Origin of the sequence: Pseudonocardia halophobica (assembly GCF_050948485.1) — a bacterium.
Lineage (GTDB): Bacteria > Actinomycetota > Actinomycetes > Mycobacteriales > Pseudonocardiaceae > Pseudonocardia > Pseudonocardia halophobica.
In genome coordinates this window covers 797,746-851,635 of sequence record NZ_CP192046.1, presented here as the reverse complement: position 1 = coordinate 851,635, position 53,890 = coordinate 797,746, and the positions used below count along the sequence as shown (strand labels likewise).

At 74.6% G+C, this 53,890-nt stretch carries 62 protein-coding genes and 2 pseudogenes (2 of these 64 running past the window's edge); 33 read left to right on the top strand and 31 right to left on the bottom strand.

Annotation, left to right across the window (positions count from 1 at the left end):
- A protein-coding gene (locus ACQP04_RS04185) for an NAD(P)/FAD-dependent oxidoreductase (RefSeq protein WP_433505749.1) crosses the window boundary here: on the top strand, positions 1-525 show its final stretch. Its footprint begins 936 nt before the window's first position; only the last 525 of its 1,461 coding nucleotides appear in the window; its start codon lies beyond the left edge, outside the window; the stop codon is at positions 523-525.
- Between the two features lie 8 nt (positions 526-533).
- On the opposite strand, the gene ACQP04_RS04180 is transcribed toward ACQP04_RS04185, so the two are convergent.
- Positions 534-791, bottom strand: a complete 258-nt coding sequence (locus ACQP04_RS04180) for a hypothetical protein (RefSeq protein ID WP_433505748.1) — start codon at positions 789-791, stop codon at positions 534-536.
- 104 nt (positions 792-895) lie between these two features.
- Between ACQP04_RS04180 and ACQP04_RS04175 the strand changes: the two genes are divergently transcribed.
- Positions 896-1,216, top strand: a complete 321-nt coding sequence (locus ACQP04_RS04175) for a hypothetical protein (RefSeq protein ID WP_433505747.1) — start codon at positions 896-898, stop codon at positions 1,214-1,216.
- A 10-nt stretch (positions 1,217-1,226) separates the two neighbouring features.
- Here the strand turns inward: ACQP04_RS04175 and ACQP04_RS04170 are convergent, their stop codons facing one another.
- Positions 1,227-1,595 carry a VOC family protein gene (locus ACQP04_RS04170; RefSeq protein ID WP_433505746.1) on the bottom strand — a complete coding sequence of 123 codons (369 nt, stop codon included), beginning with the start codon at positions 1,593-1,595 and terminating at the stop codon, positions 1,227-1,229.
- 115 nt (positions 1,596-1,710) lie between these two features.
- On the opposite strand from ACQP04_RS04170, the gene ACQP04_RS04165 reads away from it, so the two are divergent.
- The gene (locus tag ACQP04_RS04165; protein ID WP_433505745.1) at positions 1,711-2,640 is read left to right on the top strand and encodes an alpha/beta fold hydrolase; all 930 of its coding nucleotides are present in this window, start codon (positions 1,711-1,713) and stop codon (positions 2,638-2,640) included.
- Positions 2,641-2,683: 43 nt separating this feature from the next.
- Here ACQP04_RS04165 and ACQP04_RS04160 read toward each other — a convergent pair whose 3' ends face one another.
- Positions 2,684-3,466, bottom strand: a complete 783-nt coding sequence (locus ACQP04_RS04160; protein ID WP_433505744.1) for a phytanoyl-CoA dioxygenase family protein — start codon at positions 3,464-3,466, stop codon at positions 2,684-2,686.
- Between the two features lie 107 nt (positions 3,467-3,573).
- On the opposite strand from ACQP04_RS04160, the gene ACQP04_RS04155 reads away from it, so the two are divergent.
- From ACQP04_RS04155 to ACQP04_RS04115, 9 genes are all read left to right on the top strand, one after another.
- Complete coding sequence (locus ACQP04_RS04155) at positions 3,574-4,356, top strand: IclR family transcriptional regulator (protein WP_433505743.1); 783 nt, start codon at positions 3,574-3,576, stop codon at positions 4,354-4,356.
- 144 nt (positions 4,357-4,500) lie between these two features.
- Positions 4,501-5,367 carry a nitrate ABC transporter substrate-binding protein gene (locus tag ACQP04_RS04150; protein ID WP_433505742.1) on the top strand — a complete coding sequence of 289 codons (867 nt, stop codon included), beginning with the start codon at positions 4,501-4,503 and terminating at the stop codon, positions 5,365-5,367.
- A gap of 175 nt (positions 5,368-5,542) precedes the next feature.
- Entirely contained in the window at positions 5,543-6,577 is a 1,035-nt protein-coding gene (locus ACQP04_RS04145; protein ID WP_433505741.1) for an ABC transporter substrate-binding protein, read from the top strand.
- Entirely contained in the window at positions 6,574-7,395 is an 822-nt protein-coding gene (locus ACQP04_RS04140) for an ABC transporter permease (RefSeq protein WP_433505740.1), read from the top strand. Before ACQP04_RS04145 ends, ACQP04_RS04140 begins: the two co-directional genes overlap by 4 nt.
- Positions 7,392-8,147 (top strand): ABC transporter ATP-binding protein, encoded by a 756-nt coding sequence (locus tag ACQP04_RS04135; protein WP_433505739.1) that lies wholly within the window; start codon positions 7,392-7,394, stop codon positions 8,145-8,147. The genes ACQP04_RS04140 and ACQP04_RS04135 overlap by 4 nt, the downstream gene beginning before the upstream one ends.
- Before the next feature lie 16 nt (positions 8,148-8,163).
- The gene (locus ACQP04_RS04130; RefSeq protein WP_433505738.1) at positions 8,164-9,063 is read left to right on the top strand and encodes an ABC transporter substrate-binding protein; all 900 of its coding nucleotides are present in this window, start codon (positions 8,164-8,166) and stop codon (positions 9,061-9,063) included.
- Complete coding sequence (locus ACQP04_RS04125; protein WP_433505737.1) at positions 9,056-10,216, top strand: MFS transporter; 1,161 nt, start codon at positions 9,056-9,058, stop codon at positions 10,214-10,216. Before ACQP04_RS04130 ends, ACQP04_RS04125 begins: the two co-directional genes overlap by 8 nt.
- Positions 10,217-10,328: 112 nt before the next feature.
- Positions 10,329-10,880, top strand: coding sequence for a DUF1707 SHOCT-like domain-containing protein (locus ACQP04_RS04120; RefSeq protein ID WP_433505736.1), 552 nt, complete (start codon positions 10,329-10,331; stop codon positions 10,878-10,880).
- A gap of 314 nt (positions 10,881-11,194) precedes the next feature.
- Positions 11,195-11,545, top strand: a complete 351-nt coding sequence (locus ACQP04_RS04115; RefSeq protein ID WP_433505735.1) for an alpha-L-rhamnosidase C-terminal domain-containing protein — start codon at positions 11,195-11,197, stop codon at positions 11,543-11,545.
- Here the strand turns inward: ACQP04_RS04115 and ACQP04_RS04110 are convergent.
- From ACQP04_RS04110 to ACQP04_RS04095, 4 genes are read right to left on the bottom strand one after another with little or no spacing between them, the layout of a single operon-like run.
- The gene (locus tag ACQP04_RS04110; RefSeq protein WP_433505734.1) at positions 11,488-12,303 is read right to left on the bottom strand and encodes a TauD/TfdA family dioxygenase; all 816 of its coding nucleotides are present in this window, start codon (positions 12,301-12,303) and stop codon (positions 11,488-11,490) included. The two genes, ACQP04_RS04115 and ACQP04_RS04110, sit on opposite strands and share 58 nt — an antisense overlap.
- A 36-nt stretch (positions 12,304-12,339) precedes the next feature.
- Positions 12,340-13,125 (bottom strand): ABC transporter permease, encoded by a 786-nt coding sequence (locus ACQP04_RS04105; protein WP_433505733.1) that lies wholly within the window; start codon positions 13,123-13,125, stop codon positions 12,340-12,342.
- A complete protein-coding gene (locus tag ACQP04_RS04100; protein ID WP_433505732.1) occupies positions 13,122-14,066 on the bottom strand; it encodes an ABC transporter permease in 945 nt (314 codons plus the stop codon). The genes ACQP04_RS04105 and ACQP04_RS04100 overlap by 4 nt, the downstream gene beginning before the upstream one ends.
- The gene (locus ACQP04_RS04095) at positions 14,067-15,632 is read right to left on the bottom strand and encodes an ABC transporter substrate-binding protein (RefSeq protein WP_433505731.1); all 1,566 of its coding nucleotides are present in this window, start codon (positions 15,630-15,632) and stop codon (positions 14,067-14,069) included.
- 211 nt (positions 15,633-15,843) lie between these two features.
- Here ACQP04_RS04095 and ACQP04_RS04090 point away from each other — a divergent pair, with 211 nt between their 5' ends.
- Positions 15,844-17,112 carry an MDR family MFS transporter gene (locus ACQP04_RS04090; protein WP_433505730.1) on the top strand — a complete coding sequence of 423 codons (1,269 nt, stop codon included), beginning with the start codon at positions 15,844-15,846 and terminating at the stop codon, positions 17,110-17,112.
- Here the strand turns inward: ACQP04_RS04090 and ACQP04_RS04085 are convergent, their stop codons facing one another.
- Together ACQP04_RS04085 and ACQP04_RS04080 are read right to left on the bottom strand one after the other, a co-directional pair.
- A complete protein-coding gene (locus ACQP04_RS04085) occupies positions 17,113-18,036 on the bottom strand; it encodes an SDR family oxidoreductase (protein ID WP_433505729.1) in 924 nt (307 codons plus the stop codon).
- 734 nt (positions 18,037-18,770) lie between these two features.
- On the bottom strand, positions 18,771-19,250 hold the full coding sequence (locus ACQP04_RS04080) for a hypothetical protein (protein WP_433505728.1): 480 nt from the start codon (positions 19,248-19,250) through the stop codon (positions 18,771-18,773).
- Between the two features lie 218 nt (positions 19,251-19,468).
- Here ACQP04_RS04080 and ACQP04_RS04075 point away from each other — a divergent pair, with 218 nt between their 5' ends.
- Positions 19,469-20,224, top strand: a complete 756-nt coding sequence (locus ACQP04_RS04075; protein ID WP_433505727.1) for a sigma-70 family RNA polymerase sigma factor — start codon at positions 19,469-19,471, stop codon at positions 20,222-20,224.
- Between the two features lie 10 nt (positions 20,225-20,234).
- Here the strand turns inward: ACQP04_RS04075 and ACQP04_RS04070 are convergent, their stop codons facing one another.
- A complete protein-coding gene (locus ACQP04_RS04070; RefSeq protein ID WP_433505726.1) occupies positions 20,235-20,651 on the bottom strand; it encodes a tautomerase family protein in 417 nt (138 codons plus the stop codon).
- A gap of 176 nt (positions 20,652-20,827) precedes the next feature.
- Here ACQP04_RS04070 and ACQP04_RS04065 point away from each other — a divergent pair, with 176 nt between their 5' ends.
- Genes ACQP04_RS04065 through ACQP04_RS04050 form a run of 4 tightly spaced genes read left to right on the top strand, consistent with a single transcriptional unit; the run spans position 20,828 to position 23,868 of the window.
- A complete protein-coding gene (locus ACQP04_RS04065) occupies positions 20,828-21,283 on the top strand; it encodes a hypothetical protein (protein ID WP_433505725.1) in 456 nt (151 codons plus the stop codon).
- A complete protein-coding gene (locus ACQP04_RS04060) occupies positions 21,280-22,677 on the top strand; it encodes a ferredoxin reductase family protein (protein WP_433505724.1) in 1,398 nt (465 codons plus the stop codon). Before ACQP04_RS04065 ends, ACQP04_RS04060 begins: the two co-directional genes overlap by 4 nt.
- Before the next feature lie 4 nt (positions 22,678-22,681).
- On the top strand, positions 22,682-23,119 hold the full coding sequence (locus ACQP04_RS04055) for an FMN-binding protein (protein ID WP_433505723.1): 438 nt from the start codon (positions 22,682-22,684) through the stop codon (positions 23,117-23,119).
- A complete protein-coding gene (locus tag ACQP04_RS04050; RefSeq protein WP_433505722.1) occupies positions 23,116-23,868 on the top strand; it encodes an FAD:protein FMN transferase in 753 nt (250 codons plus the stop codon). Before ACQP04_RS04055 ends, ACQP04_RS04050 begins: the two co-directional genes overlap by 4 nt.
- Here the strand turns inward: ACQP04_RS04050 and ACQP04_RS04045 are convergent, their stop codons facing one another.
- The 3 genes from ACQP04_RS04045 to ACQP04_RS04035 all read right to left on the bottom strand — a co-directional run bounded on the left by ACQP04_RS04045 (position 23,869) and on the right by ACQP04_RS04035 (position 26,627).
- A complete protein-coding gene (locus tag ACQP04_RS04045) occupies positions 23,869-25,014 on the bottom strand; it encodes a hypothetical protein (RefSeq protein WP_433505721.1) in 1,146 nt (381 codons plus the stop codon).
- A gap of 61 nt (positions 25,015-25,075) precedes the next feature.
- Entirely contained in the window at positions 25,076-26,068 is a 993-nt protein-coding gene (locus ACQP04_RS04040) for an NADPH:quinone reductase (RefSeq protein ID WP_433505720.1), read from the bottom strand.
- Positions 26,069-26,123: 55 nt separating this feature from the next.
- Positions 26,124-26,627 (bottom strand): GNAT family N-acetyltransferase, encoded by a 504-nt coding sequence (locus ACQP04_RS04035; protein WP_433505719.1) that lies wholly within the window; start codon positions 26,625-26,627, stop codon positions 26,124-26,126.
- Positions 26,628-26,957: 330 nt separating this feature from the next.
- On the opposite strand from ACQP04_RS04035, the gene ACQP04_RS04030 reads away from it, so the two are divergent.
- The 5 genes and pseudogenes from ACQP04_RS04030 (at position 26,958) to ACQP04_RS04010 (ending at position 28,922) form a co-directional block, all read left to right on the top strand.
- Positions 26,958-27,287 (top strand): hypothetical protein, encoded by a 330-nt coding sequence (locus ACQP04_RS04030; protein ID WP_433505718.1) that lies wholly within the window; start codon positions 26,958-26,960, stop codon positions 27,285-27,287.
- 180 nt (positions 27,288-27,467) lie between these two features.
- A pseudogene (locus ACQP04_RS04025) lies at positions 27,468-27,743 on the top strand (PepSY domain-containing protein); the annotation flags it as partial.
- A 64-nt stretch (positions 27,744-27,807) separates the two neighbouring features.
- A pseudogene (locus tag ACQP04_RS04020) lies at positions 27,808-28,032 on the top strand (PepSY domain-containing protein); the annotation flags it as partial.
- A gap of 118 nt (positions 28,033-28,150) precedes the next feature.
- Positions 28,151-28,369, top strand: a complete 219-nt coding sequence (locus ACQP04_RS04015) for a hypothetical protein (RefSeq protein ID WP_433508529.1) — start codon at positions 28,151-28,153, stop codon at positions 28,367-28,369.
- Between the two features lie 4 nt (positions 28,370-28,373).
- Complete coding sequence (locus ACQP04_RS04010; RefSeq protein WP_433505717.1) at positions 28,374-28,922, top strand: hypothetical protein; 549 nt, start codon at positions 28,374-28,376, stop codon at positions 28,920-28,922.
- Between the two features lie 101 nt (positions 28,923-29,023).
- Here the strand turns inward: ACQP04_RS04010 and ACQP04_RS04005 are convergent, their stop codons facing one another.
- The 4 genes from ACQP04_RS04005 to ACQP04_RS03990 form a co-directional block, all read right to left on the bottom strand.
- Positions 29,024-29,782 (bottom strand): hypothetical protein, encoded by a 759-nt coding sequence (locus tag ACQP04_RS04005; RefSeq protein WP_433505716.1) that lies wholly within the window; start codon positions 29,780-29,782, stop codon positions 29,024-29,026.
- Complete coding sequence (locus tag ACQP04_RS04000) at positions 29,779-30,684, bottom strand: ABC transporter ATP-binding protein (protein ID WP_433505715.1); 906 nt, start codon at positions 30,682-30,684, stop codon at positions 29,779-29,781. Before ACQP04_RS04000 ends, ACQP04_RS04005 begins: the two co-directional genes overlap by 4 nt.
- A complete protein-coding gene (locus tag ACQP04_RS03995) occupies positions 30,681-31,040 on the bottom strand; it encodes a GntR family transcriptional regulator (RefSeq protein WP_232873306.1) in 360 nt (119 codons plus the stop codon). Before ACQP04_RS03995 ends, ACQP04_RS04000 begins: the two co-directional genes overlap by 4 nt.
- A gap of 197 nt (positions 31,041-31,237) precedes the next feature.
- On the bottom strand, positions 31,238-31,528 hold the full coding sequence (locus tag ACQP04_RS03990; protein WP_433505714.1) for a Dabb family protein: 291 nt from the start codon (positions 31,526-31,528) through the stop codon (positions 31,238-31,240).
- Between the two features lie 165 nt (positions 31,529-31,693).
- On the opposite strand from ACQP04_RS03990, the gene ACQP04_RS03985 reads away from it, so the two are divergent.
- Entirely contained in the window at positions 31,694-33,013 is a 1,320-nt protein-coding gene (locus ACQP04_RS03985; RefSeq protein WP_433505713.1) for an acyltransferase family protein, read from the top strand.
- Here the strand turns inward: ACQP04_RS03985 and ACQP04_RS03980 are convergent.
- The 4 genes from ACQP04_RS03980 to ACQP04_RS03965 all read right to left on the bottom strand — a co-directional run bounded on the left by ACQP04_RS03980 (position 32,961) and on the right by ACQP04_RS03965 (position 37,926).
- Complete coding sequence (locus ACQP04_RS03980) at positions 32,961-33,731, bottom strand: ANTAR domain-containing protein (protein ID WP_433505712.1); 771 nt, start codon at positions 33,729-33,731, stop codon at positions 32,961-32,963. The two genes, ACQP04_RS03985 and ACQP04_RS03980, sit on opposite strands and share 53 nt — an antisense overlap.
- Positions 33,732-33,793: 62 nt before the next feature.
- Entirely contained in the window at positions 33,794-34,420 is a 627-nt protein-coding gene (locus tag ACQP04_RS03975; RefSeq protein WP_433505711.1) for a DedA family protein, read from the bottom strand.
- 117 nt (positions 34,421-34,537) lie between these two features.
- The gene (locus ACQP04_RS03970) at positions 34,538-36,691 is read right to left on the bottom strand and encodes a 3-hydroxyacyl-CoA dehydrogenase NAD-binding domain-containing protein (protein WP_433505710.1); all 2,154 of its coding nucleotides are present in this window, start codon (positions 36,689-36,691) and stop codon (positions 34,538-34,540) included.
- Between the two features lie 14 nt (positions 36,692-36,705).
- On the bottom strand, positions 36,706-37,926 hold the full coding sequence (locus tag ACQP04_RS03965; RefSeq protein ID WP_433505709.1) for an acetyl-CoA C-acetyltransferase: 1,221 nt from the start codon (positions 37,924-37,926) through the stop codon (positions 36,706-36,708).
- A 126-nt stretch (positions 37,927-38,052) separates the two neighbouring features.
- Between ACQP04_RS03965 and ACQP04_RS03960 the strand changes: the two genes are divergently transcribed.
- Positions 38,053-38,832, top strand: a complete 780-nt coding sequence (locus tag ACQP04_RS03960; RefSeq protein ID WP_433505708.1) for a MerR family transcriptional regulator — start codon at positions 38,053-38,055, stop codon at positions 38,830-38,832.
- Between the two features lie 90 nt (positions 38,833-38,922).
- Complete coding sequence (locus ACQP04_RS03955; protein ID WP_433505707.1) at positions 38,923-39,450, top strand: potassium channel family protein; 528 nt, start codon at positions 38,923-38,925, stop codon at positions 39,448-39,450.
- Between the two features lie 9 nt (positions 39,451-39,459).
- On the opposite strand, the gene ACQP04_RS03950 is transcribed toward ACQP04_RS03955, so the two are convergent.
- From ACQP04_RS03950 to ACQP04_RS03940, 3 genes are read right to left on the bottom strand one after another with little or no spacing between them, the layout of a single operon-like run.
- Complete coding sequence (locus ACQP04_RS03950; protein WP_433505706.1) at positions 39,460-39,789, bottom strand: hypothetical protein; 330 nt, start codon at positions 39,787-39,789, stop codon at positions 39,460-39,462.
- 54 nt (positions 39,790-39,843) lie between these two features.
- On the bottom strand, positions 39,844-40,125 hold the full coding sequence (locus tag ACQP04_RS03945; protein ID WP_433505705.1) for a hypothetical protein: 282 nt from the start codon (positions 40,123-40,125) through the stop codon (positions 39,844-39,846).
- A 12-nt stretch (positions 40,126-40,137) separates the two neighbouring features.
- Complete coding sequence (locus ACQP04_RS03940; protein WP_433505704.1) at positions 40,138-41,958, bottom strand: glycoside hydrolase family 15 protein; 1,821 nt, start codon at positions 41,956-41,958, stop codon at positions 40,138-40,140.
- Positions 41,959-42,063: 105 nt separating this feature from the next.
- Here ACQP04_RS03940 and ACQP04_RS03935 point away from each other — a divergent pair, with 105 nt between their 5' ends.
- From ACQP04_RS03935 to ACQP04_RS03915, 5 genes are all read left to right on the top strand, one after another.
- Positions 42,064-42,468 carry an acyl-CoA thioesterase gene (locus tag ACQP04_RS03935; RefSeq protein WP_433505703.1) on the top strand — a complete coding sequence of 135 codons (405 nt, stop codon included), beginning with the start codon at positions 42,064-42,066 and terminating at the stop codon, positions 42,466-42,468.
- 43 nt (positions 42,469-42,511) lie between these two features.
- Complete coding sequence (locus tag ACQP04_RS03930) at positions 42,512-43,183, top strand: MerR family transcriptional regulator (RefSeq protein WP_433505702.1); 672 nt, start codon at positions 42,512-42,514, stop codon at positions 43,181-43,183.
- On the top strand, positions 43,150-44,115 hold the full coding sequence (locus tag ACQP04_RS03925; protein ID WP_433505701.1) for a hypothetical protein: 966 nt from the start codon (positions 43,150-43,152) through the stop codon (positions 44,113-44,115). Before ACQP04_RS03930 ends, ACQP04_RS03925 begins: the two co-directional genes overlap by 34 nt.
- 338 nt (positions 44,116-44,453) lie before the next feature.
- A complete protein-coding gene (locus ACQP04_RS03920; RefSeq protein WP_433508297.1) occupies positions 44,454-45,029 on the top strand; it encodes a ClpP family protease in 576 nt (191 codons plus the stop codon).
- Positions 45,030-45,423: 394 nt separating this feature from the next.
- Positions 45,424-46,014 (top strand): class I SAM-dependent methyltransferase, encoded by a 591-nt coding sequence (locus ACQP04_RS03915; protein WP_433505700.1) that lies wholly within the window; start codon positions 45,424-45,426, stop codon positions 46,012-46,014.
- A 173-nt stretch (positions 46,015-46,187) separates the two neighbouring features.
- On the opposite strand, the gene ACQP04_RS03910 is transcribed toward ACQP04_RS03915, so the two are convergent.
- The 3 genes from ACQP04_RS03910 to ACQP04_RS03900 are packed head-to-tail and all read right to left on the bottom strand — an operon-like array spanning position 46,188 to position 48,872.
- Positions 46,188-46,916, bottom strand: a complete 729-nt coding sequence (locus ACQP04_RS03910) for an SDR family NAD(P)-dependent oxidoreductase (RefSeq protein ID WP_037052135.1) — start codon at positions 46,914-46,916, stop codon at positions 46,188-46,190.
- Between the two features lie 9 nt (positions 46,917-46,925).
- Complete coding sequence (locus ACQP04_RS03905; RefSeq protein WP_433505699.1) at positions 46,926-48,062, bottom strand: acyl-CoA dehydrogenase family protein; 1,137 nt, start codon at positions 48,060-48,062, stop codon at positions 46,926-46,928.
- A 15-nt stretch (positions 48,063-48,077) separates the two neighbouring features.
- Positions 48,078-48,872, bottom strand: a complete 795-nt coding sequence (locus ACQP04_RS03900; protein WP_433505698.1) for an enoyl-CoA hydratase-related protein — start codon at positions 48,870-48,872, stop codon at positions 48,078-48,080.
- Positions 48,873-48,939: 67 nt separating this feature from the next.
- Between ACQP04_RS03900 and ACQP04_RS03895 the strand changes: the two genes are divergently transcribed.
- Positions 48,940-49,527 carry a TetR/AcrR family transcriptional regulator gene (locus ACQP04_RS03895; protein ID WP_433505697.1) on the top strand — a complete coding sequence of 196 codons (588 nt, stop codon included), beginning with the start codon at positions 48,940-48,942 and terminating at the stop codon, positions 49,525-49,527.
- On the opposite strand, the gene ACQP04_RS03890 is transcribed toward ACQP04_RS03895, so the two are convergent.
- The 4 genes from ACQP04_RS03890 to ACQP04_RS03875 form a co-directional block, all read right to left on the bottom strand.
- The gene (locus tag ACQP04_RS03890) at positions 49,505-50,662 is read right to left on the bottom strand and encodes a hypothetical protein (protein WP_433505696.1); all 1,158 of its coding nucleotides are present in this window, start codon (positions 50,660-50,662) and stop codon (positions 49,505-49,507) included. The two genes, ACQP04_RS03895 and ACQP04_RS03890, sit on opposite strands and share 23 nt — an antisense overlap.
- Positions 50,663-50,963: 301 nt before the next feature.
- Entirely contained in the window at positions 50,964-51,299 is a 336-nt protein-coding gene (locus ACQP04_RS03885; RefSeq protein WP_433505695.1) for a hypothetical protein, read from the bottom strand.
- Positions 51,300-51,356: 57 nt separating this feature from the next.
- Positions 51,357-52,535: a fumarylacetoacetate hydrolase family protein gene (locus ACQP04_RS03880; RefSeq protein WP_433505694.1), complete on the bottom strand. Its 1,179-nt coding sequence runs from the start codon at positions 52,533-52,535 to the stop codon at positions 51,357-51,359.
- Between the two features lie 10 nt (positions 52,536-52,545).
- Positions 52,546-53,526 (bottom strand): DUF2867 domain-containing protein, encoded by a 981-nt coding sequence (locus ACQP04_RS03875; RefSeq protein ID WP_433505693.1) that lies wholly within the window; start codon positions 53,524-53,526, stop codon positions 52,546-52,548.
- A 52-nt stretch (positions 53,527-53,578) separates the two neighbouring features.
- On the opposite strand from ACQP04_RS03875, the gene ACQP04_RS03870 reads away from it, so the two are divergent.
- Positions 53,579-53,890, top strand: the 5' portion of a protein-coding gene (locus tag ACQP04_RS03870) for a TetR/AcrR family transcriptional regulator (protein ID WP_433505692.1). Its footprint extends 294 nt past the window's final position; 312 of the gene's 606 nt are visible here — the first part of the coding sequence; it begins with the start codon at positions 53,579-53,581; the stop codon falls past the right edge of the window.

The following is a 53,890-nucleotide window of genomic DNA, read 5'->3' as shown; positions in this document are numbered from 1 at the left end:
CACGCCGTGGGCGACGGGGTCTGCACCACCAACCCGACACTCGCCCGCGGGCTCGGCGTGGCCCTCCGCACCGCGCTCGACCTCGTCGACGTCCTCGCCGCGCACCCCCGCGACCCGCACGCCCGCGCCCTGGCGCACGACGCGGCGATCACCGAGGGCGTCGAGCCGTTCTACGTCGACCAGGCACGCACGGACGCCGCTCGGCTCGCCCGGGTCCGCGGGGTGCTGCACTCGCGGGGCGTGCTCGCGGGGCGACCCGCCGCACCGGCGGCGCCCCCGCCGCCGGCCCCGTCGGCCGGTCGGGTGGGGTTCGACGAGCTCTCCGCCGCGGCCCTGGTCGACGCGACCCTCTTCCGCGCCGCCACCTCGGTGCGGGGCATGCTCGCCCGCCCCGAGGACGTCTACACCGACCCCGCCGTCGTCGCCCGGGTCCGGGAGGTGCAGGCCACCCACCACGAACGGGTTCCCGGGCCTGCCCAGCCCGATCCCGACCGCCTCGCCTCGGCCCTCGCCGTGCGGGCGTGAGCGGCGGATCAGGCCGGCTCGTCCCCCGCCCGCTTCCGGGCGGCGCCGAAGCGCTGCTGGACGTTCTGCTTGGTCGTGCCGTAGAGCGCGCCGATCTTCGACCAGCTCGCGCCGGCCTCGCGGGCCTCGGCGGCGCGGCGGCGCTCGACCTCCTCCGCGGCACGGCGCAGGTCCCTCGCCGCGGCCAGGGCCTCGAGGGGGCTCCCGGCGGCCGCGAGGGCGTCGAGGGCCTTCTGCACGTGCTTGAGGCCACCGTCAGCCGACACGCGTCAATGCTAGCTTGACGCCTCGGTCGTCAATGATAGGTTGACGAACGTCAACTCGGTATTGACGGGCATCGACGGGACACCGACGCAGGAGGTGTGTGCGGATGGACGGGCGGATCCACCAGCAGGGCCGGGCGGAGCGCGACCGGCGCGGGACGGCGCCGGACCGGGAGCTGCGCCGCGCCCTCCGCGCGGTCTACTTCGCGGTCGCCGCGCTGCGGCACGCGCCGCGGTCGCCGCAGGTCTCCCGGGCCATCTCCGAGGCGAGCACGGCCGTCGCCACGCTGCCCGGCGGCTTCGTTGCCGAGGCCCTCTACCGGCTCATCGGCACCATCGAGGACTGCCACCGCGCGGGCACGGCGAACTCCACGCGGCTCGACGAGCGGTGGCGCACCGCCACCGCCGCGGTGCGACTGGCGGGTTGAGCCGGGCCGGTCAGGTCCGCTCGGCCACGAGCAGCTGCCGGCCCTCGGGGTCGGTGACGTTCACGAACGTGCCCCAGCCCTCGGTAGTCGGCTCGGACACCTCGATGCCGGCGGCCCGGGCCTCGGCGGCGAAGGCGGCGACGTCGTCGGTCGCGAAGGTCATCGGGTAGCCCTGGTCCGGGTCGCGGCCGAAGTCCTTCGCCGCGCTCAGCACCACCGAGGTCTCCGCTCCCGGCGGCCGCACCTCCACCCAGCGCGCACCCGGCCACATCTCCGCGTCGGTCACGGTCTCGAACCCGAGCCGCCCGAAGAAGTCCAGCATCCGGTCCTGGTCGGCAACGGCGAGGATGGCGCCCGCCACCCTCCTGATCCCGCTCATGCGGCCATCGTGGCAGCGACCCGCCCCGGGCGGAAGCGTTCCGCCCCGCACTTTGCGAACGACGTATGCGATCGGCTACCGTTGTTTGCGAACGTCGATCGCGAAGGAGGCGACGGTGGTCACGCGGTACGCCCACAACGGCCAGGTCAGGATCGCCTACGAGGACCTGGGCGGGCGCGGCGGCGAGCCGCTGCTGCTGGTCATGGGCCTCGGCGCCTCCCGCGCCTGGTGGCCGGAGGGGTTCGTGGCGGCCCTGGTCGAAGCGGGCTTCCACGTCGTCTCCTACGACCAGCGGGACGCGGGTGAGTCCACGCACTTCAGCGAGCACGAGCAGGTGCACCCGTTCGTCGGGCTCTTCCGGCGGCGGCCGGTGGCCTACACGGCCGAGGACATGGCGGACGACGCCGTCGCGGTGCTCGACGCGATCGGCTGGGACACCGCGCACCTGGTCGGCCACTCGCTGGGCGGCCTGCTCGCGCAACGCATCGCGCTGCGCCACCCGGACCGGGTCCGGACCATCACCGTCTCCGGCGCCATGCCCAGCGACGCGCGCGGGCTCGCGCAGCTGCGGCACGTCCGCCTCGGCTTCGTGCTCTGGGCGTCCCGGCTCGGCACCCCGGAGGACGACGAGGGCCACGTCGCCGCGGGGGTGGCGCTGGCCCGCCGGATCTCCTCACCCGCGTACGCCTTCGACGAGACCACCGCGCGCACCGCCGTGCGTCGGGAGCTGGCGATCTCCCGCGGCATCCACGACGCCGGGGCCCAGGGCAGGCAGACGGGCGCGCCGTGGAGCGGCGGCCGGCTGGCCGAGGTCCGCACGCCCACGCTGGTCCTGCACGGCGAGCAGGACCCGGTCGTCCGCCCGTCGGCGGCCCGGGCCACGGCGGCCGCGATCCCGGGCGCCCGGCTCGTGCTGCTGCCCGGCGTCGGCCACGACCTGCCGCGGGAGCTCTGGCCGCGCGTCGCCGGCGAGATCCGGGCCCTGGCCGACCGCACCGCACCCCCGCCGCCACGGTCGCAGGCGACCAGCCAGGCCGGGTCGTAGCCGGCGGAGCGCGGGTGGCGGGGGTCGCGGAGGAGGTCGAGGCTCACCCGGCGGCCGCCAGCGCCGCGAGCACCGGCTCCTCCACGGGCGTCGGGTCGGACGCCTGCAGGTCCAGCAGGTCCGTCGGGTCGAGGGGCGGCTGGGCCATGAACCGCGGCCGGGTCCCGCGGTGCGGTTGCGCAGAGTGCACCAGGAACGGGTGGACGAGGTAGACGTCCCCGGGCAGGCCGGTGGCGAGCGCGACGGGCAGGTCCTCGGTGGCCGGGACGGCCTCGCCGGCGAAGGCGAAGAAGTCCGCGCCCGCGTCGCCGTGCCGGGCGAGCAGTCGCGCCGCTTCCCGGTGCGACCCGATGCGCACCTTCGTGGGGGCGTCCGCCTCGCCGACCTCGGAGAACAGGAAGAGCATCAGCAGCGCCCGGCCGCGCGAGCGCAGGTTCAGCCGGAACCCGCCGTCGGGGCCGGCGAAGCTGCCCTCGACGTGCCAGCCGGCGTCGCCCGGGTCGTCGGGGTGCGGGAACCGGATCGGGAAGGTGCCGAGACCGAGCCGCGGCCGCCACCGCCCCCGCCCGACGAGCTGGTCCAGCGCCCCGTGCAGCCGCCCGGTGGTCGCGGCCCGTTGGAAGGGCGGATCGGCACGGCCGCCGATGCGGTGGACGGGCACGGTCCAGGTGGCGGGGTCGTCGGGCGCGGCGCCGGTCTCGGTGCGCACCTGCTCCCACAGCAGGGTGCGGCACTCGTCGGCGAGCGCGCGGGGGAAGGCCTCCTCGAGCCGGACGAACCCGTCGTCGACGAAGGCGCGGACCTGGGCGGCGGAGAGGACGGTCATCGTCGGTGAGAGTGGGGCGGTCACGGTGTCGCCGCCACCGATTTCCGGCCGGGGCGCGGCTACGGTGGATCGGTGCTGCCAGTTCCCCCGTCGCCCCCGGTGCGGGCATGACGGCCGCCGCCCCGTCCGCGCGCGGCTCCGAGATCCAGTCCGTGGCCCGCGCGGCCTCGGTGCTCGGCGTGGTCGTCGACAGCCCGCACGGGCTCACCACCACCGAGATCGCCAAGATCACCGGGTTGACGGTGAGCACGGTGCACCGGCTGGCGCACACCCTCGTCTCGGGCAACCTGCTGTGCCGCGACCAGGGCAGCGAGCGCTTCCTCCCCGGCCCGCTGCTGCTGCGGCTGGCGCGCAAGGCCCTCGGCGCCTCGGGTGTCCCGGAGGCGGCCGACGTGCTCAAGGAGCTCGCCGACCGCACCGGTGAGACGGCGAGCATCGGCATGCGCCGCGGCGACGAGGTGCTGGTGCTGCTGTCCGTGCCGTCGACGAAGGCGCTGCGCTACAACGGCCGTCCCGGTGCCCGCGTGCCGCTGCTGGAGTCCGCGATTGGCTGCGCGATCGTGGCGTTCGGCGCCGATCCGGTGGGGCAGGTCGCGGAGGTCCTGACGCGGAGGGGGAGCGGCAGTCCCGAGTCGTGGGCGACGGAGATCGACCTGCTGGCCACCCAGTTCCGCGGCTACGCGGTGCTCGACGACCCGCACGACCCCGCGTTGCGGGCGGTCGCGGCACCGGTGGTCGGGGCGAGCGAGCACGTCCGGATGGGGGTCGAGATCCAGGGTCCGGCCAGCCGGTTGCCCGACGGGCGGCTCGACGAGCTGGGGTCGGTCGTGCGGTCCGCGGCGGATGCGCTGGAGGGTCTGCCGATCTCGATGGCGTTCGGCGATTTCTGACCGGACATTTGTCCGGAGCGCCAGCTCTTGACCGGACATTTCACGATGCGCGAGTGTGTCCCGCATCCCGCAAAGGGGCGTTGACCATCGCGGCGGGGCGTGCCTACTCTCGGCTCACCCGATCGGGAGAGGGGGCGAGCGCACGTGACCACGGACCGCGACGAGATCGTCGTGTCGCCCAACCACGTCGTCTTCGACCTCCCCGAGATCGTCGCGGTGCAGGAGGGGCTGTTCGAGGCCGTCGGGCTTTGGGTGCGCTTCGCCGTCGCCGCGGACCGCTCCGCCGACGCCGAGCCCAACCCGGCGGCGCGGCACAAGGAGTCGCAGTTCACCGCCGCCCGGGCGGACGTCTACAACGTCTGCGAGTGGGGCGGCATCGACCGGCTCGAGCGGGACACCCGCGGCGGCCGGATCGGGCACCTGCGCGCGGCCGTCGTGGCGCAGGCGCTGGTCAGCCTCGACGACGACCTCAATGAGCCGCACGACCTGGCCGACGTGCCGGTCTCGATCAACGAGTACACCGGCTCGCACTACACCGCACTGCACCTGCTCGAGGGCACCGTCCCCCGCGAGCGGATCACGTTGGCGCACACCGGTCCGCCCGTGACGCGGCTCGACCTGCTGCTGGCCGGCGAGTCCCGCGCGACGATGCTGATGGAGCCCTTCCTCAGCGTCGCGCTGACGCACGGCGCCCACGTCCTCGGCACCTACGCCTACCGCGGCTCCCAGGTCGTCGCCCCGCACCTCGGCGGGGCGCAGCAGGAGGCCTACCGCACCGCCGTCGATAAGGCGGTGGACCTGATCAACGCCGACCGGGCCCGCTGGGCGCCGACGATCGCCGCGGAGGCCGGGGACCGGCTCGACCCGGCCGACCTGCGCCCGGACTACTACCGCTACACGCACATCGCGCCGTTCACCGAGCGCCGGTTCACCGAGACCTACGCCTGGATGCGCTCCTGGCGGCTGAGCGACGGCCGCTCCGGCTACGAGACCCTGCGGGCCCTGCGATGACCGGGATGACCACACCGCTGCTCACCCGGCGCCGGCACGTCGACCTCTGCCTGATCAACGGCGGGACGTGTCCGGGGCGCTGAGCGCCCCGACCCCTTCCTTCCCCCGAGACCGCACGCGCCGCGTGCCGGTCCGCTGTCGCGCGCCCCCGCGCGCCCTCCCCCGGAGTACCCCCATGCCCGCTCGTCCCCTGCTGCTCGACCGGCGGGCCGTGCTGCGCGCCGGTCTGTTCGGTGCCGCCGGCCTCGCCGGTACGTCCCTGCTCGCCGCGTGCGGCGGCTCGTCCGGCCCGTCGGGATCCGGTCCGACCCTCGCGGCCCGGGTCGAGGACACCCAGGCGGGCACCGCGGGCGCAGTCATCCGCCCGATCAGCGAGCAGAACAACCTGGTCGGGAACCTCGACCTCACCTACGTGGCCGGCACCGGGCCCGGCGACGTCCAGAACAAGCTGCTCTCCGGCGCGCTCGACGTGGCAAGCATGGGCCCGCTCGGCGCGGTGGTCGCGGCCGAGGCCGGGGCCGACGTCGTGCTGTTCAGCACCAGCCTCAACAACCACGTCCGCTGGCTGGTCCCGGAGAACAGCCCCTACCGCACCCCCGCCGACCTGCGCGGGAAGAAGGTCGCGACGCCGCCGAACAACAGCGACGCCTTCCGCTCCACCCAGCTCGCCGCGGCCGTCAACGGCGGCGACCTCAACGCCGACTACCAGCTCTTCCCGGGCGCCGTGCTGGCTGGCCTGGCCCTGTTCGACCGCGGCGACGTCGACGCGATCGTCACCATCGAGCCCAACGCGACCCGGCTCGTCGGCAAGGGCGCGCGGCAGATCGCGACCGTCGGCGAGCTGTGGGCGCAGGGCACCGGGGAGGACCCGAACGCGCTGTTCCTCAACGGGCAGGGCGCCACCCGGACCTGGGTCGACGGCAACCGGGAGACCGGGGCTGCGCTCGCGACCCTGCGGCTCGAGGCGCACGAGATCATCCAGCAGCGCCCGCAGGTCCTCGCCGAGCTGTACGACGCCTACGGCATCCCGGCCGCCGAGAAGGCCGCGATCGACCTGCTCCCCGGCCGGATGAAGGACATCTACCCGGTCGCCTGGGGCGAGTCGGTGTTCGCCAACCTGCGCAAGCAGACCGAGGTGGCGCAGCAGGTCGGGCTGATCAAGGCCGCACCGGCGCAGGCGCCGTGGGTCGATCTCGGGGCCCCCGCATGACGGCGACCGACCTCCGCCCCGCCCGCGCCGCGGCCGTGCCCGCCACGCCGGCGCGGCCCCGGCGGCGGTTGCGCGCGCTCCCCGCCCTGCTGTTCCTCGTGCTGCTTGCCGGCGCCTGGCAGCTGATGTCCGTCCTGCTCGACAGCGTGCTGGTGCCCGGCGTGCCGCAGATCGTGGCCGAGCTGGTCGAGATCGTGTCCGACGGCTCCTTCGCCGAGCAGCTCGGCATCACCGTGCTGCGCGTCGGGCTGGGCTTCGCGCTGGCCTTCGTGGTCGCGGTCGCGGTGGGGATCGCGATGGGGCGCAACGAGTTCGCCCGCCGGTTCTTCGAGCCCGCGGTGCTGCTCGGGCTCACCATTCCCGGCCTGGTCTGGGCGCTGCTGTGCGTGATCTGGTTCGGGATCGACCTGGTCAACCCGGTTGCCGCCGTCGCGCTGTCCTCGGCGCCCGCGCTGATGCTGCAGATCTACCAGGGCACCCGGTCCGTGGACCCGGACCTGCTGGAGATGGCGCACGTCTACGGCTTCTCGAGCGCCACCCGGCTGCGGAGGCTGTGGCTGCCCGCACTCGCGCCGTCGCTGTTCGCCGGGGCGCGGCTGGGGCTCTCGCTCGGCTGGAAGGTGATCGTGCTGGTCGAGGTGTTCGGCATGTCGTCCGGCGTCGGCTACCAGCTCAACAACGCGTTCGCCGCGCAGAACGTGGCCGCGGTGCTGGCGTGGACCCTGCTGTTCGCCGTGGTCATGGCGGTCCTGGAGTACGGGGTCCTGCAGGGCCTCGAGAGGCGGACCTCGCGGTGGCGCAAGGCGGTGTCGGTATGAGCGAGCTCGCGAGCGAGCCGTCGGCACTGCGCGCCCCGACCACCACCCGCGTCCGGCTCGACGGGCTCGGCAAGACCTTCGTCGACGCCCGCAGCGGCGCCCCCCAGCACGTCCTCGCGGACTTCTCGCTGACCGTCGAGCCCGGCGAGCTGGTCGCGGTCGTGGGCGCCTCCGGCACCGGGAAGACGACCCTGCTGCACCTCGTGGCCGGGCTCGTGCAGCCGGACGCCGGCACGGTCGACATCGGCACGCCCCGGCTCGGCGTGGTCTTCCAGCAGCCGCGGCTTCTCGACTGGCTGCCGGTCCGGCAGAACGTCGCGCTCGCGCTGGAAGCCGCCGGGCTCGACCCCGCCGCGGCCGACGACATGCTCGCCGCCGTCGGGCTCACCGAGTACGCCGGTTCCTACCCCACCGTGCTCTCCGGCGGGCAACGCCAGCGGGTCGCCGTGGCCCGGGCGTTCGCCGTGGAGCCCGACCTCGTGCTGCTCGACGAGCCGTTCTCCGCGCTCGACGAGCTCACCGCCCGCAAGCTGCGGCTGCTCCTGCAGGAGCTGTGGATGCAGCGCCCGCGCACCGGGCTGCTCGTCACCCACAACCCGCTCGAGGCCGCGCTGCTCGCGGACCGCGTGATCGTCCTCGCCGGGCGGCCCGCGCAGGTCGCCGCGGAGTACCGCGTCGACCGCGAACGCCCCCGGTCCGCCGAGGACCCCCATCTCTTCGACCTGCACTCCCGCATCGTCGCCGCGCTGTGAGAAAGGACCCCCCGTCATGACCCGCCCCAAGGTGACCATGGAGCTGCTCTCCCTGGTCTTCTCCCTGCCCCAGCTCGTCGCGAAGGACGAGGGCTACTTCGACGACGAGGGCGTCGACGTCGAGTTCGTGACCAAGGACTACGCCCGCGCCGGGATCTCCCCGATCGAGGACCACCAGCTGCTCAGCTCGTTCGGTTCCACCAAGTCCCACTTCGAGTCCGGCGAGGCCTCGCTCTACCGCGCCTGCGAGTGGGGCCAGGTCCGCCGCACCCAGGACACCGCCGTCGGCGGGCGCATCGTGTCCAAGCGTGCCGCCGTGAACGGCCAGGCGATCATGGTCCGCGGCGACCACCCGGCCACCCACCCGCAGGACCTCGCGGGCAAGACCGTGGCCGTGAACTTCCACCACGGCTCGCACTACGTCGCGCTGCAGACCCTCGAGGGCTTCCTGCCCCGCGAGGAGATCAAGGTCGCGCACTACGGCGGTCCGCAGGTCCGCTTCGAGGCGCTGCGCGACGGCACCGTCGAGGCCGCCGCCCTGATGGAGCCGTGGATCACCCTGGCCGAGAAGCAGGGCTACAAGGTGCTGGCCGAGGCGTTCTACGTCGGCGCCGAGATCGCCAGCCCCGAGGTCGACGAGGACACCTACGCGCGCATCAACCGCGCGGTCGTCCGGGCCGTGGCGAAGATCAACGAGGACCCGCGCCCGTACCTGCACCACCTCACCGGGGAGATCCCGGCCGAGCTCGGCTCGGTCTCGCCGGAGGAGATCCCGCTGGGCCGGCTGCGCTACGTCGAGCCGGCGCCGTACCCCCAGGACCAGTTCCAGCGCACCTACGACTGGATGGTCTCCTGGGGCCTGATCGAGGACACGAACTCCTACGACTCCGTCGTGAAGAACCTGGTGAATGTCTGACGCCGTCCCGGCGGTCGTGCGGCCACGCCCGGCGGTCCGGGCGTGGCCGTTGTACGTCGGGGGGTTCCTCGGCCCCTACGCCAGCACGATGGTCACGCCAATGGTGCACGAGGTCGCCGCGGGCCTGGACTCCACGCCCGAGCTCGCGGCGGGGGCCGTCACGGCGTACATGCTCCCGTTCGCCGCATTGATGCTGGTCTCGGGCACGCTGGCGGAGCGGTGGGGCCGGGCGCGCACCATGCAGGTCTCGCTGCTGCTGTTCGTGCTGGCCTGCGGGCTGTGCGTGCTCGCGCCGAGCATGGAGTGGTTCCTCGCGGCCCGCGCCGCCCAGGGCGCGACCAACGCCTTCACCACCCCGCTGCTCGTCGCGGCGATCACCGACCTCGTCCCGCGGGCCCGGCTGGGACGCGCGCTGGGTCTGTTCGCGGGCCTGCAGGCGGCCGGGCAGGCGTCGAGCCCGCTGGTGTCCGGGCCGTCGGCGGCGGTGGACTGGCGGCTGGCCTTCGCGTTCCCCGCGACGGTCGCGCTGGTCCTGGCGCTGTTCCCGCCGACCATGACCGCCGGCGTGCGCACCGGCCCGCCGTCGATCCGCGCGTTGGCGAACCGCGACCTGGCGACGGCGTGCGGCCTGTCGTTCCTCTGCTACCTGGGCGCGGTCGGGCTCACCGTCCTGTCGATCCTGCGCGCGGAGGAGGAGTTCGGGCTGGGCCCGTGGCAACGCGGGCTGCTCGCCGCGGCGTTCGGCGTCGCGGGGCTGCTGGCCGCACCCCTGCTCGGCCGGCGGCTCGACGCCTTCGGCCCGCGGCGCACCGGCGTCACGATGAACCTGCTTCTCGCGGCGGGTCTGCTGCTCGCCGCGCTCGGGCCGTCGGTGCTGCTCCTGGGGGTCGGGATCGCGGCCGTGGGGATCGCGGTGACCGGCCTGCGCACCACGATCAACTCGATGGCCGCGACCAGCGCGCCGACGAACCGGGCCGGGGCGGCGTCGCTGGCGCTGTCCTTCCAGTTCTTCGGCGGTGCGCTCGCCCCGCTCGTGTGGGTGCCGCTGCACGCCGGGTACGGGGCACTCGGCTTCACCGCTACCGTCGCCGCCCCGGTTCTGGCGCTCCTGCTGCTGGTCGGCACGCGGCGGGGGGTGCGGTCCCCTGCGTGATCCCCGTCCGGGCAGGGGAACGCTCCAATCTCGGACGTCCCCCTGCCGGGTCGTGGATCATGATCTGCCGAAATCCCCTGGACGACGTGGCGATCATCGGTACGTTCGGGCCGTGACCGCCGCCGTGCCCGACGATCTCGAACCCCGACGCCGCGACGCGCAGCAGCGGCTGGAACGCGCCGTCGGCGAGGGCCGCCTGACCCTCGACGAGTTCACCGACCGGGTGGGCCGGGTGTGGGCGGCCGACGACGGCGTGGCCATCGAGCGGCTGCTCACCGACCTGCCCACGCCGGTGGTGGGCGCGACCCGTCCCGGCCGCTCGGTCCTGGTCGGCGTGCTGGGTGACCTGCGGCGCAAGGGCCGCTGGTCGCTGCGCCGCCGCACCACCGTGCTGCTCCTGCTCGGCGACGTCGACCTGGACCTGCGCGGCGCGGTGGTCGAGCAGGGTTCGTCCGACGAACCGATCGTGGTCGACATGTGGTCGCTGATCGGCGACGTGCAGCTCACCGTGCCGGAGGGCGTCGAGGTCGAGATCGGCGGGTTCTCACTGCTCGGCGACCAGAAGGTGGACCTCGCACCGGTGCCCCGGGTGCCCGGCGCGCCCGTCGTCCGGCTGCGGGTGTGGTCCCTGCTGGGCGACCTGACGGTGCGCAGCGCGGGCTGACTCACCCGCTGCGGCGGTGCCCCATCTCGCGTGAGATCGCGAGTCCCGCCGCCCGCACCACCTGCTCGTAGGCCTGCGGTCGCGCACCCCCCCGCGGGGACGACGACCGGCACCGCGGCGATCGTCCGGCCGGTCCGATCCCGCACGGGCGCGGCGACAGAGGAGACGGGCGCGGGCCGGCGCCGGTCGAAGATCGCGACGCCCAGCCGCGGGACGTCGGCGAGCCGGCGGCGCAGCCGTTCCGCGGCGGAGAACTGGGCCGGACCCGACGACCCCGCGGCCCCGGCTCGCTCAACCACTACGCCAAGGGCGCGGTGATCGGCTTCCTGCACCGGTACGTCGCCGGGATCCGGCTGCCCGAGGACCCCGGGCCGGAGGCGGCGGGGTACCGCCGGTTCGTGGTCGCCCCGCAGCCCGGTGGCGGCCTGACCTGGGCCGACGCCACCCACGACAGCCCGTACGGGCGCATCCGCAGCGCCTGGCGGCGGGACGCCGACGGGCTGCTCGTGGACGTCGAGGTGCCGCCCGGGACCCGGGCGGAGATCCACCTGCCCGACGGCCGGGTGCTCGACGCCGGGCCGGGCCGGCACCTGCACCGGTGCGGGAGCTACGCCGCCTCGGTGGAGCGCACCGTGAGCACGTGCAGGGTGCGCTCGCCCCGGTAACCGTCCCGCCCGTGCAGGAACCGGTAGTTGTCCAGCACGAACAGGTCGCCCGCGTCGAGCCGGAAGCGCGGGGCCACCTCCATCGCGGTGGCCAGCGCGTCCGCGTACCGCTCGATCAGCTCGAGGTGCCGGTCCCACTCCGGCTCGCGCGGGACCGGGGCCGCGTAGTCGCTCGCCCGCACCACCCGGCGGCCGGCCCGGGTGTACTCGACCAGCCGCCGCACCAGCGGGGTCCCCGGCACCCCTCGAGCCGGGTTCACCCAGGTGCCGAAGTAGTCGACGTCCGCGCCGACGAGGAAGTCGTGCACCTCGCGCAGCTCGGGCTCCGCGGCGGTCCGCAGCGCCTCGACCAGCGCGTACCCGTCGATCAGGACGGAGTCGCCGCCGTCGTCGGGCGCCCTGCCGCACAGCATGAGCAGCCAGTCCTCGTCCGGGTCCCGCAGCCGGACGGACCGGCCGTGCACGTCGATCACGACGTTCGCCCCGTCCGAGTGCAGCCCGAGCGGGGGCGCGTCGGGCCCGCCCTGCGGCCGGATGCCGAAGAGCTCGCGGAGGCGGCCGCCGAGCGCGGTCGCGGCCGCGTCGATCAGCCGCTCGGGGTCCGTGGCGTAGCCGGCGACGATCGCCGCGCCCGCGGCCGCGAGTCCCGCGCGCAGGTCGGTCACCACCGGCGGGACGACGCCGACGCCGCCGAGCGTCTCCTTCCACTCCGGCCGGACCTCGCCGTGCCGCCGCCCGCTCGCACCCGTGACCGCCACCCGGAGCCCCTTTCGCAAGTTACTGGCAGGAGCACCCTATCGGCCGGACCACCGCGACTCCAGCCTCCGGCCGAGCAGCGTGACGGCCAGCGAGACGACCACGACCGCCACCGCGGGCACCAGCACGAGCTGCGGGGCGGCGAACAGGTACTGCCGCCCCTCGGCGAGCATCGCGCCCCACTCCGGGATGGGTGGCTGGGCCCCGAGCCCGAGGAACGAGAGCCCGGCCAGCGAGAGCAGCACGTTCGCGAACCGCAGGCAGGCGTGCGCCGTCAGTGGGCGCAGCGCGTTGGGGAGGATGTGCCGCACCGCGATCCGGCCGGGGCCGGCGCCCAGCGCGACCGCCCCTTCCACGTACTCGCGGGCCCGTTCCCGGACCGTGAGCTGGTAGGCGAGCCGGGCGAACGGCGTCCAGCCGGTGAGCAGCACGGCGATCAGCAGGGTGCTCAGCCCGGGTTCGCGGACCGCCGCCACGACCAGGCCGACGATCACGGTCGGGATCGCCACCAGGACGTCGAGCGTGCGTTGCAGGAGCTGCCCCGCGACCCCGCCCGCGTACCCCGCGACGATCCCGAGCAGCGTGCCGACCGCGGCACAGGCCACCACCGCGACCAGCGTGAACCACACGGACAGGCGGGTGCCGACGAGCAGCCGGGCCGCGACGTCCCGGCCGAGGTTGTCCGTGCCGAGCGGGTGGGCGAGGGAGGGCTCGGCGAACCGGTCGGACAGGTCGGTGGTGAGCGCGTCGACCGGCAGCAGCGCGACCACCACCAGCAGCCCACCGAGCACCGCGGACGCGACGAGCACGGGATCGCGCCTCACACCTCCACCTCCGCCCGGGCCACGGGATCCAGGGCGAGCTGCAACAGCTCGGCGGCGACCCCCGCCAGCACCGCCACCGCGACCACGGCCAGCAGCCCGGCCTGCAGCATCGGCAGGTCCTGGGCGATCACGGCGTCGTGGAGCAGCCGGCCCAGCCCGGGGATCCCGAACGCCACCTCGACCACCACCGCGCCGCCGAGCAGGCCGGCGAAGAACATCCCGGAGAGCGCCGTGACGCCGGTCAGCGCCAGCCGCGCGCCGTGCCGCCAGAGCAGCTGCGATCCGCCTATCCCCTTGGCGAGGGCGACGGCGACGTGCGGGCGGGAGAGGGCGTCGATCGTCTCCGCGCGGGCGAGCTGGGCGGCCAGCGCGACGGGGAACGCGGCCAGGGTCAGCACCGGCAGCACGGCCTGCGCGGGCGTGCCCCAGCCGGTCGCCGGGAACAGCGGCACCGCGACCGCGAGCAACAGCACCAGCAGCGGCGCGAGCACGAACTCCGGCACGGCCACGCCCAGCACCGAGCACCCGGTGACCACCCGGTCCAGTACGCCGCCCGGGCGGCGGGCCGCCCGCACGCCGAGCGGGATCCCGACCACCGCGGCGACCAGCAGCGCGAGCGCCGCCAGCACCGCCGACACCCCGAGCGCCGCCGCGAGCTGCGGCGCGGTCGCCGTGCGGGTGGCGTAGGAGACGCCGAGGTCCCCGGTGAGCGCGTGGCCGAGCCAGCGCAGGTACTGCTCCGCCCACGAGCGGTCCAGGCCCAGCTCGGCCGCCACCCGCGCGGCCACCGCCGGGTCCGGCTCGGCCTCCGCGACGCGGCCGCGCAGCACCGCCCGGACGGTGTCGACGCCGGCCAGCCGCGGCAGCAGGAAGATCAGCAGCGACGCGCCGAGCAGGACCGCCGGGAGGGTCGCCAGCCGGCGCGCGAGGGTGCCGCCCACTCAGCCGGTGCGGGTCAGCTCGGGCGTGATCAGCGACTTCGCCAGCGGGTCGACGGTGTACCCGGAGACGCCCCTGGTCACCGCGTTCTCCTGCGAGTGCACCAGCGGCAGGCCCACGGCGTCCGCGGTCAGCTTCGCCGCCGCGGCCCTGAACACCTCCTGGCGTTGCGCGGGGTCCGTGGTCGTGGCGAGCGGAGCGAGGAGCGCGTCGTACTCCGCCGAGCAGTACCGGTTGATGTTGTACGAGCCGGCGCAGGAGTAGTCCGTGACGAGCGTCGACCCGGTGTCCGGCACGTCGGTGAGGTAGTTGCGGGACAGCAGGAACATGTCGTAGCGGCCGGCCAGCAGCTCCGGCTCCTGCGGCCCGTACTCGCCGATCCGGATCTGCGCGTCGACGCCGACCTCGCGGAGCATGCCCTGGACCGCGGTGGCGAGCGTGGGCAGCTCGGGGCGGTTCGGGTAGGTCTGCAGCCGCACGGTCAGCGGCCGGTCCGGGCCGTAGCCGGCCTGGGCGAGCAGATCCTTCGCGGCCTGCAGGTCCGGCGCCGGCGGCGGGTCCTGGCTGCCCCAGGCGACCGCCGGACCGTAGAGCTCCGACGCCGGCACAGCCGACCCGGCCAGCGCCTGCTCGGCCAGTGCGGTGCGGTCGATCGCCTCGGCGACGGCCTGCCGCACCCGGATGTCCGAGAAGGGCGCGGCGGCCTGGTTGAGCATCAACGAGACGGTCCGCGGGGCGGCGACGGTCTGGTCGTCGTAGCCGCTGTCCGGGGTGAACTCGAGCAGCGCGGACTCGGGCAGCCCCTGGGCGACGTCGACGTCCCCGGCCCGCAGCGCCAGCGCCCGGGCCGCCGGGTCGGTCACGTACCGCACGCTCACCTTCGCCAGCTGCGGCCGGCCGCCCCAGTAGGCGTCGTTGCGCTCGAGGGTCGCCTGCTGGGTGCCGTCCGCGGCGACCAGCTTCATCGGCCCGGTCCCCGTGCCGAGCACGGCGGGCGGCCCGCCGGTGTAGGCCGACGGGGCGAGGATCGCGGTGTTCACGCTGCTCAGCCGCAGGGGGAGGATCGGGTCCGGCGTCGTCGTCGTGATCGCGACGGCGGCGGGGCCGTCCTCGGCGACCCGCAGCCCGATGCCCTTGATCGCCCGTGGCGGGGCGGCGACGCCGGCGACCCAGGACAGCGCGGTGACCACGGCCGCGGGGGTGAGCGGGGTGCCGTCGTGGAAGGTGACGCCGGGCCGCAGCTCGAACCGCCAGGTGCGCGGGTCGGCGGTCGGCGCCCAGGAGGTCGCGAGGCCGGGCTGCGCGGTGCCGTCCGGCCCGGCCTTCACCAGCGCCTCGGCCGACCCCAGCTGCGCGACGACGAACGCGTCGTCGGTGTCCATCGCGTAGCCCGAGCGCGGCGCGAACTGGGCGGCCAGGCGGAGCTCGCCGTCCGGCACCGGGGTGCCGGTCGGCGCCGCGCCGGACCCGCAGCCCGTGACGAGACCGACCAGGAGCCCGACGGTGAGGGCGACGACGGGCCGGACACGGGCACGCAGGCCCGGACGGGGCGTGGTGGGGCGGGGCATCGGGGCCTTTCTGGTCGCGACCCTGGTCTCGGCACCGTGGCCGGCTTCGTGGCCGGCAGCGCCGGGGCCGGCAGGCGCCGCCGGGCCGCCGAGATCGTCCGTGCATCGGAACAAGCTGTCAATCATGTGCATCGACCTGCATGAATGCCGCGACCATGATCGTGCCGTCCCTCTGTCGCGTGACCACTGCAAATGCTAGTAATGGGCGGTTATGCCCGGAACCCGGCCCGAGGGCCCACCCCCCGCACGGGCCGGCCTGCGCCGGTTCGCCGCCCTGGCGGACTTCGGGCGGCTGCCGCCCGTCATGCGGCTGCTCGTGGTCACGCAGCTGGCGTTCAACGTCGGCTTCTACATGGTGCTGCCGTACCTGGCGACCCACCTCGCCGAGGACCTCGCGCTCGCGGGCGGCGTCGTCGGGCTGGTGCTCGGGCTGCGGACGTTCAGCCAACAGGGCCTGTTCGTGGTGGGCGGGGCACTCGCCGATCGGTGGGGCGCGAAACCGGTCGTCCTGGCGGGCTGCGTGCTGCGCGTCGCGGGGTTCGTGCTCCTCGGCGTCGCGACGGCGCTGCCGGGCGTGCTGGCCGGGGCGCTGCTCACCGGGTTCGCGGCGGCCCTGTTCTCGCCGGCCGTCGAGTCGTCGCTGGCCCGCGAGGCCGGGGCGCAGGAGGAGGTCGGCGGCGTCGCGCGGGCGGACGTCTTCGCGATGTTCGCCGTCAGCGGCCAGATCGGCTCGGTCGTCGGCCCGCTCGTCGGCACCGCGCTGCTGCTCGTCGACTTCCGGCTGGCCTGTCTGGTCGCCGCCGGCGCGTTCGTGCTGATCCTGGCCGCGCACGCCGCGTGGCTGCCCCGCCGACCCGCCCCGCACGCAGGCGAGCCGATCCTCGCCGGGTGGGCGGAGGTGCTGGCCAACCGGCGCTTCCTCGCGTTCGCGGCGGGCTACTCCGGCTACCTGCTCTGCTACAACCAGCTCTACCTGGCGCTGCCCGCCGAGCTCACCCGCGCGACCGGCGGCCAGGCGGCGCTGGGCTGGCTGTTCGTGCTGGCGTCGGTGATGGTGATCGTCGGGCAGCTGCCGGTCACGCGGTGGGCGCGTCGGCGCGGCGGGCTGCGGCCGCTGGTGCTCGGGTTCGTGCTGATGGCGGCTGCCTTCGCGGTCGTGGCGGTGGCGATCGCCGCGCTGCCCCCGGCGCTCTGGCCCGCGATCGCGTTCGTCGTGCTGCTCACCGCGGGGCAGATGCTCGCCGTGCCGATCGCGCAGGACCTCGTGCCCCGACTGGCCGGGGAGCGCCGGCTCGGCGCCTACTTCGGCGTGCTGTCCTCGGCGGGCGGGCTCGCGGTGCTGGTGGGCAGCACCGCAGCCGGCGCCCTGCTCGACCCGGCAGTCGCCCCACCCGTCGTCGCGTGGGTGGTGCTGGCCGCCGTCCCGCTGCTCAGCGCGCTGGTGATCGGGCGGCTGGCGCGAAGTGGTGCGCTCGACTGATCACCGGTAGCCGGTCGTGTCGGCCGGCTTGCCCGCGTCCTGCACCTCCACGACGTAGCGCCAGGCGTCCGGCCGGGAACCGTCGAGGTCGTCGACGTCGTAGACCTGCGCGAGCTCGCCGCTCGACGTCGAGCGCCCGGTCCAGCGCGCCCGGTCCGGGTCCGCGGCCAGCGCGGCGATCCCGCGGCCCACGAACCGCGGCGTCTCCGAGATCGCGAAGTGCGGCACGGTGGTCAGCGCGTCCCGCCAGGTCTCCTCGGTGACGCCGAAGTGGTCCAGCATCGCCTCCGACCGCAGCCAGCCGGGGGTCACGGCCACCGCGGTGCCGCCGTGCTCGCGCAGCTCGTGCGCCCAGCTGCGCGCCAGCCGGATCGGCGCGACCTTGGCCAGGTCGTAGTAGACGGTCAGCCGGTAGTTCTCGGCGTTGTACTCCGCGGTGCCGTCGGTGATCTCGACGACGAGCCCGCCCGGCTCGCGGACGAGCAGCGGGAAGGCGTACCCCGCCGTCACGATGTGGGTGTCGATCGCGAGGCGCAGCAGGTGCAGGCCGTCGTCGAGGGAGTGCTCCCACACCGGGCGGAACCACTCGGTCAGCGGGTCGCCGCCGAAGATGTCGTTGACCACCACGTCGAGCCGGCCCTGCTCGGCGTCGATCCGCGCGCACAACGCCTCCACCTGCACCGGGACCAGATGGTCGACGACGACCGGGACCACCCGCCCGGACAGCCCCGCCGCCAGCTCCGCGGTCTGCTCGATCGTCTCCGCACGGCCGTACTCCGACGGCCTTCCGGTCGTGCTGCGCCCGGTCGCGTAGACCGTCGCACCCGCCGCCGCGAGCTCCAGCGCGATCCCCCGCCCCGCGCCCCGGGTCGCCCCCGCGACCAGCGCGACCCTGCCCTGCAGTGCTGCCGTCCCCTCCGTCATGCGCCCCACGCTTCCGTGGATCCCTGACAGGTGCGGTCAGGAACAGCCGCGAATCCAGGCGCGGCGGGGGACCCACCCCGCGCACCCTTCGGGGCGCCGCACATCGGTCCCGGCAGCCGGCACACCTGCCGCGACCCGGCACGCCCCTCGCGGCGCGGCCGCACACCCGGCAGGTTCGCGCCACACGGCCTGTACGACGCACTTCCGGGTGTGGGAGTGCGGCGCGTCCGGCATCGTCGGCCACGCAACGCGCGAACCTGCCCTTGCTGTTCAGGATCGCGCCCGGCAGGGCTGGCGCTGTGGGTGATCGCGTACGTGCTGGTGGGGCGGCGGCCGGTGACCGGGCAGCGGTCCTCGGGCGCGGCCGGCGCCGCGCTCGCCGCGGCGGCTCGGGGAACACCGGCTCACCGGCACCCGCGAGGGCCCCGCAGCTCGCACAACCCGAGGAGCGTCGCGCGGGCCGTCGGCGGGCTGTGCGACGAGACCCGCGGGTGTGGGAGCAGGCCGGGGCGGGTGTGCGAGGACACGAGCGAGCGCGAACGGGCCGGGGCAGGTGTGCCGGGGCCCGGGTCGGTGCGAGCCGGCCAGAACGGACGGGCGGGACGCGGTCGGCGTGCGCGGACCCGAGCGGGTCTGTCGGACAGGAGCAGACCGGAGCGGGTGTGCCGGAACAGGAGCGGGCGCGGGTAGGCCGGAGTGGGTGTGCCAGGTCGAGCCGGGGCGCATCCCGCTGCCTACGCCGCCCCGCCGCCGCTCTGGTCGTCGAAGGTGGAGGGGAAGGCCAGCCGGACCGTGGTACCGCGGGCCGAGTGCAGGACGGTGACCTCCGCGAGCGTGGTGGCCACCCGGAGGGCGTCGGCGGCGGGCGGGGCAGCGCACGGCCCGTCGTCGATGTCGACCCGGATCCGGACGCCGTCGGTGCGGGAGCACCACCGGACCCGCACGGACCGCGCACCCAGGTCCAGGGCGTGCGCGACGACCTCGTCCACCGCGATCGTCAGCCGCGCCTGTCGGTCGACGGCGTAGCCGCGGTCCCGGGCCAGCCGCCCCAGGTCGTGTCGCAGGCAGGCGAGCTCGAGCACCCCCGCCACCTCCACGTCCAGCGCGGGTGGCACGCGGCCACCCACGCGATGCCGCACCAGCTGCATCCCGCACCAGTCCTTCCCGCCGTCCGGATCGGCGTCCACGTCGCCGCCCGGATCGTCGCTCCGCATGCCCCCGGCAGGGCCGGCCAAACCCCCGGACGGTGAGCACGGGGAAAGCCCCGCGTGGCCGGTTTGACGCGGCCCGGCCCCGGGCACCCGCCCCGCACTCCCGGCGCTCCCGCGCGGCGGGCCCGCCGGCAGGCAACGGCGGCAGCGGGCGGCCGAGTCCTGCCCTCCCCTCCGGCCACGCCGGATCCACCCCTTCCGCGGAGGAGGCTGCGCGCACGGTGGACGCCCCCAGCGACTACGCCCGGCTCCTGCCGAGGCTCGCGGAGTACGCCGCGCTGCCGGGGGACGACCCGCGGCGGCCGGGCCTGCGGTCCACGCTGATCCTCGCCTTCCTGCCGGTCGTTCAGCACCTCGCGCGGCGCTACGGCGACGACGCCGCCCGGGAGGACCTGACGCAGGCGGGCGTGATCGGGCTGATCCACGCGATCGACCACTGGGATCCCGACGCGGCGCGCGGCGACGCGCTCGGGTACGTCGTGCCCTGCGTGCGCGGGGAGATCCTGCGGTACCTGCGGGACCGCACCTGGTCGGTGCGGGTGTCGCGGCCGGTGAAGGAGCTGGTCGTGACGCTCGACAAGGCCGTCGGCCCGCTCACCCAGCGGCTGGGGCGGGCGCCGCGGCCGAGCGAGCTCGCCGAGCACCTGGGGGTCCGCGTCGACGACGTGATCGACGCGATCGCGGTCCGGGCCGAGCGGCGCAGCGCCAGCCTCGACGCGTCGATCGAGCCCGGCGAGGCGCCGCTCGGCGAGCGGCTCGGGGACGCCGACCCCGCGATGGACGACGTGGAGTTCCGCCGCAGCGTGTGGCCGCTGCTGGCCGGGCTGCCCGAGCGGGAGCGGCGGATCGTGCTGCTGCGCTTCTTCGGTAACAAGACCCAGTCCGAGATCGGCGAGATCGTCGGCCTCTCGCAGATGCACGTCTCGCGGCTGCTCGCCCGCGCCCTCGCCACCCTGCGCCGCGGTCTGATGTCGTGACGGGGCCGGGCTACGGGGTTGCTGCGCGAGCGGCGATCTCGTCGGCCCGGACGCTCGCGGCGCCGACGCCCCCGATGGCCCAGTTCTCCGGCGCGACCTCGACGATCCGGCCGCGCACCCGCCGTCGCTCCACCCCGAGCACGTCGACGACCAGGTCGGTCAGGCGCGCGAGCAGCTCCCCACGCTGCGTCGCAGGCCTGCCCGCGAGCACGACCGCGGTGAAGTAGGGCGCGGCCGGCGCTCCCTCGGCCACGATCTCGCCGCCCACGGCCGCGGTCTCCGCGTCGTACTCGACCACGAACACGCGCACCCGCTCGATCGGCGAGTCCAGGACCTCGGCGTAGATCCGACTCGCCTCGACCAGCAGCCTCCGTCGCTGCGCAGGGTCGACGCCGTCTCGCACGACGTGGAAATGGGCGACGGGCATGCGACCTCCTCCGCGTGACGACGGCACCGATCCTCACGCCCGCCGCCCCGTCGGGTCGACCCCGCCGTTCGCCGGTGGGGAAGGGCCGGCCGCCCACAGCCCGTTCACAGCCCGCACACCGTCGCCGCCCACGAAGGCCCCGGACGCTGGTCCTCGACCGATGCCGAAGGAGCACCGTGAGCAACGACCTGTCCTCCAGCGGGTCCCGCTGGGAACCCTTCTCCTCCCCGCGCCCCGTCCTCGCCCACCCCGACGACCGTCCCGACGGGGCGATCGCGCCCGACGACCGCACGGAGGTCCGGGCGCCGCACCCCGCCCACGACATCACCTCGACCGCCACGCACGCCGTCGCCGGGCCACCCGGCCGGAAGGGCGTGCGCCGGACCGTCGTGCTGGTGGCCGCGGCCGCCGGCCTCGTGCTCGCCGGCGGCAGTGGGACCGGCGGCAGTGGGACGGGCGGCAGTGGGACGGGCGGCACCGGGACGGGCGGCACCAGGACGGGCGGCACCAGGACGGGCACCGGCGGAACCGGCGCCGGCGGAACCGGATCAGAGTCCGGCTCGGTCACCGGAACCACAGGAACCACCACCACAGCCGGAACCACAGCCGGAACCACGGGGCTCTCCGCGTGAGCGTCACGCTCGACCCGCCCGTCCCCCGGCACGGCTCGCGCATCGACGCCCGCCCGGCCCGCACCGACACCGCCGTCCGCCACCTCGCCGGCACCCTGGTCGCGGCGAGCCTCGTGGTCGTCACGTACCTCTGGGTCGCGGGCGGTGGGATCCAGGACCTCGTGTCCTGGGCCGACGGCCTCACCTCGCTCGGCCGGTGGACGGGGCTGCTCGCGTCGGACCTCCTGCTGGTCCAGGTCCTGCTGATGGCCCGCATCCCGCCGCTGGAGCGCGCCGTCGGCCAGGACCGGCTCGCGCGCGTCCACCGGTTCGCCGGGTTCGGCTCGTTCACGCTGATGCTCGTCCACCTGGCGCTGATCACCTGGGGCTACGCCGGCGGCCGGCTCACCGCGGTCCCCGGCACCTTCTGGACGCTCACCGTCGACTACCCCGGCATGCTGCTGGCCCTGGCCGGCACTATCTGCCTGGTTCTCGTCGTGGTGACGAGTGTGCGCGCCGCCCGCAGCAGGCTCCGCCGCGAGTCCTGGCACCTGTTGCACCTCTACGCCTACCTCGGCGTCGGGCTCGCACTGCCGCACCAGCTGTGGACCGGGCAGGAGTTCCTGTCCTCGACGGCCGCGACCGTCTACTGGTGGACCCTGTGGGCCGCGGCCGCCCCGGCGGTCCTGGTCTGGCGCATCGGCCTGCCCGTCGTCCGCTCGCTGCGCCACGACCTCCGGGTCACCTCCGTGGTCCCGGAGGCCGCGGACGTCGTGTCCGTCTACCTGACCGGCCGGCACATGGACCGGCTCCCGGTCGCGGCCGGGCAGTTCCTGAGCTGGCGTTTCCTCACCGGTCCCGGCTGGTCCCGGGCGCACCCGTACTCGCTCTCGGCCGCCCCGGACGGCCGCAGCCTGCGCATCACCGTCAAGAACCTGGGCAACGACAGCCGGCTCGTCCGAAGCGTGCGCCCCGGCACCCGCGTGCTGGTCGAGGGCCCCTACGGGCGGCTCACCGCCCGCCCGCGCACCCGCGACCGCGTCGCGCTGATCGGCGCCGGTGTCGGCATCACACCGTTGCGGGCGCTGGCCGAGGGTCTGCCGTACGCCCCTGGCGACGCGGTGCTCCTCCAGCGCGGCGCGCCCCTGTTCGCCGCCGAGTTCGACGTCCTCGCCCGCGAGCGGGGCCTGCAGGTGCACCGGCTCCCCGGACCGCGCCGCGCACCGGACTCCTGGCTCGGCGAGGGGGTCGGCCCCGGCGACGACCGGGCCGTCCTGCTCGGTCTGATCCCCGACGTCGCCCAGCGGGACGTCTACCTCTGCGGCCCCGAGGCCTGGTCCGCCTCCGTGCGCCGCACCCTGGCCGCCGCCGGGGTGCCGGAGAGCCGCGTCCACGTCGAGACCTTCGGATGGTGACCGCGTGCGCCGCATCCTGACCTGGTTCCTGAGCACGGTCGCCGTGGTCGCGCTGCTGTTCGGCTACAAGACCTCGACCGGGGCCTCCGCCACCCCCACCTCGGACACCGTCGCCGCCGCACCGGGCACGGGCTCGAACACCGGCAGCACCGGCACCTCGGGCAGCACCACGTACACCGGTTCCGTCGCCCAGACCCGGTGGGGACCCGTGCAGGTCACGATCACGGTGGCCGACGGGAGGATCACCGACGTCGCCGTGCCGCAGTACCCGGACGGCAACGGCAAGGACCAGCAGATCAACGCCTCCGCCCTGCCCGTGCTGACGAAGGAGACGATCAGCGCGCAGAACGCCGAGATCGACATGGTCAGCGGCGCGACGGTGACCTCGCAGGGCTACCTCGAGTCCCTGCAGAGCGCCCTCGACCGGGCGGGCCTCGCGTGACGGCCCCCGCCGCACCCCGCCCGGCCCGGTACGTCGAGCACGTCATGGGGCTGCCGGTCAGCCTCGCCCTGCGCGGCAGGCACACCACCGACCCCCACGCCCGCGCCGCCTGGGCCGAGGCCCTCGCCGTGCTGCGCGAGGCGGACCGCGTCTTCAGCACCTTCCGGGCCGACTCGGTGGTGTCCCGGCTGGAGCGGGGCGAGCTCGCCGAGCCCGACTGCCCGCCCGAGCTGCACGAGGTCCTGGCGATCGGCGAGGCCGCCCGCCGCGACTCCGACGGCGCGTTCGACGTCCGGCGCGACGGACGCCTGGACCCGTCCGGTGTGGTCAAGGGCTGGGCGGTGGAGCGGGCCACCGCGCCGCTGCGCGCGCTGCCGGACACCGACTTCTGCCTCTCCGCGGGCGGCGACCTGACCTGCCGCACCCTCCATTCCGACGACGCGCCGTGGCGGATCGGCATCGAGGATCCGCGCGACCCGCGGCGGCTGGTCGCCGTGGTGCCGGTCCGCACCGGGGCCGTCGCCACCTCGGGTGCGGCCCACCGCGGAGCGCACGTGGTCGACGCGCGGACCGGGCGCCCGCCGGCCGGCCTCGGCTCGGTCACCGTGATCGCGCCCTCGCTCACCGAGGCCGACGTCGACGCCACCGCCGCCTACGCTCTCGGGCCCGACGCCGCGCGCTGGCTCGCCGCACGCGGCCGGACGGGGCTGGTGGTCGGCGACGACGGCGTCACGACGGTCGTGGGGTAGTCACTCCTCCCGGGCCGCGGCCTCGAGCCGGGCCGCGAGGTCGCGGCGCTCCCGCTGCCGGTGGCCGTAGGCGACCAGCCGCACCGTGGCGTCGTCCTCCAGCCCGGACCCGACCGCCCCGGCGACGACGCCCATGATCGTCGCGAGGACCACGATCGGCACGTAGTCCGCGAACCCCGCGGGATGTCCGAGCACCTGGCTCAGGTACGACGCGGGGATGATCACCGCTGCGACGATCGAGTTGAGCACGAGCAGGGCCAGCGAGAACAGGCCCGTCCCGGCCGCCAGCGTGAGGACCGTGCCCAGGTTGAGCAGCCGGTCCAGGCCGAGCTCGGGGTCCCCGCGCTCCCACAGCCGGTGGCCGACGATCAGCCAGGCCACGAACACCGCGATCGAGCCGACGAACGCGAGCCCGAGCCGCCACGGTTCGAGCGCGGCGGCGAGCGTCCAGAGGTTGGAGTAGAGCAGCCCGAAGGCCGAACCGGCGGCGGCCCCCGCCAGGGCCGTGCCGAGCCCGACGGTCAGCCGCCACGGCCGGTTGGTGCGCACCATGCCGGCGAGCAGCCGCAGCGAGCCGCGGCGGGTCAGCACGGTCTCGTCGGAGTCGTCCGCGTCGTCGCCGAGCGCGCCCGGATCGGTCAGCAGGGCCGCGCGCCGGGTCGGCCGGCGGGCCGCCGCGGCCACGTCGATCCCGAGCAGCCGCCCCACCAGCTCGACGACGGCGTCGCGGACCCGCGGGAGCAGCCGCACCCCGCCGAGGGCGGGCACGGACACGACCGCGACCCGGTCCCGCTCCCCCACCTGCGCGACGACCGGGACGCCGCTGGACCTCGCGGGCACGTCGGTGAGGCACACCGCGACGTCCCAGCGGGTCCGGCGGACCCGCTCGCGCGCCCGGTCCAGGGCACGTTCGCCGCGGTCGTTGGCCTCGAAGGGCTCGACGACGGTCTCGACCTCCCAGGTCCGCGGCGCGTCCAGCCGCGCGGCCAGGACCTGCGGCAGGCCCTCGGCGAGCCGGGTGGCCAACTCGCCGGGCAGGTTCGGGTCGGCGAGCAGGCCGACGACGGTGACGGTCTCGGTGTCGGTCTCCGTGTCGCCGTCCGCGGCCGCGGGGCCGACGGGCTCGGGGATCAGCTCGTCCGGCATACCCGAGGGCTACCCACCGCGCCCCGCGTTCCACCCGGGCGGGTGAGTCGGACCTCAGCGCTCACCCGATGTCGACGAGCACCTTCCCCGTCCTGCCGGACTCGACGGCCTCGTGGGCGGCGGCGACGTCGTCGAGTCCGAATCGGTGCACCGGCAGCGGGCTCAGCGCCCCCTCCGACACCGCGACCGTGATCTCGCGCGCGGCCGTGACGAGGTCCTCGCGCGGCACGGCGTAGAGCAGCACGAACCGCAGCACGGCGTTGGCCGTCATGAGCCGCCGGACCGGGATCGTGGGGTCCTGGGGCGTGGCGGCGTAGGTGACGATCGTGCCGCCATTGGCCAGCAGCGCCAGGTCGAGGTCCAGGTTTGCCCCGAACGCGACCTCGACGACCCGGTCGACCTGCGGGACCAGCGCCCGGATCCGCTGCTCCGCGTCGGGCTCGCGGTAGTTCACCACCAGGTCGGCGCCGGCCCGCGCGGCCAGCTCCGCCTTCTCCGGACCCGACACGGTGGTGACGACCGTGGCCCCCGCCCAGGTCCCGAGCTCCACCGCGTAGTGGCCGACGGCGCCCGCACCGCCCGCAACCAGCACGTTCGACTTGCCCGGGGAGCCGCCGGTGAACAGGCAGTGGTACGCCGTCATGGCCGGGACGCCGAGACAGGCGCCCAGCTCGTCCGACGCCGACTCCGGCAGCGGGACGGCCTGCTCCTGCGGGACCACGCAGAACTCCGCCGCGGTGCCCCACTCGGCGACCGGCGCGGGACCCGGCCCGCCGGGCGAGGCGAGCCAGAGCCACACCCGCTGGCCGACGCGCACCGGGTCGACGCCCTCGCCCACGGCGTCGATCTCGCCGACGCCGTCCTGGTGCGGCACGCGGACGCCCTGGAACGGCCGGGCGGTCGTGCCGTCCCGGGTCTTGACGTCCGTCGGGTTGACCGCCGACACCCGCACCCGGACACGGACCTGCCCCGGCCCGGGCTCGGGGGTGTCGACCTCCCCGACGGACAGGACCTCGCGCGCGGGTCCGGTGTGGTCGTAGTACGCAGCCCTCATACCGACAGGCCTACCCCGCGGACGGCGCGAGCACCACGGCCGCAGCCGAGTGACGTCAGCGCACCGGGCCCTGCCCGGCCACCTCGGCGACGCGCCCGCCGGGCAGGACCGCGTGCACCGCGTCGTCGCTCTCGACCAGCACCGCGCCCAGGTCCCGCAGCACCGCGACCGCGGCCACGTTGTCGGCGGTGGTCGCGGCGACCACCGGCCGCCCCCCGGCCCGCGCGACCAGCTCGCGGACGGCGGCGTGGCCGATCCCCCGCCCCCGGGCGCCGCGGGCGAGCCAGAGCCCGACCTCCAGGCCGTCGGCCACCGGCTCGAGCCGGCCCGCCCCCACCACGGTCTCCCCCTCGAGGATCACCCAGGTCCGCTCCACCGGCGCGACCGCGCCGACCGACCGGCTGCGGTGGAAGGTCAGGAAGGCGGCACGGGCCGCGTCGCTCCAGTCCGCGGCACCGGCGACCGGGGGCATGACCTCGGCCGGCTCGGCTCCCGCGACGGCGGCGTCGAGCAGGGCGACGAGCAGCGGCTCGTCGAGGGGACGAAGGGTGACGGACACGGCCTCGAGTCTGGGGGGCGGGCGGTCCGCGGTCGACCGAATTCGCGGTGAACGAACCGGATCGGGGCCCCGGACCGGCGACGACGGCGGCGGACCGTGAGCGCGACCACGGATGGGCGTCCTGCTCCCGGGTCCGGCTCGCCCGTATGGTCCAACGCAGACAGCGATCGGTTGTGCACGCTCGGTGATCGGCGCTGCCGCACGCCCCGAACGCCCCGAACGCCCCGAACGCCCGAACGCGACGGCCGTCCGCGGAGGTCCGGAGTGCTCCACCACGCCCACCGGTGCGGCCCGCGCCGTCCGGCGCCGTGCGGGCGGACCGCACGGACGGTGGCGGTCACGCTCACGGCGCTGGTCACCGCGATCGGCCTGCATGCCCACGGTCACGACGACGGCCTCGGCCCCGGGATCGTGCTCGTCGCCCACCTCGTGTCCGCCGCGGTCGCCGCGCCGTGGCTGCGCTGCGGCGAGCGCCGCGCCCTCGAGCTGTCCCGCCGCGCCCTCGCGGCCCTGTTCGCCCTGGTCACCGCCCTGGTCGGGCGGATCCTCCCGCGTCCTGCCGGACCGGTCGTCCGGCGCCCCGCCCCGGTCGCACCCCGCGTCCGGGGTGTGCGGCTGCGCCACGCGATCGTCCATCGCGGCCCACCGCTCGCCGCCTGAGCCGGCCGCCCGTCCTCCGCGGTCGACCACCCCCGCACGGATCCTGTCGCCGACGGGAGTCGCGGCGCCGCGCCGTAAGGCCCGGGCCGGATCCGCCCGTCCTCCCCGCCGTCGTCCCACCTTCCCCGGGGCCCGGCGGTGCCCCCGCACCCCCATGCGCCCTCCCACCCGGAGACCCCGATGTCGCTCGTGCCCGAACCCACCCCCGAGGGGACCGCCTCCCCACCGACCACACCTACTGCACCGCCCGCCCGGCGCTCGGCCTGGAAGGGCCTGGCGCGGCGGATGCGCTTCTACGCCGGGCTCCTCGTGGGCCCGTTCATCCTGGTCGCGACCGTGACCGGGGTGCTCTACGCGCTGGCCCCGCAGCTGGAGTCGTGGATCTACGACGAGCAGCTGCACGTCCCTGCCACCTCCCGGGAGCTGCCGCTCGCCGACCAGGTCGGGGCAGCGCTCGCCAGGAACCCGGCCGGCACGCTCGACGCCGTCCGCCCCGCCCCGAACCCCGGCGACACCACCCGTGCTCTTCACCCAGGAGGGCCTCGGGGAGTCCGAGCGCTGGACCGTCTTCGTCGACCCCGGCGCCGCGGAGGTCCGGGGCGAGCTCGTCACCTACGGCACCAGCGGCGTCCTGCCGCTCCGGACGACCCTCGACCAGCTGCACCGCAACCTGCTGCTCGGCGAGCCGGGCCGGCTCTACTCCGAGCTCGCGGCCTCGTGGTTGTGGGTGGTCGCGCTCGGCGGGCTGGTGCTGTGGATCGCCCGCTGGCGCGCCCGGCGGGTCCGGCACGCGGCCGACCTGGTGCTGCCGGAGCGCGGGGTGAAGGGCCGGCGCCGGCTGCTCGGCTCCTGCTGGGCTACGCATGTGGTGGGTCCGGCGGCCCGGCGCCGGCCGCCCGGCCCCGCTCGTGGGGCGCGGGCAGTTCCGGAAGCTGAGCCAGCCCGTCGGCTTCGCGATCGTGCTGGTGGCGGTGGCGATCGGTTGGCTGGCCCCGCTGTTCGGCCTCAGCCTGCTCGCGTTCCTGCTGGTCGACGCCTGGCGGGGGTACCGCGCCGCGCAGCGGGAGGCCGCGGCAGGCTGACGCCGTGACAGTCGTGACGGTGACGGCCGGCGCCCTGCCCGACCTCGTCCGGGAGTCTCCTCCCGGGCCGGGCGGGTGCCGGCTCGTCACCGTCGACGGCTGGTCCGGCTCGGGGAAGAGTGCGCTCGCGGACCGGCTCGGCCTGGCCCTCGACGCCCCGGTCCTCTCGATCGAGGAGCTCTATCCCGGCTGGGACGGGCTCGCCGCCGCCATCCCGCTGGCCCGCGAGTGGATCGCCGAGCCGCTCTTCCGCGGCCGCGCCGCCTTCTGGTGGCCGTGGATCTGGGAGCGCGACGAGCGCTCGCCGGTCCCGCGGACCCAGCCGTGCGTGCCCGTGGTGGTGCTGGAGGGCTGCGGCTCGGGCGCGGCCGCGCTGCGCCCCTTCACCAGCACCGCGATCCGGGTGGACTGCCCGCCCGGGGAGCGGGAGCGCCGGCTGCACGCCCGCCCCGACTGGCCGGGCTACGCCCCGCACCGCGCCCGCTTCCTCGCCCAGGAGCACCGGTACTTCCCCACCGCCCCTGAGCCCGACGTCGTCGTCCGGACCTGGTGACGACCGTCGTCCCGGGAACGCCGGAGGCCGCCGCCCCGGACCCCCCGTCCGGGACGACGACCTCCCGCTCCCCCCTCGGCGGTCCCCCACCGCCGCGTGCGCTACACCGAGGCGCGGCGCAGGAACAGGTAGGCGGCACAGGCCGCCAGGACCGCGACGATCGCCGGGTATCCGGCGAACAGCACCGCCGCGGGCGTGTCGCCGAGGAACCGGCCCACCGCAGGCCACGCCTCCTGCCAGGTGACGAGCACCGCGGCCACGCCGGCGAGCAGCAGCAGCCCCACCGACGCGACCCACATCCCGAGCTGGCCGAACCGCTTGAGGATCGTGCCCGCCAGGATGCTCACGAAGGAGAAGAACACGAAGGGCACCGTGTAGACCAGCCACTGCAGCGCCCAGTTCTCCTGCGTCAGGAACGGGATGCCGAAGAAGTGCAGCCCCATCCCCCAGCCGCCGGTGACCTGCTCGAGCGCGAGCAGCAGTGTCAGCAGGAGGCCCTGCACCGCGGACTGCGCCAGGACGAACAGCGCCGTGCCGGTGAAGAAGTCGCGGCGGGTCACCGAGAGCCCGAGGGCGAACGGGAAGACCTGCGTCATGGTCACCAGGTGGGCGACGATCACGAAGATGTAGATCGACAGGAGCCCGCCGGTCACCTTCGGCTCCCCGGCCGGCGGATCCGGGACCAGCGCGAAGATCACCAGGTTGATCGCGAAGGCGATACCCAAGATCAGCCACGGCATGCCCAGCTGCACCGGCAGGTTGACCAGCTGCATCCGCGCCACGGCGAGCGGACGGCGGCGCCGGCCCGGCGAGTCCAGGGCGGCGGGGACGGAGTCGAGTGCGGCGGTCGGGGTCGTCATCGCGTGGCCACCTCCCGGCCGTCGTGGTTCTCGCGCCGGGGTTCCGTCGCGAGCTGGGTCGTGCGGACCACGAGCTGCTGCAGCGAGACGGGCTCGAACTCCAGCCCCTCGGAGCGCAGCCGGGTGTCGGGGTCGGCGCCCTCGAGCGTCACCCGCAGGAAACCCCCCAGCTCCTCGCGGTGCAGCTCGGTGTGCCCCTCGGCGAAGGCCTTCACCGCGGCCGCCGGCCCGGTGACCGTGACGGCCCGGCCGCGCAGCACGTCGGCGTCCTCGTCCATCAGGATCCGGCCCCTGTCGATCAGCACGACGTGCTCGATCAGGTCGGAGACCTCGTCGATCAGGTGCGTGCTCAGCACGATCGTCCGCGGGTGCGCGGCGTAGTCGGCGAGCAGGCGGTCGTAGAACAGCTGCCGCGCGACCGCGTCGAGGCCCAGGTAGGGCTCGTCGAAGAAGGTCAGCGGCGCCCGCGAGGCCAGCCCGATGATCACCCCGACGGCCGAGAGCTGGCCGCGCGAGAGCTTCTTGATCATCTGCTTCGGGCGCAGGTGGAACTCCTCGACAAGCGACGCGGCGAAGCCGGCGTCCCAGTTCGGGTAGAGCATCCCCGCCGTGCGCAGTGCGTCGCCCACTCGGAAGTTGTCCGGGTACTTCTGCGCCTCCCGGATGAAGCAGACCCGGTCGAGCACGGTCGGGTTCTCGTACGGGTGCAGGCCGAAGACCTCGACCTCGCCCGCCGTCTCGAAGCCCTGCCCGGTCAGGATCTGCATGATGGTGGTCTTGCCGGCACCGTTGCGGCCGAGCAGGCCGTGGACGGTGTTCTCCCTGAGCTCGAGGTTCACGTCGTCGAGCGCGGTGAAGCCGCCGTAGCGCTTCACGACCCCGCGCATCCGCACCGCCGTCATTCGTCGTCCCCCCAGACGTCGATCATCTTCTTGATCTGCTCGGCGTCCATCCCGAGCCTGCGGGCCTCCGCCAGCAGCGGCGCGACGAACTGCTTCGCGAACTCCTCGCGGCGTCGCTCCAGCAGCTGCGTGCGTGCGCCCGTGCTGACGAACATCCCGATCCCCCTCCGCTTGTACAGCACCCCGTCGGCGACGAGCTGGTTCACGCCCTTCGCGGCCGTCGCCGGGTTGATCCGGTGGAACGCGGCCAGCTCGTTGGTCGACGGGACCTGGCCCTCCTCCGGCAGCGAGCCGTCGATGATCGACGCCTCGATCTGCTCCGCGATCTGGAGGAAGAGGGGCCGCCCGTCGTCGATCACGGCGACCGCCCCGCCCTGTCCCAGTCCGTTGGTTCATTACTCATGTAAGTAACCATGCAGCCACTGAGGTAGTGCTGTCAAGCGGACAGGCGGAAGTGCCGGACCCGCAGGGATGCCCGAGGAGGCCCGGAGCAGGGCTCGGAGCGTCGTGAGTGGCGATGGTTGCTGGCGCAGCTGTCGCCACTCACACGGCGTCAGAGGCGGAACTGGATGCGGGAGATGCTCTCCGAGATCGGGACGAAGAGCTCGCGCCGGATCCGGTTGTGCTCGGCGTCCCGGTCGTAGATCCGGTACGCCTCCTCGTCGTCGAGGTCGACGGTGAGGGCGTAGGAGGCGTTGCCCTCCCGCAGCCCCAGGTCGACGCCCACCACCATGCGCAGCTCGACGCCCTCGACCCGCAGGTCGAGCAGGGCCTGCAGGGCCTTCTCGATCTCCTCGCGCGGCACGCCGGGCTTGACCGTCCCCACCACCACGTTGCGAATCACGGAGGTCAGGCTGTCACACCGCGCCACCGGCCGCCGCCGACGGCGTGACGGGTGGGGCTGTCCCCACCCCGGCCGGCCGGGTGGGCCGTCGGGGAAGACACCGGCTGACCCCGCTGATCATGCGGCCCCGTCCGGCGAGGCTCGGTGACGGACGAAGGGGGACCGATGGCCGTCATCGAGGGGCACCGGAGCACGGCGTCCGGCCGCGGGGACGCGGGCCGGGACGTGCTGCTCGACCTGGTGCGCAGCGGCGCGATCGCGCTGGTGGTGCTGCAGCACTGGCTCATGCCGGTGGTGACGTGGGACGGCGCCGAGGTGCGCGCGGGCAACGCCCTGGCCGCGCCGGGCGCGTGGGCCTGGACGTGGATCGGGCAGGTCATGCCGCTGGTGTTCTTCGTCGCGGGCGCGGTCGGGGCACTGTCGTCGGGCCGCCGGCCCGACCCACGGGCGTGGGTGACGGCCCGGGTGCAACGCCTGGTGCTGCCGGTGTTCGCGCTGCTCGCGGTCTGGGTGCCGCTGCCGGCGCTGCTGGTCGCGGCCGGGCTGCCGACCCAGCCGGTGGACCTCGCCGCCGGGGTGGTGCCGCAGCTGTTGTGGTTCCTCGTGGTGCAGCTGGTCCTGGTCGCGCTGACGCCGCTGATGGTCGCCGCACACGCCCGGTTCGGGCTCGCGGTGCTGGTGCCGCTGGTGGCCGGCGCCGCCGCGGTCGACGCCCTGCGCTTCGCGGGCGTGCCCGTCGTCGGGTTCGTCAACGCCGTGCTGGTGTGGGTCGCGGTGCATCAGCTCGGCATCGCCTACGCCGAGGGCCGGTTCGCCGGGCTGACCGGGGCGCGGGCCGCCGGCGTCGGTGCCGCCGGGCTCGCGGCCACCGCCGCGCTGGTCCTCGCGGGCCCCTACCCGGCCAGCATGATCGGGATGCCCGGCGCGCCCGTGTCGAACATGAGCCCGCCGACCCTGTGCCTGGTCACCCTGGCCGTGTTCCAGCTCGGTGCCCTGCTCGCGCTGCGCCCGCTGCTGGTCCGCGCCGCGGCCGCGCCGCGGGTCGCCCGGACGCTGGCGCTGCTCGCCCCGCGCACCATGACGGTGTTCCTCTGGCACATGTCCGCGCTGGTCGCGGTGCTGGGCGTGCTGACCCTGGCGTTCGGCCGGTCCACCCCGGAACCGTGGAGCGCCGGCTGGCTGCTCGGCGCCCCGGTCTGGGTGGCCGCGCTGCTGACGGTGCTGTGCGGGCTGGTCCGCCTCGCCGGCCGTCTGGAGACGCGGTCGACGCGCCGCCCGGCCGCCGGGTCCGCGGCCTCCCTGTGGACCGGGACGGCGCTCTGCGCGACGGGCCTGCTCGGCCTCGCGGCCCGCGGGTTCGACGCCGGGGTGGTCGAGCCGCTGGCCTGGTCGGCGGCCGTGGTGCTGGGCTACCTGCTCATGACGGGCCGGCTCACAGCTCCGACCGGCGGCTGGCGAGCGTCTCGGCGACCTGCGCGAGCTTGACGTTGAGCGCCTGCGAGGTGCGCCGCAGGATGTCGAAGGCCTCCTCGGCGGAGATGCCGCGGCGCTCCATCAGGATCCCCTTGGCCTGGCCGATCACGTCCCGGCTCTGCAGCGCCCGGCGCAGCTGCGCGGTCTCCAGGTCCGCCGCCGCACAGGCCTGGGTGGCGGCCAGCGCGGTCGACGCGTGTGCGGCCAGCACCAGCGCCACGTCCCGCTCGGCCACGTCCAGCCCGCCGGCGTCCCGCGAGTAGAGGTTCAGCGCACCCATCCGCGGGGCGTCGCCCTCGGGGAACAGGCCGACGGCCAGGACGGCACGCACGCCGAGCGCGGCGGCGGCCGGGCCCCACCGGGGGAACTCCCGCGAGTCGGCGAGGTCGGCCACGTGCACCAGGCCCATCCCCTCGCGCCGGGTGGCGGCCACGCACGGGCCCTCGTCGAGCCGGTACTGCAGCCCGTCGAGCCGGGTGGCCAGCTCCTCGGTCTCGACGGGGGTGTGGAAGCCGCGCTCCGGGTCGCGCAGCGTGACGCTCACCAGGTCGGCCCCGGGGACCACGGCCTTCGCCGACCGGATCACCCGGTCCAGCACGTCGCGCACGGTGCCCGCCTCGAGCAGGGCGGAGGCCAGCGCCACGAACTCGCCGGCCAGCGGCCCGACGGTCCGGTCGTCGGGCAAGGCGAAGCGCCGCCGGTCCTCCGCCCAGTCCTGCTCCGTGGTCACCGCTCACCCCTCCGCCGTCCGCCGGTGAGCGATCGTCGCCCGTCCCGCCCGCGGGGGCAACCTCACCGGGCGCGGTGTGCGCCACCCCGCCGGTTCCGGCCCCGCAGCCGGCGCACGACCAGCCAGACGAGCCCCACAACGCAGAGGAGCAGCATGACCTTGGAAACGGGCGCGAGATAGCCCTCGACCCGCTCCCAGTTCTCCCCCAGCAGCCAGCCCAGCCCGAGGAACACGGCGTTCCACACCCCGCTGCCGATGACCGTGAGCAGGGTGAACCGCCAGAGCGGCATCCGGGCGAGGCCGGCCGGGATGGAGACGACGCTGCGGATCAGCGGCACGCACCGCGCGAGCAGCACGATCGCACTGCCGTGCCTGGCGAACAGCGAGTACCCGCGCTCGAGGTCCTTGCGGCTGGACAGCACGAACCAGCGCTTGCCGGCGAGCTCGTAGAGCCGCTCGTAGCCCAGCCAGGCGCCCAGCCCGTAGAGCACCAGCGCCCCGGCGACGGACCCCGCGGTCGCGGCCGGCCAGACCCACAGGGCGTCGATCGCGCCGACCCGGGCGCGGAAGCCCGCGAGCGGCAGGATCACCTCGGACGGGATCGGCGGGATCACGTTCTCGAGGAAGATCAGGAGCCCCACCCCGGCGGCTCCGAGGCGGTCGACGATCGAGAACACCCAGTCGGCCACCTACCCAGGGTGCCCGATTTGCCTGAAAATAAGCTGAGCCACGAGGCACGAGCGGCGCTTTCGCGCACTAGGTGTGAGCGAAAGCGCCGTTCGCCGGTGCTTCTGACTACGGCGCGATCAGGCCGCGGCGGCCTCCTGGGCGCGCTTGCGCAGGGACTCCGGGACCTCGAAGCGCGGGCCGTACTTGGCCGCGAACTCGTCCGCCCGCTTCACGAAGCCGACGACCCCGCCCGGGTAGCCCTCGATGTACTGCATCACGCCGCCGGTCCAGGCCGGGAAGCCGATGCCGAAGATCGAGCCGATGTTGGCGTCGGGCACGGTCTCGAGCACGCCCTCGTCGAAGCAGCGCACGGTCTCGAGGGACTCGATCACCAGCATGCGCTCGGAGAGCTCCTGCAGGTCCACCTCGTGGTTCGTGGCCCCGAACTGCTCCCGCAGGCCCGGCCACAGCCGGACGCGCCTGCCCTCGGCGTACTCGTAGAACCCGGCGCCGGAGCTCTTCCCCTTCCGGCCGAACTCGTCGACCATTCGGTCCACGATCTCGTCGGCCGGGTGCGGGACCCAGGAGTCGCCGGCGGCCGCCTGCGTCTCCTTGCGGATCTTCTGCGGCAGGGTGAGCGTGAGCTCGTCCATCAGCTGCAGGACGGGCGCGGGGTAGCCGGCCTGGGCCGACGCCTGCTCGATCGTCTGCGGGTCGATGCCCTCGGCGAGCATCGAGATGCCCTCGTTCACGAACGTCCCGATCACGCGGCTGGTGAAGAACCCGCGCGAGTCGTTGACGACGATCGGGGTCTTGCGGATCCCGAGGGTGACGTCGAACGCCTTCGCCAGCGTGGTGTCGGAGGTCCGCTCGCCCTTGATGATCTCGACCAGCGGCATCTTGTCCACCGGCGAGAAGAAGTGCAGGCCGATGAAGTCCCCGGGCCGGTCGATGCCCGCCGCCAGCTCGGTGATCGGCAGCGTGGAGGTGTTCGAGCAGAGCAGCGCGTCCGGCTCGACCACCTTCATGGCCTCGCGGAAGACCTCCTGCTTGAGCTCCACCGACTCGAAGACGGCCTCGATGACGATGTCGCAGCCCGCGAGGTCGTTGTAGTCGGCGGTCGGGGTGATGCGCTGGAGCAGCGCCTCCCCCTTCTCCAGGGTCACCTTGCCGCGCTTGACGCCCTTCGCGACCAGTCCCTCGGAGTAGCCCTTGCCCTTCTCGGCCGCCTCCAGCGAGACGTCCTTGAGCACGACCTCCCAGCCGGCCTGGGCGCAGACGTAGGCGATGCCCGCGCCCATCATTCCGGCACCGAGCACGGCGACCTTGCGCGGCGTGTACTTCTCGACCCCGTCCGGGCGGGACTTGCCGCCGTTGATCGCGTTGAGGTCGAAGAAGAACGCCTTGATCATGTTCTTCGACGTCTGGCCGACGACCAGGTCCACGAAGTAGCGGCTCTCGATCCGCAGCGCGGTGTCGAAGTCCACCTGGGCGCCCTCGACGGCCGCGGACAGGATGTTGCGCGGGGCCGGCATCGGCGCGCCCTTGAGCTGCTTGCGCAGGTTCGCCGGGAAGGCCGGCAGGATCGCGGCGAGCTTCGGGTTCGACGGGGTGCCGCCCGGGATCTTGTAGCCCGGGGTGTCCCACGGCTGCCTCGCCTCGGGGTTCGCGGCGATCCAGGCCTTGGCCTTGGTGATCGCCTCCTCCTTCGAGGCGGCGAGCTCGTGGATCACACCCAGCTCCAGGGCCTTCTCCGGCGTGAGCCGCTGGCCCTGCGCGAGCACGTTCATGAACCCGCCTGCGATGCCGAGCAGCCGGGTGATGCGGGTGACGCCGCCGCCGCCGGGCAGCAGCCCCAGGGTGACCTCGGGCAGGCCGTAGACCACGCCCTTCGCGTCGAGCCCGATCCGGTGGTGGCAGGCCAGCCCGATCTCCAGGCCGCCGCCGAGCGCGGTGCCGTTCATCGCCGCGACGACGGGCCGGGCGAGCTTCTCCAGCCGGCGCAGCTGCGCCTTGACCTCGGTGACGTTCTCGAACACCGCCGGGCCGTCGTCCGGCTTGGCCGAGATCAGGTCGTCGAGGTTGCCGCCGGCGAAGAAGGTCTTCTTGGCCGAGGTGATCACGACGCCGGTGATGTCGTCCTTCGCGGCCTCGAGCTCGGTGATCACCTCGCCCATGGCCTGCTTGTAGGCGTCGTTCATGGTGTTGGCGCTGGCGTTCGGGTCGTCCAGGGTGACGATCGCGACCCCGTCGGAGTCCTTCTCCCAGCGCACGGCCTTCTGGTCGGTCACTGCTGTCGTTCCCCTCAGACTCGCTCGATGATGGTCGCGATGCCCATGCCGCCGCCCACGCACAGCGTGGCGAGGCCGCGCTGCAGGTCCCGGCGCTCCAGCTCGTCGAGCAGGGTGCCGAGGATCATGGCGCCGGTGGCGCCCAGCGGGTGCCCCATGGCGATGGCGCCGCCGTTGACGTTGGTCTTGTCGTGCGGGATCTCCATGTCCCGCATGTAGCGCAGGGCCACGGCGGCGAACGCCTCGTTGATCTCGAACAGGTCGATGTCGTCGACCGTGAGGCCGGCCTTCGCGAGCGCCTTGCGGCTGGCCGGGGCGGGCCCGGTGAGCATGATCGTCGGGTCCGCGCCGGAGAGCGCGGTGGAGACGATCCGGGCGCGCGGCGTGAGGCCCGCGGCCTTGCCGGCCGCCTCGGTGCCGATCAGGCAGAGCGACGCGCCGTCGACGATGCCGGAGCTGTTGCCCGCGTGGTGCACGTGGTCGATCTTCTCGACCCAGTGGTAGCGCTGGAGCGCGACGGCGTCGAAGCCGCCCTCCTGGCCCATCATCTCGAACGACGGCTTGAGGCCCGCCAGGCTCTCCAGCGTCGCGCCGGCGCGGACGTGCTCGTCGCGGTCCAGCACGGTCAGCCCGTTGCGGTCCCTGACCGGCACGACGGACTTGGCGAAGTAGCCGTTGGCCCAGGCCTTGGCGGCGCGGGTCTGCGACTCGACGGCGAAGGTGTCGACGTCCTCGCGGGAGAAGCCCTCGAGCGTCGCGATCAGGTCGGCGCCGATGCCCTGCGGCACGAAGCCGGTGGTGTAGCTGGTGTCCGGGTCCATGGCCCAGGCGCCGCCGTCCGACCCCATCGGCACGCGGCTCATCGCCTCGACGCCACCGGCGAGGACCATCTCCTCCATGCCGGAGCGGATCTTCTGGGCGGCGGTGTTCACCGCCTCCAGGCCGGACGCGCAGAACCGGTTGAGCTGCACGCCGGCGACGGTGTGCGGCAGCCCCGCGGCGATGGCGGCGGTCTTGGCGATGTCACCGCCCTGGTCGCCGACCGGGGACACGACGCCGAGCACGACGTCGTCGATGACGTTCGGGTCCAGCTCCGGGTACCGGGCGCGGAGCTCCTGGATGAGGCCGATGACCAGGGAGACCGGCTTGACCTCGTGCAGGGAGCCGGAGGCCTTCCCGCGTCCCCGCGGGGTCCGGATCGCGTCGTAGACGTACGCCTCGGGGATCTCGCTCATGCGAACCCTCTCGTGAAGAAGTCTGCCCGGAGCGCAGGCGGTGGCGCCGCCCCGCGTCCGATCGTGACAGCAGAATTGTTACAGCAGGACTGTCACATGGGTCAACCCGTGCCGTAACCTGCCGCCATGGCAGCACCAGCGCCTGCGGGACCCGATCCCGAGCTCCTCACGGTCGACCAGCTGGCCGCCCGCACCGGCACCACGGTGCGGACGATCCGCTACTACGCAGGTCGCGGCCTCCTCCCGCCGCCGCAGCTGCGCGGGCGCACCGGGCTGTACGGGCCGGACCACGTCGCCCGGCTGCTCCTGGTCGCCGAGCTCTCCGACCTCGGGTTCACCCTGACGGCGATCGAGCGGCACCTCGAGCGGCTCCCCCACTCGGCCGGGCCGGAGGAGCTCGCGTTGCAGCTCGCGCTGCTCACGCCGTGGGCGCCCGAGCAGCTCGACGAGGTCGACCACGCCGGGCTGGAGGCCAGGGCCGGGCGTCGGCTCGACGAGGGGGCCGTCGACGAGCTGGTCGCCTACGGCGCCGTCGAGCCGGTGGGCGGGGACCGCTACCGGGTGCAGGGCCCGATCGCGCTCGGCGCGGGGCTCGACGCGCTGGACTTCGGGCTGCCGGCCGACTTCTGGCGCCGCTCCCGCGAGGTCATCGACCGGCACACCTCCGCGCTCGCCGACGACCTGATGACGCTGTTCCAGGAGGAGGTCCTGCAGCCGTACCGGGACGCGGGCCGCCCCGCCGAGCAGCGGTCCCGGCTGGCGGCGGCGCTCTCCCGGCTCAAGCCCGTCACGGTGCAGGGCGTGGTCACGGCGTTCGGGCGCGCGGTGAACCGGACGATCCGGGAGCGCTCCGAGCACCCGCCCGCGCGGCGCTCGCCGCAGACCGGGGCCACCTCCGGCGGGTGACCCGCCGCCCCGGATCCGCGGCGAGACTGGCCGCTCGCGCGGAGGGAGGCACCGGGTGGGAGGCGTGGGGCGACCGGCCGGACACGGCGGATGAACGGCCGCCCGGAGCGCCTCGGGTCCCGGCGGCGCCAGGCCGTGGCCTCGCTGACCCGCTCCGTGCTCACCACCGTGCTGCTGGTCGTCGTCTACTACCGGGCCCCCCTCGACCGGGGGATCAATCCGGGCACCCTGTTCTGGTTCGTGGCCGGCCTCGTCGCGCTCGCCCTCGCGGTCGTGTGGCAGACCCGGGCCATCATCCGGTCCGACGTGCCCCGGTTGCGCGCGGCCGAGACCGCGATGATCGGCCTGCCCGCACTCCTGCTGCTCTACGCGTCGGTCTACACGGTCATGTCCACCGCCGCGCCCGCCTCGTTCACACAGGGCATGAACCGCACGGACGCGTTGTACTTCACCATGACCGTCTTCGCGACGGTCGGGTTCGGCGACATCACGCCCGTCTCGGAGGTCGCCCGGATCGTCGTGACGACGCAGATGGTCACCGGACTGCTCGCCGTCGGCGTGGTGGCGAAGCTGCTGCTCGGCGCCGTGCAGCGGGCCACCACGAAGGACGGCGGGTGACGGGCGGCGTCAGGACCGCCGGACGCGCGGGCGGGCCGTCCGGCAGGACGGCAGCGCCGGGCCGGGTGTCGGCCCGGGCGCCGGGCGCGGCACCACCCGGGCGGGACGGGCCCGCGGCCTGACGACCGCCGCGGCCCGCGACCGGGGGTTCCGCGCCGCGCCGGGCGCGGGCCGGCGCGGCGCCGGGACGAGCAGGGCCGCCTCGAGCCGGGCGAGCAGCAGAACGGCCAGCATGAGCAGCACCGGCAGGCCGAGCGTGACCGCCAGCAGGACGAGCAGCACGTGGAACCCCCTCCCGGCGCGGCCGTCCCACGCGGCGGCCGCACCTCCCCCAGGCACGGTCCATCGTCCGGCCCCGCCGACCGGTCGCATCACCTCGCGCAGGTGATCCCGTCAGGCCGTCACCCTCCTCCCCCGACGGCCGTAGCGCCGGCTGCCGGCGTACCCCGACAGGTCGATCAGGAAGGCGAGGGCCAGCCAGACGGCGTCGAACCCGTGGATCCCGCCGGGCGCGACGAGGACGTAGATCAGCGTCGTGAGCGGCAGGAACACGATGCCGAGGATCGGCCACAGGACGGTGTCGAAGGTGGCGTTCCAGCGCACGGGGTCGACGAGCCACCACAGCACGTCGACGATCCGCGGCCCGAACAGCAGCAGTCCGACGAACAGGCACACGGTGTCCTCCCCTCAGCGCCGGCGGTCCAGCGCGGCGTCGAGCGTGGTGGCCGCGTCGATCAGCGCGAGGTGGGTGAACGCCTGCGGGAAGTTGCCGATCTGCTCACCGGTGAGGGCGATCTCCTCGGAGTAGAGGCCCAGGTGGTTGGCGTAGGTCAGCATCTTCTCGAACGCCTGCCGCGCCTGGTCGAGCCGCCCCGCCCGGGCGAGCGCGTCGACCCAGGCGAAGGAGCACAACGAGAACGTGCCCTCGGAGCCGCGCAGCCCGTCCGGCGAGGCGGCCGGGTCGTAGCGGTACACCAGGCTGTCGGTGACCAGCTCGGCCTCCATCGCGTCGAGCGTGGAGATCCACATCGGGTCCTCCGGCGTGATGAAGCCGACGGTCGCCATGCGCAGCAGGGAGGAGTCGAGGACCTCCGTGTCGTAGTGCTGCACGAACGCGCCGCGGCGGGCGTTCCAGCCGCGCTCCATGACCTGGCGGTAGATCCGGTCCCGCTCCTCGCGCCAGCGCTCCAGCGGCGCCGGGCGGCCGGACTCGATCGCCTGCCGGATGCCGCGGTCGAGCGCGACCCACCCCATCACGCGGCCGTAGGTGAAGGACTGCCGGCCGCCGCGGGTCTCCCAGATCCCCTCCTCCGGCTGGTCCCAGTGCTCACAGAGCCAGTCGAGGACCTCGGTCATCGCCTGCCATCCGCGGTGCGGGGCACGGATCCCGGCCCGGTCCAGCGCCGCGATGCTGTCCGCGGCCTCGCCGTAGATGTCGAGCTGGAGCTGCTCGGCCGCGCCGTTGCCGATCCGGACGGGCGCCGAGCCGCGGTACCCGGACCAGTGCTCGAGGATCTCCTCCTTCAGGTCCGAGGAGCCGTCGACGCGGTACATGATGTTCAGCGGGCCGCCCTCGCCACCGACGCGCTCGCGCACCCGGTCGCCCAGCCACCCGCCGAACCGCGACGCCTCGTCGACGAAGCCCATCTTGAGCAGCGAGAACACCGAGAACGACGCGTCGCGCACCCAGGTGTAGCGGTAGTCCCAGTTGCGCTCGCCGCCGACCTGCTCGGGCAGCGCCGCGGTCGGGGCGGCGACCAGCCCGCCCGACGGGTCGTAGGTCAGCAGCTTCAAGGTGATCGCCGACCGGTTCACCATCTCCCGCCACCGCCCGCGGTACGTGGAGCGGGAGAGCCAGGTGTGCCAGAAGGCCACGGTGTCGTCGAAGAGCCGGTTGATCTCCTCGACCCTGATCTCGCGCGGCGGGTCCGTGGCGTCGGCCTCGAGCACCACCCCGCGCAGCTCGCCGGCGGCGAGCTCCAGGGTGAACCCGACGTCGCCCTCCTCGACCTCGACCTGCGCGATGCGCGGGTCCTCCGGCTCGCGGACGGGGCTCAGGGTCAACGTGAGCGCGTCGGTGGCGAACACCGCGCCCTGATCCGTGACCTCGGTCCGGTGGGCGCGCCGGCCGTAGTCGAAGCGCGGCGCGATGTGCCCCGCGAAGCGCATCCGCCCCCGCACGCAGCGCACCATCCGGACCAGCCGGCTCCCGCCGTCGTGCCGGCCCAGGACCGGCATGAAGTCGGCGACCTCGCCGACGCCGGACTCGGTGAAGAACCGCGTGACCAGCACGGCCGAGTCCGGGAAGTACATCTGCCGGGAGGTGTGCGGGTCGACCGGGGCCAGCCGGAAGTGGCCGCCGCGCTCGTCGTCGAGCAGGGCGCCGAACACGCTGGGCGAGTCGACGCGCGGGCAGCAGAACCAGTCGACCGTGCCCTCGGTACTGACCAGGGCGGACGTGTGGAGGTCGCCGATGAGTCCGTGGTCGGCGATCGCGGTCTCGGTCATGGGCTCCTCCTCGACGGCGCTGGTCGGGCCACCGTCGTCCGGCCGGGCGCGGTGCGGCATCACCCGCCGCGAACGATCCCCCTCGGGCACGCCTAGGCTCCGGGCGTGGCGACGGCGCAGGAGTACGTCCATCCGTGGCACGTCCGGTACCACGAGGTCGACCAGCAGGGCGTCGTCTTCAACTCCTGGTACCTCGCCTGGTTCGACGAGGCGATGTCCGGTTTCCTCGCCCATGCCGGGCTCGCCTACGCCGACCTGGTCGCCGCGGGGTACGACGTCCAGCTGGTGCGGTCGGAGATCGACTGGCGGGCCGGGGTCGGCTGGGGCGACCCGGTGGCGATCGCGGTGTCGGCCGGGCGGATCGGCACCACCAGCTTCGACCTGCGCTTCGAGGTGCGCCGCGGGGACGAGGTCACCTGCGTGGGTCGCACCGTCTACGTCGTGATCGCCACGGACGGCTCCGGCAAGCACCCGATCCCCGACCTGCTCCGCAAGGCGCTCGAGAAATAGTGGACAGCTCCGCTATCGGATAGTTATAGTATCGGTCGTGCGCATGGCCGAGCTGAGCCGCGTGACCGGGGTGCCGGTCGCGACGATCAAGTACTACCTCCGCGAGGGGCTCCTCCCCCGGGGGGAGGTCACGACGTCGCCGAACCAGGCGCGGTACGGCGAGGAGCACGTCCGCAGGCTCGCGCTCGTCCGGTCGCTGGTCGAGGTCGGCGGCCTGTCGATCGCCGCGGTGCGGGCCGTCCTCGCCGCGATCGACGACCCGGCCGTCCCGCTGCACGACACCCTCGGCCTCACCATCGACGCCGCCGACGCGCCCGCGCCTGCCGTCGACGACCCCCTGCACGCGGCCGCCGCCGCACGGCTCGACGCGATCGTCGCGGAGCGGGGCTGGCGGCTCTCGCCGGACCCGCTGGCCCGTCGGGCCGCGATCGACGTCCTCGCCACGATGCAGCGTGTGACCGGCGACCGGCTCACCGGCCTGGCCGACGTCTACGCCGAGGCCGCCGAACGGATCGCCGAGGCCGACCTCGACACGGTCACCGCCGTCGAGGACCCCGAGACCCGCGTGGAGACCGCGCTGGTCGGCACGGTCCTCGGCGAGCGGCTGCTCGCCGCCCTCCGCCGGCTCGCGCAGGAGCACGTGTCCGCCCAACGGTTCCCACCGCCCTCCCGGGAGACGCCATGCCCGCCACCACGGGATCCGTCCCGTCCCTGACCCTCCGCCGCGCCCTCGGCTGGCACCGGCCGCTGATGGTGCTCGCCGTCGCGATGGCCGCGCTGAGCGTCGTCGGCCTCGTCGGGCTCGTCGCCGACGACCGGGTGCTCACCGGGCTGCCGATCTGGGCCAAGCCCACCAAGTTCGCCCTCTCGACCCTGATCTACGCCGTGACCTGGGCCTGGCTCGTCGCCCTCGTCCGCGAGCACCGGCCCGAGGCGGCCCGGTGGACGCACCGGGCCGGCACCGTCGCCGCGGTGCTGCTCGGGGTGGAGCTGGTGATCATCGTCCTGCAGGTCGTGCGGGGCACCACCAGCCACTTCAACCGCACGACCCCGCTCAACTCGACCCTCTTCACGATCATGGCCGTCTCGATCGTCGCCGTGTGGCTCGCCTCGCTGTACGCCGCGGCCCAGCTCTACCGGGTCCGCGGGCTCGAATCCGCCCGTGGCCGGGCGGTCCGTGCCGGCGCAGTGCTCGCCGTCGTCGGGATGGGGCTGGGGGTCCTGATGACGTTGCCGGGGATCGCCGGGCCCACCGCCGCGGCCGGGATCACCGGGGCGCACACCGTCGGGCTGGCCGACGGCGGGGCGGGCCTGCCGCTGCTCGGCTGGAGCACCGAGGCCGGCGACCTGCGGATCCCGCACTTCGTGGGCATGCACGCACTGCAGGTGCTCCCGCTCGTGCTCGTCGGGTTGGAGCTGCTGGCCGCGCGGGTCGCGGTGCTGCGGTCCGTCGACGTCCGGGCCGGGGTGATCGGGGTCGCCGCGGCCACCTACGCCGGGCTGCTCGCGGTCGTGACGTGGCAGGCGCTGCGGGGGCAGTCGCTGATCGCCCCCGACGCCGCGACCCTCGCGGTCACCGGCGCCGTCCTCGTCGGTGCGGCGGTGGGAGTGGTCGTGGTGCTGCGGCGGAGGCCGGTCGCGGTCTGACCGGGTGTCGACGGCGACGTAGGTGAACGCGTTGCCTGGATTCGTCGCCGGGGCGGCGCCGTGGTGGCGCAAGGGCCGTGCCGGCCGCGGGCCGACCGGGCCGGGCGTTCACGGTGGGCGAAAACCGCAGGTCCCGGATTCGCCGTGGGCGAAGCAGGGTTCCCGGTGGCCCGGCCGACCCTAGCGTCGGCCGGGTCAGGTCCCGCCGTCGTCGCACCGCGCTGCGGTCCGCGGCGTCGTCCCGCGAGGAGGCACCCGTGCCCGTCCCGATCCCGTCCCCGAACCCGCCGTTCCACCTGCCCGCCACGCCGTTGTCGGGCCCACTGTCCCCGGCCCGGATGAGCGCACCCGCCTCCGCGCCCGGCCTCGCCGACTCGGTGTTCGAGCGGCTGCTGACCCACCGGATCGTCGTCCTCGGGCAGGAGGTCGACGCCGACATCGCCAACCGCATCGCCGGCCAGATGCTGCTGCTCGCGGCCGAGGACTCCGAGGCGGACATCTCGCTCTACATCAACTCGCCCGGCGGCTCCGTGCACGACGGGCTCGCCGTCCTCGACACCATGCGGTTCATCCCGTGCGACGTCGCCACCTACGCGATGGGGCTGGCCGCGTCGATGGGCCAGGTCCTGCTGTCCGCCGGGACGCGCGGGAAGCGGTACGTGCTGCCGCACACGAAGGTGCTGATGCACCAGCCCTCGGCCGGGGTCGGGGGCGCGGAGACCGACATCCGGATCCGCGCGGAGCTGTTGCGGCGCAACAAGGAGGAGATCGCCCGGCTGATCGCGGAGCACACCGGCCAGACGGTCGAGCGGATCACCGAGGACTTCGACCGCGACCGCTGGTTCTCCGCCGAGGAAGCCCGTGCCTACGGCTTCGTCGACCACGTCGTGACGAGAGCGGGCGATGTGAGGTGAGGTGAGACCCGGGCGGAAGGTGAGGGGAGGTTCGGCGCGGAGGCGGGGCGGAGATGGGCCCGCGAGTCGCGCCGTGGCCCCCACGAGTCGCGCTGTCGCCTCCCGCGAGTCGCGAGCTCCGGCACCGCGAGTCGGGAGCTTTGGCACCGCGAGTCGGGAGCTTTGGCACCGCGAGTCGGGAGTTCTGGCACCGCGAGTCGGGAGCTTTGGCACCGCGAGTCGCGAGCTTTGACACCGCGAGTCGCGATCTCCGGCACCGCGAGTCGCAAGCTTTGACACCGCGAGTCGCGAGCTTTGGCACCGCGAGTCGGCACTTTCGGGTCGCGGAGTCGGCGATTCCGGGACACATGATCGTGGGCTTGCCGGAACCCGTGGGACCCGGCAGCGTCGGGGTGTGATCGAGGTCGTGCAGGAGTCGCTGGCCCTGCCGGGCGGCGAGATCGTCGTCGTGCGACCGGCACCCGGCATCGAGGTGCCGTTCGACGAGCTCGGCGACGAGCTGCTGCCCCCGCACTGGGCGGAGATCTGGCCGAGCGGGATCGCGTTGGCGCACGCTGCCGCCGCGATCCCGTCCGGAACGCGAGTGCTCGAGATCGGCTGCGGCCTCGGCCTCCCCGCCCTCGCGGCGGCGCGGGCGGGTGCCGACGTGCTCGCCACCGACCTGTCGTCGACCGCGATCGGCCTGGTCCGGCGCAGCGCCGAGCTGAACGACCTCGGGCTGCGGGCCGTGGCGCGCAGCTGGTCCGACCCGGCGTCAGCGCCCGTCGACCTGGTGCTCGGCGCCGACCTGCTCTACGGGCACCGCAACGTCGTCGAGCTGCTGGCGGTCCTCCCCCGGCTCGCGCGGGAGGTGTGGCTGACGGACCCCGGCCGACCGCTGGCCCCCGAGTTCCTCGCCGACGCCCGGGCGACCTGGACCGTCACCAGCCGGCCGACCGGGCAGGACGGGGTCACGCTCCACAGCCTGACCCGCGACACGACCTGACCCCGGGCCTCCCGACGTCGTACACTCGGTCGCCCGGAACTGCCGACTCGCGGTGCCGGAACTCCCGACTCGCGGTGCCGGAACTCCCGACTCGCGGTGCCAGAACTCCCGACTTGCGGTGCCGGAGCTCGCGACTCGCGGGAACCTTCACGTCGTGTCACGTGACGGGCCGCTCAGCTCATGGTCAGACCGCCGCTGACGCTGAGGGTCTGGCCGGTGATGTAGGCGGCGTCGGGCGAGGCGAAGAAGGCCACCGCGCCGGCGAGGTCGGTGGGCTGGGCGAGCCGCCGGAACGGGATCGCCCTGGTCAGGGACTCCCGCAGCTTCGGGTTGTCCCCGCCCATCGACGCGAACAGCGCGGTGTCGGTCGGGCCGGGGCACACGACGTTGGCGTTGATCCCGTGCCGGGCCGTCTCGCGCGCGACGGTCTTGGTGAAGGCGATGACCCCGCCCTTCGCCGCGGAGTACACGGCCTCGCCGGACGAGCCGACCCGCCCGGCGTCGGACGCGAGGTTGACCAGCGTGCCGCCGCCCTGCTCGATCATGATCGGCAGCACGGCCTTGCACGTGTGCAGGACGCCGTAGAGGTTGATCCGGATGACCGTGTCCCAGTCGGCCGGGTCGGAGTCGACGAACGGGCCGGCCTTGTCCCAGCCCGCGTTGTTGACCAGCACGTCGATCCGGCCGAACCGCTCCTGCACCTGCGCGACCATGGCGTTCACGGACTCGCGGTCGGTCACGTCGGCGCGGATCCCGACCCCGCCGACGGCCTCCCCGGTCTCCTTTGCCGTGGCCTCGTCGACGTCCGTGGCGACGACGGTGACGCCGTCGGCCGCGAGGCGCTCGGCGATGGCCCGGCCGATCCCGCGGCCGGCCCCGGTCACGATGGCGATCCTGGACACTGTTCCTCCTTACGGGGCGAGCTCGCGGCCGACCCGCTGCCGGGCGATCACGAGCTTCATGATCTGGGCGGTGCCGTCGCCGATCTGCAGGCCGAGCACGTCGTTCATGCGCTGCGCGAGCGGCAGCTCCGTGCGGTAGCCGTACTGGCCGTGCAGCAGCAGGCACTGCGTGACGGCGTCGTGGGCGACCTTCGGCGCCCACCACTTGCACTTGGCGGCCTCCGCGGTGTGCGGGAGGTCGTGGTCCTTGAGCCACAACGTCTTCAGGCAGAGCAGGCGGGCCGCGTCGAGCAGGGTCTCCGCCTCGGCGAGCGGGAACGCGACCCCCTGGTTCGTCGACAGCGGGCGGTCGAAGGCCTCGCGGCGGGTGACGTACTCCCACGTCTCGTCGAGCGTCTGTGCCGCACAGCCGAGGACCTGCAGGCCGATCAGCGCGCGGCTGAAGTCGAAGCCCCGCATCACCTGCGAGAAGCCGCGGCCCTCGGCGCCGATCAGGTGGTCGGCCGGGATCCGGACGCCGTCGAAGTGCGCCGCGCCCCGCCCGACCGCGGCCGTGCCCACGTCCGGGTACGGCTCGCGCGTCACGCCGGGCCGGTCCAGCGGCACGAGGAACGCGCTGATGTCGCGGCCCCGCTCCTGGGACGGCCCGGTCCGGGCGAAGACGACCACGGCCGCGGCGTCGGTGGCGAAGGACAGGGACTTGACGCCGTCGAGCACCCAGTCCGGCCCGTGGCGCCGGGCGGTCAGCCGGGGCGCCCCCGCGTCCGACCCGGCGTGCGGCTCGGTCAGCCCGATGCCGACGACCTCCTCGCCCGAGCAGATCCGCGGCACCCACTCGGCGCCCAGCGCCGGGGCGTCAACCGCGAGGATCTGCCCGACGAGCGAGCCCACCACCTGCAGGTACCCGACGCAGACGTCGCCGCGCCCGATCTCCTCGGTGACGAGCCCGGACGTGACCCGGTCCGTCCCGCGTCCGCCCAGCCCGGCGGGCAGCTCGGGGGCGATCAGGCCGGCGGCGCCGATCTCCTTGCGCAGCTCCGGCTCGATCCGCTCCCGTCCGCGGTAGGCCGGCAGCAGCGTCCCGACGGCGAGTGCGCGGGCCCGGTCGCGGAAGGACTCCTGCTCGGCGCTGAGCGAGAAGTCCACGGTCAGTGCTCCATCTCAGTGGGCCTGGTAGTACTTGGCGAACTCGGGCGGGCGCTTCTCGGCGAAGGCGCGGGCGCCCTCCATGCCCTCGTCCGACACCGCGAACAGGTCCAGGGCGGACATCGCCATGTTGGACAGCCCGGCGTGGTGGTCGGTGTCGGCGTTGAACGAGTGCTTGAGCACCCGGATCGCGGTCGGGCTCTTCTCGGCGACCTCGGCGGCCCAGGCCTTGGCCGTGTCCATCAGCTCGGCGGCGGGGACGATCACGTTGACCAGGCCCATCTCGAGCGCCTCCTGCGCCGAGTACTGCCGGCACCAGAACCAGATCTCGCGGGCCTTCTTCTCCCCGACCACGCGGGCGAGGTAGGCGGAGCCGAACCCGGCGTCGAACGAGCCGACCTTCGGCCCGCTCTGGCCGAAGCGGGCGGTGTCGGCGGCGATCGAGACGTCGCACAGCACGTGCAGCACGTGCCCGCCGCCGATCGCCAGCCCGTTGACGGCGGCGATCACGGGCTTCGGCACGTCCCGGATCAGCTTGTGCAGATAGCCGATCTCGAACATGCCGCTGTCGCTGGGCCCGTAGTCCCCGGTCTCGGCCCGCTGCTTCACGTCGCCGCCGGTGCAGAACGCCTTGTCCCCGGCCCCCGTGAGGATGATCGCCCGCACGTCGTGGTCCGCCCACGCGGCGCGGAACGCCCTGGTCAGCTCCTCGACGGTCTTCGCGCGGAAGGCGTTGTACCGGGCCGGGCGGTTCATCGTGATGACGGCGGTGGTGCCGTCGACCTCGTAAACGATGTCCTCGTAGGTCACGTCGACTCCCTCGTCTCGTTCGCCGACCACCGTGACAAACTTTGACTCTTGGGTCAAGATGTGAATCGTGAGTCAACGAGTGGCGCGCAAGCGCGGGCAACGGATGCGGGCGATCCTCACCGCCGCGGCCGAGCTCTTCGGCGAGCGCGGCTACGCAGGAGTGAGCCTCGAGGACGTGGCCGACCGGCTCGACGTCACGAAGGGTTCGCTCTACTACTACTTCGCGAGCAAGGACGAGCTGGTCACGGCCGCGATCGAGACCCTGGGCACGGACTGGACGGACCGCCTCGAGGCGCTGCCCGTCGCCGGGACGCCCACCGAGCGGCTGCGGGCGCTGCTCCGCGAGCACATCCGGATCGCGGTCCGCGAGTACCCGGCGGCGCTGCGCATGTTCCTGGTGCCGGACGAGTGGCCGGAGGAGCAGCGGTCCCGGATCACGGCCCTGCGCCGCCGGCACGACGCGGTGTTCCGCGCCGTCGTCGAGGAGGGGCTGCGGGGCGGCGCGTTCACCGTGGTCGCCGTGGACCCGACACTGCAGGCGATGCACGCCGCGATGTCGCAGGCGCCGGTCTGGGTGCGCGACGACCGCGGGATCGACCAGCTCGCCGACACCCTGATGATGCTGGTGGGGGTCAGCGCGGGAACTGCGGCATGAGCGTGCCGGCGCGGCGGCGCAGCCCGTCGATCGTCGCGATGTCGTCGTCGATGTCGGTGAGGTCCGCGGCCACCTTCTCCAGCCCCTCGACGGCGGACAGGGCGGAGCCCAGGCGGGAGTCGAGCTCGTCGTCCCGGCGGGTCAGCGCGGCCGTGACGGCCCGGCGCAGCTCCGCGTTGGCCGAGCGCGCGGCGTCCCGCGCCTGTTTGCCGACGGTCAGCTGGAACTCGTCGATCATCGTCCGGACCGCGGTGCGCACGTCCGCGCGGCGGCGGTCGAGGCCGCGCTTGCGCTCCCCGCTCAGCGCCGCGCCGCCCAGCCCGATCGCGCCCAGGCACGCGCCGGTGACCAGCATCCACACCGGCACGGCCACGCCGAGGAACCGGGTGAGCACGAAGGCCATCATGATCCCGCCGTACGAGGGCATGACCACGGTGAGCAGGCGGGCCGGGATCGGGGTCCGCCCGGCGTCGCCCGCGGGCGGCTCCTCGATCAGCGCGACGGTCTCGGCGCCCGGCGGGATCGGGATGTGCGGCATCGGCAGCCGCTCGGTCAGCTCGGTGCCCTCGGTCAGCCGGTCCGCGACGACCCGGACGCCGTAGTCCAGCTCCACCCGGAGCCGGTCCGCCTCGGCGGCGAGCCGGGCCCGGAACCGCCCCATGATGGCGGCCCGCTCCTTCCCCGGGTCGTGCTCGCCGATGTCCCGCTCGGTGTCCGCGAGCACCGCGCGGGTGCGCGTGCGAAGGGAGAACTCGACGTCCGAGCTCAGCCCTGCGAAGCCGTCGCCGAGGATCTGCGACCACTCCCGGGACACGGCCCGCAGCCGCGACGACCGCGTGCGCAGCGCCTTGAGCTCGGCGCGCAGCCGGGCGCCGCGGGCGGGGTCGGCCAGCGCGGCACGGCGGTAGCGCAGGTCCGAACGCAGCGAGTCGAGCGCCCGGACGAGCTCCTGCGAGGCCGCACGCATCGCGGCCACCCGGCGGCCGGCCGTCGTCGCGCCCGCCAGGTCGTCCCGGGCGGCGCGCAACCGGCGCGCCAGGTCCTCGCGGTCGTTGGCCTCCGCACCGGCGAGGGTGGTGCCGAGCAGGTCGAGCGCCTCGTCGACGGGGTTGCGGACGGGTTCCGGCGTGGCCACGACCGGGCTCCTCCTCGAGCGGGGCGGGCCGGGGAGGCCCGCGGGGAACGTGACGGACGGCCGGGGCGCGTGCGTGCCCCGGCCGTCAGCGGCGCGGGAGGCCCGCGCCCCGTGCGGTGGTCCTGACGGCGGCGGCCCTAGGCCGTGTCTCTCAATCCGCCACCACCGCTCCCGGCGCCCACGCCGTCCCCGCCGGCGTTGCCGGGCCACCCGAATACGCCCGGTATGAGGGCAGCCCGGCTGCCTTGCCGGGAACAACGTGGATCACCGGGCCCGGCGGCGCCGGATTGAGAGACACGGCCTAGTGGACGACGCCGCCGCTGTGGTCGTGCCCGGAGTGCTCGTGGTGCTCGTGGTGCTGGTGCCCGTGGTCCTCGTGGTCGCAGTTCTTCCAGTCGTGGTCGTCGTGCTTCCAGTCGTGGTCGTGCTTCCAGTCGTGGTCGTCGTGGTGCTTGTCGTGCTTGTCGTGGTGCTCGTGCTTGTCGTCGTGCTCGTGCTTGTCGTGCTTGTCGTGCTTGTCGTGGTGCTTGTCGCCGTGGTGACCGTGATCGTGCGAACTCTTGAAGTCGCCCATGGTGGTCCCGTCCTCGTGCGCCGTGGCGCTGATGATCCCGACGTGTCGTCTGACCGCGACCACACGCTCGCTGATACGCCGCGCGTCGTTACCGCCGTTCCGCCCCACGGCGCAGCGGCGTCAGCCCGCGGGCAGGACCGTGCCGCGCACCTCTCCGAGGGAGAACCGGCCGCCGTCCGGACGCGGGGCGCTGGCGACGATCGAGACCTCGTCGCCGTCGTGCAGGTAGTGGCGGGTGGTGCCGTCGGACAGCGCGAACTCGTCCCGCCCGCCCCAGGTCAGCTCGAGCAGGCAGCCGCGCTGGTCGCGGCGGGCCCCGGAGACGGTGCCGGAGCCGAGCAGATCGCCCGGCCGGATCGGCGCGCCGTTCGTGGTCAGGTGCGTGACGAGCTGGGCCGGCGTCCAGTACAGGTCACCGCCGGGCGGGGTGGAGATCCGCTCGCCGTTGAGCCGCACCTCGAGGGTGACGTCGAGCCCCCGGTCGGCCTTGCCCCGCAGGTAGGGCAGCGGCTGCGGGTCCCGGGCGGGCGGCTCGGCCCAGGCGCCGGCCAGCTCGTCGAGCGGGGTGATCCAGGCCGAGATCGAGGTCGCGAAGGACTTGCCCAGCAGCGGGCCGAGCGGGCGGGACTCCCAGGACTGGAGGTCGCGCGCCGACCAGTCGTTGAGCAGGACCACGCCGAAGACGTGGTCGAGCGCCTCCTCCAGCGGCACCGGCCCGCTGCTCGCGCCGCCGAGGACGAAGCCCAGCTCGGCCTCGAAGTCCAGCGCCTTGGTCGGGCCCAGGTCGCCGGGACCGCGCTGGCCCGCGGGCCGGACGACGGGGCTGCCGCTCACGTAGACCGTGCCGGCGCGGCCGTGGTAACCGACCGGGAGGTGCTTCCAGTTCGGGGTCACCGTGGCACCCGGCTTCGCGATCGCGGCGGCGTTGGCGGCGTGCTGCTCGCAGGCGAAGAAGTCGACGTAGTCCGCGACGGTGAAGGGCAGCACCGGGACGACGCCGGCGTGCGGCAGGGCGTACGGCGCCAGCCGCTCGGGGTCGGCCAGCCACGAGGCCAGCCACTCCCGGACCTCCCGCCACGCCGGCCGGCCGGCCGCGAGCAGGCCGTCGAGCGTGGGCTCGGAGAGCAGGGCCGGGTAGGGCCCGTCCTGGGCCGCCGCGAGCGTGCCGACGTCGATGTAGGCGGTGCCGGCGGGCGCCACGATCCGCGACGGCCCGGGGCGCCCCGACCCGGCGACGACGCCGAGTGCCGTGCCCAGCGGCGGGTCCGGCGGGAGCAGGTCGGCGGCCGTCCGCGTCATGCCGGGCACGCTACCCCGGATACGCCCTCCCACCCGTCGTCATCGACCTTGCGGGTGCCCCCGACGACAGCCGGCGCGCCGCCGCCGCCAGCATCGACCGGACGACGAGGGGGTGCAGGTGCCGCACCACGCCCCAGTACAGCCGGCCGCGGCCGCCGCGGATCCGCACGACGGTGCTCAGCACGACGCGCCCGGGCTCGCGCAGGACCGAGGCCCGGAAGTCCAGGTGGCCGGCGTCGGTGCCCAGGAGCACCTCGTCGTCCGTGCGGCGCAGGGTGTCGAAGGCCGACCGGTCGGCCCGCTCGATCCCGACGAATCCCACCAGCGCCTGGCGCAGGGCGAGCAGGGCCGCGACCCACCCCGGCACCCGGCGGAACACCGCGTCCGCCCAGGCCTGCGGGTCGGCCGGCGCGTCGTCCGGCGCGGGCACGGCGTAGGCGTCGGCGGCGTCGATCCGCGGCAGCACCCCGCGCAGCAGCGCGGTGTCCGGCACGGGGACGGCGGTGGCCCGCGTGCGCTCGGCGGCCCGCCGGAGCACCCGGACCAGCGGGGACCAGCGCGCCGGGCGCGCGGGCCCGGTGTCGAGCGCGCGCTCGGCGGTGTCGAGCAGGTCCTCGAGCACGGCGTCGTGCAGCGGGCGCACGGCCAGGGGCCAGAGGAGCCGCATGGCCCCGCTCGTCCGCAGCCGCAGGTCGTGCCGGAGGACGCAACGGCCGGGCCCCCGGGGCTCGACGACGAAGGCGTGCGTGCCGTCGAGGCCCTGGCCGGGAGCCGCGGTGAACTGGACGAGCCGGCCCGGCTCGTGGCGGGAGACCGCGTACCTGAGCCCGCCGTGCCCGCCCGCCGCCCCCGGCCCGAGCGGGCGGTCGAGGGTCATCGGCGACCAGCCCGCGGGCCACAACCGGTCCCCCGGCCTGCCGAGGGAGTCGACCAGCTCCCACACCTGCTCCGCCGGAGCGGGGAGCTCACGCTCGTGCACGTTCCTGACCATCGGAAACCTCCGTACGCCACCGTACGGAGCCACCATACGCTAGCGTACGGCGATGTCGAGGGCCGGACGCAGGACGTTGACCGCGGACGACTGGGCCGCCGCCGCCCTGAGGGCGCTCGCCGAGGGCGGCACGCGGGCCGTCGCCGTCGAGCCGCTCGCCGCCCGGCTCGGCGCGACCAAGGGCAGCTTCTACTGGCACTTCCGGTCCCGCGACGAGCTGCTGGCCGCCGCCCTCGACCGCTGGGAGCGGGTCGAGACCGAGGAGGTCATCCGCACCGTGGAGGCCGAGCCCGATCCCCTCGCCCGGCTGCGCGCCCTGTTGCTGCTGGTCCTGGGGGCCACCACCGAGCGGGCGGGCAACGCC

What these genes read in the sequence shown, in the direction of transcription:
- ACQP04_RS04000 (WP_433505715.1), bottom strand. Translation starts at nt 30,684, where the DNA reads ATGACGGCGGTGCGGATGCGCGGGGTCGTGAAGCGCTACGGCGGCTTC.
- ACQP04_RS04135 (WP_433505739.1), top strand. Translation starts at nt 7,392, where the DNA reads ATGAGCGAGCTCGCGAGCGAGCCGTCGGCACTGCGCGCCCCGACCACC.
- ACQP04_RS04080 (WP_433505728.1), bottom strand. Translation starts at nt 19,250, where the DNA reads ATGCGGAGCGACGATCCGGGCGGCGACGTGGACGCCGATCCGGACGGC.
- ACQP04_RS04070 (WP_433505726.1), bottom strand. Translation starts at nt 20,651, where the DNA reads ATGCCCGTCGCCCATTTCCACGTCGTGCGAGACGGCGTCGACCCTGCG.
- ACQP04_RS03940 (WP_433505704.1), bottom strand. Translation starts at nt 41,958, where the DNA reads ATGACCGAGACCGCGATCGCCGACCACGGACTCATCGGCGACCTCCAC.
- ACQP04_RS04090 (WP_433505730.1), top strand. Translation starts at nt 15,844, where the DNA reads ATGCCCGGAACCCGGCCCGAGGGCCCACCCCCCGCACGGGCCGGCCTG.
- ACQP04_RS03960 (WP_433505708.1), top strand. Translation starts at nt 38,053, where the DNA reads ATGGCAGCACCAGCGCCTGCGGGACCCGATCCCGAGCTCCTCACGGTC.
- ACQP04_RS04005 (WP_433505716.1), bottom strand. Translation starts at nt 29,782, where the DNA reads ATGACGACCCCGACCGCCGCACTCGACTCCGTCCCCGCCGCCCTGGAC.
- ACQP04_RS03955 (WP_433505707.1), top strand. Translation starts at nt 38,923, where the DNA reads ATGAACGGCCGCCCGGAGCGCCTCGGGTCCCGGCGGCGCCAGGCCGTG.
- ACQP04_RS04040 (WP_433505720.1), bottom strand. Translation starts at nt 26,068, where the DNA reads ATGAGGGCTGCGTACTACGACCACACCGGACCCGCGCGCGAGGTCCTG.
- ACQP04_RS04155 (WP_433505743.1), top strand. Translation starts at nt 3,574, where the DNA reads ATGACGGCCGCCGCCCCGTCCGCGCGCGGCTCCGAGATCCAGTCCGTG.
- ACQP04_RS04175 (WP_433505747.1), top strand. Translation starts at nt 896, where the DNA reads ATGGACGGGCGGATCCACCAGCAGGGCCGGGCGGAGCGCGACCGGCGC.
- ACQP04_RS04130 (WP_433505738.1), top strand. Translation starts at nt 8,164, where the DNA reads ATGACCCGCCCCAAGGTGACCATGGAGCTGCTCTCCCTGGTCTTCTCC.
- ACQP04_RS04140 (WP_433505740.1), top strand. Translation starts at nt 6,574, where the DNA reads ATGACGGCGACCGACCTCCGCCCCGCCCGCGCCGCGGCCGTGCCCGCC.
- ACQP04_RS03985 (WP_433505713.1), top strand. Translation starts at nt 31,694, where the DNA reads ATGGCCGTCATCGAGGGGCACCGGAGCACGGCGTCCGGCCGCGGGGAC.
- ACQP04_RS03875 (WP_433505693.1), bottom strand. Translation starts at nt 53,526, where the DNA reads ATGGTCAGGAACGTGCACGAGCGTGAGCTCCCCGCTCCGGCGGAGCAG.
- ACQP04_RS03925 (WP_433505701.1), top strand. Translation starts at nt 43,150, where the DNA reads ATGCCCGCCACCACGGGATCCGTCCCGTCCCTGACCCTCCGCCGCGCC.
- ACQP04_RS04015 (WP_433508529.1), top strand. Translation starts at nt 28,151, where the DNA reads ATGTGGTGGGTCCGGCGGCCCGGCGCCGGCCGCCCGGCCCCGCTCGTG.
- ACQP04_RS04095 (WP_433505731.1), bottom strand. Translation starts at nt 15,632, where the DNA reads ATGCCCCGCCCCACCACGCCCCGTCCGGGCCTGCGTGCCCGTGTCCGG.
- ACQP04_RS04085 (WP_433505729.1), bottom strand. Translation starts at nt 18,036, where the DNA reads ATGACGGAGGGGACGGCAGCACTGCAGGGCAGGGTCGCGCTGGTCGCG.
- ACQP04_RS04145 (WP_433505741.1), top strand. Translation starts at nt 5,543, where the DNA reads ATGCCCGCTCGTCCCCTGCTGCTCGACCGGCGGGCCGTGCTGCGCGCC.
- ACQP04_RS04170 (WP_433505746.1), bottom strand. Translation starts at nt 1,595, where the DNA reads ATGAGCGGGATCAGGAGGGTGGCGGGCGCCATCCTCGCCGTTGCCGAC.
- ACQP04_RS04160 (WP_433505744.1), bottom strand. Translation starts at nt 3,466, where the DNA reads ATGACCGTCCTCTCCGCCGCCCAGGTCCGCGCCTTCGTCGACGACGGG.
- ACQP04_RS04125 (WP_433505737.1), top strand. Translation starts at nt 9,056, where the DNA reads ATGTCTGACGCCGTCCCGGCGGTCGTGCGGCCACGCCCGGCGGTCCGG.
- ACQP04_RS03880 (WP_433505694.1), bottom strand. Translation starts at nt 52,535, where the DNA reads ATGACGCGGACGGCCGCCGACCTGCTCCCGCCGGACCCGCCGCTGGGC.
- ACQP04_RS04045 (WP_433505721.1), bottom strand. Translation starts at nt 25,014, where the DNA reads ATGCCGGACGAGCTGATCCCCGAGCCCGTCGGCCCCGCGGCCGCGGAC.
- ACQP04_RS03920 (WP_433508297.1), top strand. Translation starts at nt 44,454, where the DNA reads ATGAGCGCACCCGCCTCCGCGCCCGGCCTCGCCGACTCGGTGTTCGAG.
- ACQP04_RS03965 (WP_433505709.1), bottom strand. Translation starts at nt 37,926, where the DNA reads ATGAGCGAGATCCCCGAGGCGTACGTCTACGACGCGATCCGGACCCCG.
- ACQP04_RS03930 (WP_433505702.1), top strand. Translation starts at nt 42,512, where the DNA reads ATGGCCGAGCTGAGCCGCGTGACCGGGGTGCCGGTCGCGACGATCAAG.